The organism is Streptomyces sp. SID9727 (assembly GCF_010550605.1).
Lineage (GTDB): Bacteria > Actinomycetota > Actinomycetes > Streptomycetales > Streptomycetaceae > Streptomyces.
In genome coordinates this window covers 1-46990 of sequence record NZ_JAAGNI010000193.1, presented here as the reverse complement: position 1 = coordinate 46990, position 46990 = coordinate 1, and the positions used below count along the sequence as shown (strand labels likewise).

The 46990-nt window shown below is 69.4% G+C and carries 41 protein-coding genes and 5 pseudogenes; 24 read left to right on the top strand and 22 right to left on the bottom strand.

The window, feature by feature from the left end; genetic code table 11:
- Positions 1-697 (bottom strand): ROK family protein (locus tag G3I41_RS13115; protein ID WP_164400381.1); only part of this gene is annotated, 697 nt, incomplete at its 3' end.
- 490 nt (positions 698-1187) lie between these two features.
- Between G3I41_RS13115 and G3I41_RS13110 the strand changes: the two genes are divergently transcribed.
- The gene (locus G3I41_RS13110) at positions 1188-2486 is read left to right on the top strand and encodes a cellulase family glycosylhydrolase (protein ID WP_164400380.1); all 1299 of its coding nucleotides are present in this window, start codon (positions 1188-1190) and stop codon (positions 2484-2486) included.
- 434 nt (positions 2487-2920) lie between these two features.
- Here G3I41_RS13110 and G3I41_RS13105 read toward each other — a convergent pair whose 3' ends face one another.
- Both G3I41_RS13105 and G3I41_RS13100 read right to left on the bottom strand, forming a co-directional pair.
- Positions 2921-4216, bottom strand: coding sequence for a TetR family transcriptional regulator (locus G3I41_RS13105; RefSeq protein WP_164400379.1), 1296 nt, complete (start codon positions 4214-4216; stop codon positions 2921-2923).
- Between the two features lie 49 nt (positions 4217-4265).
- The gene (locus G3I41_RS13100) at positions 4266-5375 is read right to left on the bottom strand and encodes an XdhC family protein (RefSeq protein WP_164400378.1); all 1110 of its coding nucleotides are present in this window, start codon (positions 5373-5375) and stop codon (positions 4266-4268) included.
- A 163-nt stretch (positions 5376-5538) separates the two neighbouring features.
- On the opposite strand from G3I41_RS13100, the gene G3I41_RS13095 reads away from it, so the two are divergent.
- Genes G3I41_RS13095 through G3I41_RS13080 form a run of 4 tightly spaced genes read left to right on the top strand, consistent with a single transcriptional unit; the run spans position 5539 to position 9988 of the window.
- Positions 5539-6408, top strand: coding sequence for a xanthine dehydrogenase family protein subunit M (locus G3I41_RS13095; RefSeq protein WP_164400377.1), 870 nt, complete (start codon positions 5539-5541; stop codon positions 6406-6408).
- Positions 6408-6944, top strand: coding sequence for a (2Fe-2S)-binding protein (locus G3I41_RS13090; protein WP_164400376.1), 537 nt, complete (start codon positions 6408-6410; stop codon positions 6942-6944). The genes G3I41_RS13095 and G3I41_RS13090 overlap by 1 nt, the downstream gene beginning before the upstream one ends.
- 5 nt (positions 6945-6949) lie before the next feature.
- Entirely contained in the window at positions 6950-9331 is a 2382-nt protein-coding gene (locus G3I41_RS13085; RefSeq protein WP_164400375.1) for a xanthine dehydrogenase family protein molybdopterin-binding subunit, read from the top strand.
- 36 nt (positions 9332-9367) lie between these two features.
- Positions 9368-9988, top strand: coding sequence for an SRPBCC family protein (locus G3I41_RS13080; RefSeq protein ID WP_164400374.1), 621 nt, complete (start codon positions 9368-9370; stop codon positions 9986-9988).
- A gap of 450 nt (positions 9989-10438) precedes the next feature.
- Here the strand turns inward: G3I41_RS13080 and G3I41_RS13075 are convergent, their stop codons facing one another.
- The gene (locus G3I41_RS13075; RefSeq protein ID WP_164400373.1) at positions 10439-10765 is read right to left on the bottom strand and encodes an MFS transporter; all 327 of its coding nucleotides are present in this window, start codon (positions 10763-10765) and stop codon (positions 10439-10441) included.
- Between the two features lie 534 nt (positions 10766-11299).
- Positions 11300-11563, bottom strand: coding sequence for a hypothetical protein (locus G3I41_RS37650; RefSeq protein WP_343242112.1), 264 nt, complete (start codon positions 11561-11563; stop codon positions 11300-11302).
- Between G3I41_RS37650 and G3I41_RS13070 the strand changes: the two genes are divergently transcribed.
- Positions 11453-13321 (top strand): carbamoyltransferase C-terminal domain-containing protein, encoded by a 1869-nt coding sequence (locus G3I41_RS13070; RefSeq protein ID WP_343242111.1) that lies wholly within the window; start codon positions 11453-11455, stop codon positions 13319-13321. The genes G3I41_RS37650 and G3I41_RS13070 overlap by 111 nt on opposite strands.
- Before the next feature lie 19 nt (positions 13322-13340).
- Positions 13341-14573 (top strand): MFS transporter, encoded by a 1233-nt coding sequence (locus G3I41_RS13065; RefSeq protein ID WP_164400372.1) that lies wholly within the window; start codon positions 13341-13343, stop codon positions 14571-14573.
- A gap of 3 nt (positions 14574-14576) precedes the next feature.
- Here G3I41_RS13065 and G3I41_RS13060 read toward each other — a convergent pair whose 3' ends face one another.
- Positions 14577-16469 carry an aminotransferase class I/II-fold pyridoxal phosphate-dependent enzyme gene (locus G3I41_RS13060; protein ID WP_164400371.1) on the bottom strand — a complete coding sequence of 631 codons (1893 nt, stop codon included), beginning with the start codon at positions 16467-16469 and terminating at the stop codon, positions 14577-14579.
- A gap of 67 nt (positions 16470-16536) precedes the next feature.
- Here G3I41_RS13060 and G3I41_RS13055 point away from each other — a divergent pair, with 67 nt between their 5' ends.
- The 4 genes from G3I41_RS13055 to G3I41_RS37420 are packed head-to-tail and all read left to right on the top strand — an operon-like array spanning position 16537 to position 20553.
- Entirely contained in the window at positions 16537-17850 is a 1314-nt protein-coding gene (locus G3I41_RS13055; RefSeq protein WP_343242110.1) for a DegT/DnrJ/EryC1/StrS family aminotransferase, read from the top strand.
- Positions 17847-18914 carry an Ldh family oxidoreductase gene (locus G3I41_RS13050; RefSeq protein ID WP_164400369.1) on the top strand — a complete coding sequence of 356 codons (1068 nt, stop codon included), beginning with the start codon at positions 17847-17849 and terminating at the stop codon, positions 18912-18914. The genes G3I41_RS13055 and G3I41_RS13050 overlap by 4 nt, the downstream gene beginning before the upstream one ends.
- Entirely contained in the window at positions 18911-20134 is a 1224-nt protein-coding gene (locus tag G3I41_RS13045; RefSeq protein WP_164400368.1) for a Gfo/Idh/MocA family oxidoreductase, read from the top strand. Before G3I41_RS13050 ends, G3I41_RS13045 begins: the two co-directional genes overlap by 4 nt.
- Positions 20131-20553 (top strand): nucleotidyltransferase domain-containing protein, encoded by a 423-nt coding sequence (locus tag G3I41_RS37420; RefSeq protein ID WP_164400367.1) that lies wholly within the window; start codon positions 20131-20133, stop codon positions 20551-20553. The genes G3I41_RS13045 and G3I41_RS37420 overlap by 4 nt, the downstream gene beginning before the upstream one ends.
- A gap of 148 nt (positions 20554-20701) precedes the next feature.
- On the opposite strand, the gene G3I41_RS13035 is transcribed toward G3I41_RS37420, so the two are convergent.
- The 3 genes from G3I41_RS13035 to G3I41_RS13025 are packed head-to-tail and all read right to left on the bottom strand — an operon-like array spanning position 20702 to position 24227.
- Complete coding sequence (locus G3I41_RS13035; RefSeq protein WP_164400366.1) at positions 20702-21928, bottom strand: MFS transporter; 1227 nt, start codon at positions 21926-21928, stop codon at positions 20702-20704.
- Complete coding sequence (locus G3I41_RS13030; RefSeq protein WP_164400365.1) at positions 21928-23055, bottom strand: glycosyltransferase family 4 protein; 1128 nt, start codon at positions 23053-23055, stop codon at positions 21928-21930. Before G3I41_RS13030 ends, G3I41_RS13035 begins: the two co-directional genes overlap by 1 nt.
- Positions 23052-24227 (bottom strand): iron-containing alcohol dehydrogenase, encoded by a 1176-nt coding sequence (locus tag G3I41_RS13025; protein ID WP_164400364.1) that lies wholly within the window; start codon positions 24225-24227, stop codon positions 23052-23054. The genes G3I41_RS13030 and G3I41_RS13025 overlap by 4 nt, the downstream gene beginning before the upstream one ends.
- A 191-nt stretch (positions 24228-24418) precedes the next feature.
- On the opposite strand from G3I41_RS13025, the gene G3I41_RS13020 reads away from it, so the two are divergent.
- The 3 genes from G3I41_RS13020 to G3I41_RS13010 are packed head-to-tail and all read left to right on the top strand — an operon-like array spanning position 24419 to position 27995.
- Positions 24419-25588, top strand: coding sequence for a nucleotide sugar dehydrogenase (locus G3I41_RS13020; RefSeq protein ID WP_203600897.1), 1170 nt, complete (start codon positions 24419-24421; stop codon positions 25586-25588).
- Positions 25585-26700, top strand: a complete 1116-nt coding sequence (locus tag G3I41_RS13015; RefSeq protein ID WP_203600895.1) for an NAD-dependent epimerase/dehydratase family protein — start codon at positions 25585-25587, stop codon at positions 26698-26700. Before G3I41_RS13020 ends, G3I41_RS13015 begins: the two co-directional genes overlap by 4 nt.
- A gap of 47 nt (positions 26701-26747) precedes the next feature.
- Positions 26748-27995: a glycosyltransferase gene (locus G3I41_RS13010; protein ID WP_164400363.1), complete on the top strand. Its 1248-nt coding sequence runs from the start codon at positions 26748-26750 to the stop codon at positions 27993-27995.
- A 99-nt stretch (positions 27996-28094) separates the two neighbouring features.
- On the opposite strand, the gene G3I41_RS13005 is transcribed toward G3I41_RS13010, so the two are convergent.
- Positions 28095-28334 (bottom strand): hypothetical protein, encoded by a 240-nt coding sequence (locus tag G3I41_RS13005; protein ID WP_164400362.1) that lies wholly within the window; start codon positions 28332-28334, stop codon positions 28095-28097.
- 67 nt (positions 28335-28401) lie between these two features.
- Positions 28402-28833, bottom strand: a pseudogene (locus G3I41_RS13000) (TetR/AcrR family transcriptional regulator C-terminal domain-containing protein); the annotation flags it as partial.
- A gap of 150 nt (positions 28834-28983) precedes the next feature.
- On the opposite strand from G3I41_RS13000, the gene G3I41_RS12995 reads away from it, so the two are divergent.
- The 5 genes from G3I41_RS12995 (at position 28984) to G3I41_RS12975 (ending at position 32446) form a co-directional block, all read left to right on the top strand.
- Complete coding sequence (locus G3I41_RS12995) at positions 28984-29346, top strand: MarR family transcriptional regulator (protein ID WP_164400385.1); 363 nt, start codon at positions 28984-28986, stop codon at positions 29344-29346.
- Positions 29343-30776 (top strand): MFS transporter, encoded by a 1434-nt coding sequence (locus G3I41_RS12990; RefSeq protein WP_164400361.1) that lies wholly within the window; start codon positions 29343-29345, stop codon positions 30774-30776. Before G3I41_RS12995 ends, G3I41_RS12990 begins: the two co-directional genes overlap by 4 nt.
- Positions 30777-30809: 33 nt before the next feature.
- On the top strand, positions 30810-31106 hold the full coding sequence (locus tag G3I41_RS12985; RefSeq protein ID WP_164400360.1) for a DUF1330 domain-containing protein: 297 nt from the start codon (positions 30810-30812) through the stop codon (positions 31104-31106).
- A gap of 365 nt (positions 31107-31471) precedes the next feature.
- Positions 31472-31648, top strand: coding sequence for a fibronectin type III-like domain-contianing protein (locus tag G3I41_RS12980; RefSeq protein WP_239081602.1), 177 nt, complete (start codon positions 31472-31474; stop codon positions 31646-31648).
- A gap of 378 nt (positions 31649-32026) precedes the next feature.
- A complete protein-coding gene (locus G3I41_RS12975; RefSeq protein WP_164400359.1) occupies positions 32027-32446 on the top strand; it encodes a hypothetical protein in 420 nt (139 codons plus the stop codon).
- A 157-nt stretch (positions 32447-32603) separates the two neighbouring features.
- On the opposite strand, the pseudogene G3I41_RS12970 reads toward G3I41_RS12975, so the two are convergent.
- From G3I41_RS12970 to G3I41_RS12945, 5 genes and pseudogenes are all read right to left on the bottom strand, one after another.
- Positions 32604-32905 (bottom strand): annotated as a pseudogene (locus tag G3I41_RS12970) (transposase); the annotation flags it as partial.
- A gap of 45 nt (positions 32906-32950) precedes the next feature.
- Positions 32951-33856: a S41 family peptidase gene (locus tag G3I41_RS12965; RefSeq protein WP_164400358.1), complete on the bottom strand. Its 906-nt coding sequence runs from the start codon at positions 33854-33856 to the stop codon at positions 32951-32953.
- An 883-nt stretch (positions 33857-34739) separates the two neighbouring features.
- Positions 34740-35075 carry an STAS domain-containing protein gene (locus G3I41_RS12955; protein WP_164400356.1) on the bottom strand — a complete coding sequence of 112 codons (336 nt, stop codon included), beginning with the start codon at positions 35073-35075 and terminating at the stop codon, positions 34740-34742.
- 508 nt (positions 35076-35583) lie between these two features.
- Positions 35584-36195: a hypothetical protein gene (locus G3I41_RS12950; RefSeq protein ID WP_164400355.1), complete on the bottom strand. Its 612-nt coding sequence runs from the start codon at positions 36193-36195 to the stop codon at positions 35584-35586.
- Between the two features lie 198 nt (positions 36196-36393).
- Positions 36394-37323: pseudogene (locus G3I41_RS12945) on the bottom strand (IS5 family transposase).
- Between the two features lie 854 nt (positions 37324-38177).
- On the opposite strand from G3I41_RS12945, the gene G3I41_RS12940 reads away from it, so the two are divergent.
- Positions 38178-38729, top strand: coding sequence for a hypothetical protein (locus tag G3I41_RS12940; RefSeq protein WP_164400354.1), 552 nt, complete (start codon positions 38178-38180; stop codon positions 38727-38729).
- 344 nt (positions 38730-39073) lie between these two features.
- Here the strand turns inward: G3I41_RS12940 and G3I41_RS36805 are convergent.
- Positions 39074-39193 (bottom strand): annotated as a pseudogene (locus G3I41_RS36805) (SAM-dependent methyltransferase); the annotation flags it as partial.
- Between G3I41_RS36805 and G3I41_RS12935 the strand changes: the two are divergent.
- The gene (locus G3I41_RS12935) at positions 39183-39401 is read left to right on the top strand and encodes a hypothetical protein (RefSeq protein WP_164400353.1); all 219 of its coding nucleotides are present in this window, start codon (positions 39183-39185) and stop codon (positions 39399-39401) included. The pseudogene G3I41_RS36805 and the gene G3I41_RS12935 overlap by 11 nt on opposite strands.
- 171 nt (positions 39402-39572) lie before the next feature.
- Here the strand turns inward: G3I41_RS12935 and G3I41_RS12930 are convergent, their stop codons facing one another.
- Positions 39573-39938 carry a DoxX family protein gene (locus G3I41_RS12930; protein WP_164400352.1) on the bottom strand — a complete coding sequence of 122 codons (366 nt, stop codon included), beginning with the start codon at positions 39936-39938 and terminating at the stop codon, positions 39573-39575.
- A 60-nt stretch (positions 39939-39998) separates the two neighbouring features.
- On the opposite strand from G3I41_RS12930, the gene G3I41_RS12925 reads away from it, so the two are divergent.
- The gene (locus tag G3I41_RS12925) at positions 39999-40865 is read left to right on the top strand and encodes a LysR family transcriptional regulator (protein WP_164400351.1); all 867 of its coding nucleotides are present in this window, start codon (positions 39999-40001) and stop codon (positions 40863-40865) included.
- A gap of 171 nt (positions 40866-41036) precedes the next feature.
- Here the strand turns inward: G3I41_RS12925 and G3I41_RS12920 are convergent.
- Positions 41037-41345 (bottom strand): annotated as a pseudogene (locus G3I41_RS12920) (transposase family protein); the annotation flags it as partial.
- A gap of 757 nt (positions 41346-42102) precedes the next feature.
- Here G3I41_RS12920 and G3I41_RS12915 point away from each other — a divergent pair.
- Both G3I41_RS12915 and G3I41_RS37415 read left to right on the top strand, forming a co-directional pair.
- A complete protein-coding gene (locus tag G3I41_RS12915) occupies positions 42103-43122 on the top strand; it encodes a hypothetical protein (protein WP_164400350.1) in 1020 nt (339 codons plus the stop codon).
- Positions 43123-44750: 1628 nt separating this feature from the next.
- Positions 44751-44876, top strand: a complete 126-nt coding sequence (locus G3I41_RS37415; RefSeq protein ID WP_275408405.1) for a hypothetical protein — start codon at positions 44751-44753, stop codon at positions 44874-44876.
- 321 nt (positions 44877-45197) lie between these two features.
- On the opposite strand, the gene G3I41_RS12910 is transcribed toward G3I41_RS37415, so the two are convergent.
- From G3I41_RS12910 to G3I41_RS12900, 3 genes are all read right to left on the bottom strand, one after another.
- The gene (locus G3I41_RS12910) at positions 45198-45653 is read right to left on the bottom strand and encodes a DUF4265 domain-containing protein (protein ID WP_164400383.1); all 456 of its coding nucleotides are present in this window, start codon (positions 45651-45653) and stop codon (positions 45198-45200) included.
- 119 nt (positions 45654-45772) lie between these two features.
- Positions 45773-46168: a hypothetical protein gene (locus G3I41_RS12905; RefSeq protein WP_239081601.1), complete on the bottom strand. Its 396-nt coding sequence runs from the start codon at positions 46166-46168 to the stop codon at positions 45773-45775.
- A 33-nt stretch (positions 46169-46201) separates the two neighbouring features.
- Positions 46202-46986, bottom strand: a protein-coding gene (locus G3I41_RS12900; protein WP_239081604.1) for an IS5 family transposase whose coding sequence is annotated in 2 segments (ribosomal slippage) — positions 46202-46665 and positions 46665-46986 — 786 coding nt in all. Because the reading frame shifts where the segments join, the coding sequence is not laid out codon by codon here.
- Positions 46987-46990 lie beyond the last annotated feature (4 nt).

The window sequence follows — 46990 nt, the reverse complement described above, 5'->3', positions numbered from 1 at the left end:
CGCGCTCGTAGGCCGCGCGCGCCCGGCCGTCGCCGTCACGGGCCGACTCAGCGACCGCCGCAGCGGTCGGCGGCACGCCCGGCGGGGCAGTCCAGCCAAGGGCCCGCGCGTGGGCCGCGATAGCGGTCCCGCTGGCATAGGTCTCCACGCAGCCAGGAGCGCCGCAGGGGCAGCGGGGACCGTTGAGGTCGACCGTGATGTGGCCGATGTGCCCGGCGTTGCCCGTCCGGCCGGCGTGAACCCTGCCTTCCAGGACGATGCCGCCCCCGACGCCCGTCGAGACCACCATGCACAGAGCGTTGGCGACACCGCGTGCAGCGCCGAGCCAGTGCTCGGCGGCGGTCATGGCCACGGCGTCCCCGACCAGGACGGGCTCGATGCCCGCCGGGACCCCCGGATGACCACGCACCAGCTCGACCAGCGGGAAATGCCGCCACCCCGGAATGTTCACCGGGCTCACAGTGCCGCCAGAGGTGTCGACAGGCCCGGCGCTGGCGATTCCAACGCAGCTGAGGCGGGCCCAGGCCGGATGGGCCGCGAGCTCGTCCTGCACGGCCGTGACGGCGGCGGCCAGCTCGTCGGCGGTCCCCAGCGCGGGGGTGGGCCGCTGGGCCCGCGCGAGCAGGCGTCCCCCACTGTCCACGAGCGCCCCAGCGATCTTGGTCCCGCCTATGTCGAGTGCCCCGTACACCGTCACGTGTCCGCCTTTCTATGCCGGGACGCACCTCGCCCCCAGCCGTACTCTGCCCGGAGCTGACAACGTTGTCTAGCCTACGTAGTTTAGTTAAGTAATCGTTTAGTCAATCTGATGGTTTCGGGTTGCTCTTGAAGCACCCCCGAGTGCGCCTCCCAGCAGGCGCATTTCCCCCGACCGTGGCGCCAGGGAAAAGGCAGGCGTGAAATGCGGGTGACACATCTATTGACATGAATGGAACACTCGGTGCCTCATGTGAGGGCAGCGCCGGGCCGACGCCGAACACCACGCTTCGGGCCCAACTCTCGTGAGTACGTCAGGCTTGACCAACCGTCAGCCGCGTGCCGAAATGCCGTCGGCCCGCCCGACCATCTGGAGCCCACCCTCGTCACGGCGTCCCCACACGCCCGACAACGTTGTCCTCAACGTGGAGTGCGCCGGGTCCGGTCGAGCGGTCGCTGACATCTCACCCTTGCCCCCTTGAGGAGAGCTCATGAAGAAACCCCCGGGACGGTCCCTGGCCGCGACCTTCACCGCCCTGGCCACCGGCGTGGCCGGCGCCCTACTGTCAGTGCTCGGTCCCGTCGGCACCGCGCACGCCGCCGACGTGGGGCTCCACGTCAGCGACGGACGGTTGTACGAGGCCAACGGCAACGAGTTCGTGATGCGCGGCGTCAACCACGCGCACGCCTGGTACCCGGAGCAGACCAGCGCCATCTCCGACATCGCCGCCAAGGGCGCCAACACCGTCCGCGTGGTCCTGGGCAGCGGGAACCGGTGGACCAAGACCACGACCTCCGAGGTCTCCTCGATCATCGCCCAGTGCAAGGCCGCCAAGGTCATCTGCGTCCTGGAGGCACACGACACCACCGGCTACGGCGAGGACTCCGCCGCCACCACCCTGGACAAGGCGGCCGACTACTGGATCAGCGTCAAGAGCGCGCTGGAGGGCCAGGAGGACTACGTCGTCGTCAACATCGGCAACGAGCCCTTCGGTAACACCAACTACACCCAGTGGACCTCGGCCACCAAGAACGCCATAGGCAAGCTGCGTGGCGCCGGGCTCAAGCACGCCCTGATGGTGGACGCCCCGAACTGGGGCCAGGACTGGTCCGGCACCATGCGCGACAACGCCGCTTCGGTCTTCGCCTCCGACCCGGACCGCAACACCGTCTTCTCCATCCACATGTACGGGGTCTACGACACGGCCACCGAGGTCCAGGACTACCTAAACCACTTCGTAAACAACAAACTGCCCGTCGTGGTCGGTGAGTTCGGGAACATGCACAGCGACGGGAACCCCGACGAGGACGCGATCATGGCCACGGCCCAGTCGCTGCGGGTCGGCTACATCGGCTGGTCCTGGAGTGGCAACGGCAGCGGGGTCGAATACCTCGACCTGGTCAACGGCTTCGACCCGAACTCGCTGACCAGCTGGGGCGAGCGCCTGTTCAACGGCAGCAACGGCATCACCGCCACCTCCGCGCGCGCCACGGTCTATGGCGGCGGCTCGACCGGCGGCGGCAACACCGGCACCGGCACCGCCCCGAACGGCTACCCGTACTGCGCGAGCGCCTCGTCCGACCCCGACGGCGACGGCTGGGGCTGGGAGAACAGCCGCTCCTGCGTCGTCCGGGGCAGCGCGCCGGACACCGGCAGCGGGAACGGCACCGGCACCGCCCCGAACGGCTACCCGTACTGCGCGAGCGCCTCGTCGGACCCGGACGGCGACGGCTGGGGCTGGGAGAACAGCCGCTCCTGCGTCGTCCGCGGCAGCTCAGTGGACGGTTGATAGTCGCCCCATTGAGGCGATCTCACATCCTTGTGGCCGGCGCAGAAGGGCCGGCCACAAGGATGCTCGGCTACGGGAACCTGGGGGTCGCGGACGCGATCGTGCCCCGCCCCCTCGTTTTCGACCTTCAAGATCGCGGCGAGCATCTGCCGGGCACCCTCGCGGACAATACCGTCCATCAGGTTTCAATCTCGGTGGTTCCGTCGTCGTTGACTACGCTGAGCACGGGCGCGCCTTCCCAACCCGCGGTGCGACGCGGGTCCACTCGGTGCCCATCAATCGATCACTCGGGAAGGTACGCCCGCAGCGTTCCGCGAGGCACCCTTCCCGAGACCGGTTCACAGGTCTTGAGCACTGCTCAGGAATGGCCGAGCTCGACAGATTCCGGTCAACTCCGACGACTCCGCTTCCGGGCCGGCGGCGGGAGCCAGTGCTCACTGCCGCTGACCACCGGCCCCTAGCGTTTTCCCGAGGGACCTCAGCAGTTCGGTGAGCCGTCTCCGGTCCTCGGGCGCCATTCCGGACAGCAGCTCCCGCTCCTGCGCGGCGCGCACCTTCGCCACCCGGTCGGTGAGCTCCACACCCCTCGCTGTGAGGCAGAGCCAGACAATCCTGCGGTCACCGCTGTCGCGCTCCCGACGGATGAGGCCCGCCTCGGCCAGCCGGTCGGCCTGCTGGGTGAGCCCTCCGGCGCGGCCCGCGCCCGCCGCCGCGACCTCGCCCATCGTCATCCGGTAGGGCGCTCCCGCTTCGCGCAGGGCATCCAGCACGTCGAACGCGGCCGGGCTGAGGCCGTGGGCGCGCAGGGCCCGGCCGACGGCGAGCTGATGACGCGCGGCGCAGGCGTTCAGCAGCGCGAACAGGGAACGGGGCGTTCCGGCCGCCCGCTCGGGCACGGATGCGCAGGCACCGGCGTGCGTGGGAGCCGGCGGGGGACCGGCGCAAGGAGCGGGGCGCGGAAGGATGTGCCCCGAGGCGCCTCCCGCTGCGGGTCGGCCCGGCCGGGGACCGCCCGTCGGGGGTTCGCCCGGCGCGGGAGCGCCGGCCGTGAAGTCGCTCCGCGTGGCCGCCTCGGGAGGACCGCCGAATGCCGCGGCCAGCACCTCCGTCAGCGCCGGCGCCAGCTCCGCCGTCGGCACGGATGCCGCGGGTTCGTGCGCGAAGACGTAGCGCTCCATGATGACGCCGAAGAGGACGCTGCGGACCATTGACGCACGTACGTCCGCGTCGGTCCCCGTGCCGATCACCTGCGCCAGAGGTTCCCCCACCTGCCGGTCGAGGATGGTGCGCAGCATCTCCGCGCTCGGCGGGTGACTGACCGCCGAGCGGATCAGAGCGGGCCAGGGGTCCTCGGCCGGCAGCCGGTCCCACCGGTCGAGATAGGCGCGCGCGAGTACGCCCGGCACCTCTCCCGGCCCGACTCCGGCGGCGAGTACGTCTCCGCCCACCCCGGCCCCACCGGCGACCGCAGCGCCGAAGAGGGCGTCCTTGGTGCCGAAGTACGCCATCACGAGGCCGGGCGTCACACCGGCCTCCGCCGCGATGGCACGTACGCCCACACCCGTGTAGCCATGTGCGCCGAACAGGCGCCGTGCCGCGTCGAGCACCGCCCGGCGGTTGCCTTCCGGGTCATGGGAGCCGGGGCGGCGCTGGGGGCCCGTCTCCGGCACCTCGACCCCGGGGACGCCCTCGGGCCGCCGCTGCTCGTCGCTCTCGCTCTCTCGTTCCACATGTCTCAGATTAAACGGGTGTTCATAAAAAACAGTCGTTCAAAAAGAGTCACGTACGGTGCACGGGTGCCGTACCCATGGCGAGCGGCAGGCCGCTCCCGCCACGGCGCACGGCGACGATCTCAGCCAGTACCGAGAGTGCGGTCTCCTCGGCGCCCCGGCCGCCGAGGTCGAGGCCGATCGGCGAGCGCAGACGGCCGAGTTCGGCCTCCGACAGGCCGGCCGCTGCCAGCCGCGCCGTACGGTCCTCGTGCGTACGGCGACTCCCCATGGCCCCCACGTAGCCCGCGTCGCTGCGCAGCGCGAGGGTCAGGACCGGCAGGTCGTAGCGGTGGTCGTGGGTCAGAACGCACACTGCGGTCGAGGCGTCGACGAGGTGCCCGTGGGCTCGGAACCAGCGGTCCGGCCGGTCGCGCACCACCTCGTCGGCGCCCGGGAAGCGCCGGGCGTCGGCGAACGAGGGCCGGGCGTCGCAGACGGTGACGCGGTACCCGAGGGACGTCCCGAACTCCGCCAGGGGCCGCGCGAACTCGGCGGCCCCGAAGATCATCAGCCGCGGCCGGGCGGCGAAGGACTGCACCAGCAGCAGCCGCTCCGGTACACAGTCCGGCCCCGCTCCGCCGACGCCGTCCGGCCGGCCTTCTCCCACGGTCACCAGACCGCTCTCGCCCCGGCCGAGCATGCCCTCGGCCGCGAGCGCGCCCGCCCGGTCCACGGCCGGATTCCCGAGTGAGCCGCTCACGGTTCCGCCTCCCACGGCGAGTGCTCCCACCCCGCCGACCGGCGTGACCAGCGCCACCGGGACGCCGGCCGCGAGGTCCGCCGAGACCCGGCCGAGCGGCACCTCGGCGTGAACCTCCCGGATCAGCACCTCGATCGTCCCGCCGCAGGTCAGACCAATCGCGAAGGCGTCCTCGTCACCGACGCCCCACCGCTCGACGACCGGTGGCCCGCCCGCGAACACCTCCTCTGCCGCAGTGACCACCGCGGCCTCCACGCAGCCACCGGAGACACTGCCGACGATGCGGCCGTCCTGGGCCACCAGCATCGAAGTGCCGGGGCCGTGCGGGGCCGAGCCCCAGGCCCGTGCCACGGTCGCCATCACGCAGCGGGTGCCGGACCCCTGCCAGGCCGCCGCCTGGTCGATGACATGGTGCATATCGCTCACCTCGGGCCATGAAATCTGCGAGAACCTCTTGCCAACGAGAAACTTTAGGGTAAATCATTTTAGGTACTAGATACATCTGAGCGCTCGATCTTCCGCGCACCTGCGGAGCGCCACGGCGTGACGACCACCATCCGAGAGGCCCGGTGCCAGCAGATTGAAACCCACACCCTTCGACTACACGGCCCCCCGCACCGTCGCCGAGGCGGTCACCCTCCTCGCCGATCCAGCCCGGGACGCGAAGGTCGTGGCGGGCGGCCAGTCCCTGATACCCATGCTCAACATGCGCCTCGCGCGCCCCGAGCTACTCGTGGACATCACCCGCATACCGGACTTGGCCGCGCTGAACGTCGATCCCTCGGGAGCCCTGCACATCGGCGCCGCCGTCAGGCAGGCGAGAGCCGCGACCGATCCCTCCGTCCGGCGTGGGTGGCCCCTGCTGGCCGCCGCGATCGAGCGCATCGGCCACCCGCAGATACGCAGTCGCGGCACGGTCTGCGGCAGCCTCGCCCATCACGATCCGGCCGCCGAGCTGCCGACCGCCGCCCGCGCTCTGGACGCCCGCTTCATGATCACCGGTCCCCGTGGCCGTCGTACCGTGTCCGCCGAGGACTTCTTCGTCGCCACGTTCTCCACCGCCGTCGAACCCGACGAACTCCTCACCGAGGTCGTCGTGCCCCCGCCCCCGGCCGGGTGCGGCTGGGCATTCGAGGAATTCACCCGCCGGCACGGCGACTTCGCGACCGTCGGAGTGGCCGTGCTGCTGCAACGCGACTCCCGCTCGGGCACGGTCCGCGCGGCGCGCGTCGTCTTCAGCGGGGCCGGCCCCGTGCCCGTACGCCTGCACGCCGCCGAGGACGCCCTCATCGGCAGCGGCGTCGACGAGGAGGCCCTCGCCACCGCGTCCCGTGCCGCGCTGACCGGTCTCACCCCCTCGGACGACATCCACGCGAGTGCGCGCCACCGGCGCGAGACCGCCGCCCACCTCCTCGTCCGCGCCTGCACCACCGCCTGGGAGCGCAGCTGATGACCCTTCGCCCACCGACCCCCCTCACCGCCGTGACCCCGCCCCTGGCCGAACCCTCGGGCTGGCACCGGATCGAACTCACCGTGAACGGCGAGCAGATCACCGCCGAGGTCGAGTCCCGGCTGCTGCTCAGCGACTTCCTCCGGGACCGGCTCCGCCTCACCGGAACCCATGTCGGCTGTGAGCACGGGGTGTGCGGGGCGTGCACCGTGCTCGTCGACGACGAACCGGTACGCACCTGCCTGACCCTGGCCGTGCAGTGCGAGGGGGCGGTGATCCGCACGGTCGAGAGCCTCGCCCCAGGTGATGCCCCGCTGACACCCGTCCAGCGCGCCCTCCACGAGTGCCACGGCATGCAGTGCGGTTTCTGCACCCCGGGATTCGTCATGACCGCGACCGCGCTGACCGAACAGCCCGAACGCCCCGGCACCGAGCAGGTCGCCGACGCACTCAGCGGGCATCTGTGCCGGTGCACCGGCTACCGCAACATCCGCCGTGCCGTGTGCCAGGCACTCGACGAGCGCTTCGGGGAGTGACCCGTATGTCCCGTGATGGTGACCAGCAGGACAACCGCTGGATCGGCCGGGCCGTCCCCCGCGTCGAGGACGACCGGCTGCTGCGCGGCAACGGCCGCTACGTCGACGACATAGCCCTGCCCAGCGGTGTCGAGGCGGCGTTCCTGCGGAGCCCGCACGCCCACGCCCGCATCGAGTCCATCGATGTGAAGGCCGCGTCGGAGGCGCCCGGGGTCGTCGCGGTGTGGACCGGCGAGGACGTGGCCGGCCTGCCTCCGATGCTCAACAAGGAGGAGCTGCGCACCCCACCGGGCCTCGCGGCGCTCCTGGATCCGACGGTCCGGATGACCCCGATGCCCCTGCTCGCGGGCGGCACGGTGCTCTACGTGGGCCAGCCCGTCGCCCTGGTCCTGGCCGAGAACCGCTACCTCGCCGAGGACGCGCTCGAACTCATCAACGTCCGCTACGCCCCGCTGCCCGTGCTGGTCGACCCCGAGGAGGCGCTGACCGCGCAGGCGCCCCTGCTGCACGACGACCTCCCGGACAACACCGCGGTAGCCGTCCACGCCCGCGTCGGCGACCCGGACGCCGCCTTCGCCTCCGCGCACACCGTGGTGAGCGAGCGCTTCGAGGCGCACCGCTACGTGGCGTCGCCGATCGAGACCCGCGCGGTGTCGGCCCGGGTGGACCCGTACAGCGACCGGCTGACCGTCTGGTCGGGGACGCAGACGCCCCACCGGCTGCGCGAGGCCATCGCCCACACGCTCGGCCTCCCGGCCGACACGGTCCACGTGATCGCGGCCGACGTGGGGGGCGGGTTCGGCCAGAAGGGCATCCTCTACGTCGAGGAACTCCTCGTGCCGTACGCCGCACTTCTGCTCGGCCGCCCGGTGCTGTGGCGCGAGGACCGCAACGAAAACCTCACCGCCTCCTCGCACGCCCGCGAGCAGATCCATCTGATCGAGCTCGCCGCGGACGTAGACGGTCACCTCGTGGGCGTCCGCGACCGGATCACGGTGAACTTCGGCGCGTACAACATGACCGGCCTCGTCGTGCCGTACAACTCGCTCTGCCATCTCCTCGGCCCGTACCGCGTCCCGCACGTCGACATCGACGTGATCGGGGTGCTCACGAACACCACCTTCGCGACGCCCTACCGGGGCGCGGGCAGGCCGGAGACGGTCTTCGCCATGGAACGCGCGATGGACCGGCTCGCCTCCGAGCTGGGCATCGCCCCCGAGGAGCTACGGGCGCGCAATCTCATCGGCCCGGACGAGATGCCCTACGCCACCGGGCTGGTGGACCGCTCGGGCAGCCCGCAGTCCTACGACTCCGGCGACTTCCCCGAACTCCTGCGCCGCGCCGTGGCGAAGGCCGACGTGGAGAGAGTGCGTGCCCGGCAGCGAGAGGGCGGCCGGGACGGCAGGCACCTCGGCATCGGCTTCGCGATGTACATCGAGGCCACCGGCCTCGGGCCGTTCGAGACGGCCCGCGTCGACATCGCACCCACCGGCCGCGTGCGGCTCGCCATCGGCGCCCCGTCCCAAGGACAGGGCCACCGCACGTCCATGGCGCAGATCGCCGCGGACGCCATCGGGGTGCCGATCGACGTCATCGACGTGACCGGCGGCGACACCGAGGCCACCCCATTCGGCGTCGGCACCATCGCCAGCCGGGCTCTGGTCAACGCGGGCAATGCCACGCACCGGGCCGGGCGGCTCATCCGCGAGAAGATCATCGACGCGGCGGCGCGGCGCCTCGACGTCCCGGCCGGCAGCCTCGACCTGAGCGACGGGGTGGTGGCCTCTGAGGAACCGGCCGGCCCCTCGATCGACCTGGCGGAGCTGGCCGGACGCGCGGCACTGCCCGGAACACCCGAACCCACCGACGGTCAGCACGGCACCGAACTCAGCGAGACCGTGCACTTCCGGCCACCCGGTTTCGCCGTCGCGAGCGGCGCGCACGCGGCGGTCGTCGAGGTCGACGAGCACACCGGTGAGGTCGAGATCCTGCACTACGTCGTCGTCCACGACGCGGGCGTCATCGTCAACCCGATGATCGCCGAGGGCCAGGTGACCGGCGGGATCGCACAGGGGATCGGCGGCGCCCTGTACGAGGAGATGGTCTACGGAGCCGACGGGCAGCCCAGGACCGGAACCTACATGGACTACCTGGTGCCGACGTCCTCGGAGATCCCCGATCTCGACCTGGACGAGATCCACACCCCGAGCCCGATGAACGACCTCGGCGTCAAAGGGCTCGGCGAGGGCGGCGCGATCGCACCGCAGGCCGTGCTCGCCAACGCCGTCGAGGACGCGCTGCGCCCCTTCGGCGCGGTCGTGCGCCGGGGCCCGCTCTCACCGAGCCGGGTGCGCGACCTGATCCGCCCCTCGGTCACACCCGGCTGACCCTCACCACCCACCCCGATCCCAGGACGGAAACCCATGCAGCTCGACCACTCGTTCACCGTTGCGGCGGACCCCGACGACGCGTGGAAGCTCTTCCACGACCTCGGCCGGGTCGCGCCCTGTATGCCCGGCGCCGTACTGGACACGCTCGACGGTGACGCCTTCACCGGCCGGGTCAAGGTCAAGATCGGTGCGGTGCAGATGAGTTACCGCGGCGAGGGAACCATCACCCGTGACGAGGCCGCACGGTCGGTGCACCTCGACCTCAGCGGCAGCGAGACCCGGGGCGCGGGCACCGCGTCCGCGAGGGTCACCGCGACGCTGACCGCTGGCGCGGACGGCACCCGCGTCCACGTGCGCACGGACCTCGACATCACCGGCCGTCCCGCGCAGTTCGGCAGGGGCATCATGACCGAGGTCGGGGACCGGCTGGTCCAGCAGTTCGCCGACCGCCTGGAGGATCTGCTGAGGGAAGCGGGCCCCGGGCTCGACGGCACCACCAGCCAGGCACCCGCGGCGTTTCCGGCCGAGCCGGAGGCGGTGGACCTCGGCGCGGTCGCGCTGCCGGTCCTGCTGAGGAAGGCGGCCCTGCCCGCTGCCGCGATGCTGGCCGTCGTCGTGCTGGTCAGGGTGCTGAGGGGGCGCTCTCGCCACTGACCTCCGTCTTTGCGAGGGGCGGCGCGGGGCCGAGGGCGCGCGTGGCGAGGTTGACCGAGTGGAGAGGGGCCATCCGGGCACCGCCGTGAGTTCGGGTTCGCGGAGGCTGGCGAGGGGCTGGGTCCAGACGCCCAGTACGCGGCCGCGTACTGGAAGAAGACCTACGGCACCCTCGCCAGCAGCGCTTCGGCAGTTGGGCCACGGCGAGCCGACGGCCACCAACAGCACCCGGTCCTCCAAGGGAAGCGACCACGGGGCCACGGTCCGGTCGCGGGTCGGAACCAGGGCATCCGCCGGCGGAACCAGCCGACACGGCTCCGCGACGAGCGGCTCATCGCGCCGGACGCGGTCACTGCAGGTGAACAGCGCTCCGCTACCCCGAAGTCCGCGGGTGTCGCAGAGCGCCGTGTCTCGTGTCACCGCGGGATGCGAGATTCGTTGCGCGCGGGGTCAGGCCACTTCTGTGGGCAGCTTGGCATCTTCCTGGGGCGGGGCAGGAGTGGCGTCCTCGCGCGACGGGGCCAGTGCGGCGGCGATGGCCACTGCTCCGATGGCACACACGACGGCCGTCGCATGCAGCGCGATGTGCAGCGCATGGGTGAACCCGCCTGCCAGCGTGCCGAAGGTGCCTCCGGACAGGTCGCCCGCAGCAACCTTCGCGGCCAGTTCCTGGGAGCCGACGCGGGCGCTGATGAGGCTGACCAGGACAGCGCCGCACACGGCGATGACGATGGCTTCGCTGCCGATGCGCATGGTGTTGAGGAACCCGGCGGCCATGCCGGCCTGTTCGGTTCGACCGGCTGCCCGAAGGCCACCTCCCGACCGTCACAGCAGGCGGCAGTCACTGTGGTTTCGGCATACTTTCGGAATTTTGCGAGCTGTTCCACGCCCACACGTCGGCAGATTCGAGCCCGGCGTAGCGTGGCGGCCACCGCCCCAGCCCCGCCCGCGCACACAAGAAATGCGCCAAAGAGCCGCGCGTCCTGGCGGAACGGCGTCTCCGCAGGCCGCAGGCCGCAGGCGGCTCCGCGGTCGGGCTCCCTCGAAACCCTGCCGGGACCGGCTGCGGAGCCGGGCACAGCGCGCTGCGCTCGGCAGGCTGTGCCGCGCTGCCCGGCCGAGCATGCCAATGGGGCATGCTGAGGGAGCATTCCGGGCTCCACGCCTGGTTGTCGGGGCAAAAGGGGCGCGCACGCTGGTCCCATTGGCCTTCGAAACTGTCCGAAAGTTTCCCGAAGGGTTTCCGGTCTCATGGGGGGTGCGCTTCACTGGTCCGGCACGCAGCAGGGCAAGGACTGATATGCATACGCCTCACGTGAAGGTTTTCTCACCTCCGTCAAGAGGAGAGTCTTGTACACCCTCGGACTGAATTGCTGCTTCTCGCTGCCGGGCCGTGAAATCGTGCCCGATCTGCCCCAGTGGTTTTTTCACGACGCGTCGGCGGTACTGATCCGGAACGGCGAAGTGGTGGCTGCGGCCGAACAGGAGCGGCTGAACCGGCTGAAGCACACGAATCGCTTTTCCGGCGATGCCGTCCGGGCCTGTTTCGACCATGCCGGCATCGGTTTCGAGCACGTGGACTCGGTGGCGTTCTTTTTCGACGAGGCGTGGACGGACAAGGAACTCTTCCACCAGTACGTCGAACACTCCGACGTGACGACGAGTTCGGCCAGGGAGCTCATCAAGGAACGCGTGCGGGAACTGTTCGACTTCGAGCTTCCCGACGACCGCATCTCCTTCGTCCGGCACCACGATTCCCACGCCTATTCGGTCTATCCCCAGTCGGGCTTCGACGACGCACTCGTGGTCGTCATGGACGGGCGAGGCGAAGACGCCTCCGCCTCGGTCTACAGTGCCGCGGGTGAACGGGTGGAGCTGCTCGCCACGAAGGGCCCGTCCGACTCGCTCGGCCACTGGTACACGGCGGGAACCGAACTTCTGGGCTACCAATTGTTCGACGAGTACAAGGTCATGGGCCTCGCCCCGTACGGGAACCCGGACACCTACCGCCCGGTCCTCGACGAGCTGTTCGAGCTTCGCCCGGACGGTGACTTCCGGCTGGATCACGCACGACTGCGTGCGGCCATGTTCTCCGCCGGTTTCCTCCCGCGCCGCAGGGGCGGGACGTTCGAGCAGCGGCACATGGACTTCGCGGCAGCGGTCCAGCAGGTGACCGAGGAAGCCGCCCTGCACATGATCGGGCACTGGCTCCGCGAGACCGGCCACTCCCGTCTGGCGCTCGCCGGCGGCGTCGGCCAGAACTGCACGCTGAACGGCAGGCTCCTGCGTGAACAGCACCTGCGGGACATCTTCGTCCACCCCGCCTCCCACGACGCCGGCGCCGCACTGGGAGCCGCGATCAAGGTCGAGGCGGAGAAGACCGCCGCGCTGAGGCGCCGCAGAATCCGTGACGTCTTCTGGGCGCCCGCGTCGCCCCGGCCGGAGGAGACCGAGCCCCTGCTGAAGAAATGGGCCGGCCACCTGGACGTCGAGCACGTGCCCGGCATCGAGAAGCGCACCGCGCAACTCCTCGCGGACGGGAAGGTGGTCGGCTGGGTGCAGGGACGTTCGGAGTTCGGTCCCAGGGCGCTGGGCAACCGGAGCATCCTGGCCGACCCGCGTCCCGCGGACAACCGGCAGCGGGTGAACCTGATGGTGAAGAAGCGGGAGACCTATCGGCCCTTCGCACCGTCGGTACAGGCCGAGAGCCTGCACGACTGGTTCGAGTTCCCCGAGGACATCGCCGCCCCGGACTTCATGGTGTTCACCGTCCCCGTGCTCGAACACCGGCGGACCGAACTGGCCGCCGTCACGCACGTCGACGGCACTGCCCGAGTGCACGCGGTGGACCGCGAGGTCAACGGACGGTTCTGGCGTCTGCTGGAGGAGTTCGAGGCACTCACCGGAGTGCCGGTCCTGCTCAACACGTCCTTCAACAACCACGCCGAGCCGATCGTCGACTCCGTCGAGGACGCTGTACGCTGCTTCCTCACCACGGAGCTCGACCATCTCGTGATCGGCGACCTCCTTGTCTCCCGCTCGCCCCGCGACCGCGAGGCCCGGACCGCGCTGGTTCCCCGCCTGTGCCCCGACACCAGGGTCGTCCGCGAGAGCGGGCCGGCCCGGCTGGAGCGGGCCGTTGTGACCGGTGCGTACACCAAGGCCAAGCGGGTTCCGGTCGGGGCGGCGACGGCCGCACTGCTCCTCTCCGCAGACGGTGAGCGCAGCCTGGCCGAACTCTCTTCGAACCTCACGGGGCCGGGTGGCGTCGAAACACTGGCCGAGGTGGAGCTGCTCTGGAGCGAGCGCTTCCTCGACCTGGCGCCGCGCTGAACGGCGGCACACGCCCGCCATGCGCTCGCGAACCCCCCGACGGCAGCCCGACAGGGGCAGCGGACGTCTCTGGCACAACAAGGACTTCACCCTGCTGTGGATCGGGCAGTCGCTCTCCTTCTTCGGCGGTGGGCTCTACGACGTCGCCGTGGCCTGGAGCGTCTACGCGGTCACCCGCTCTTCGGCCGCTACCGGCATCGTTGTCGCGGCCACGACCGCCGCGCAGTTCCTGTGTGCCGTCCCCTCGGGCTACCTCAGCGACCGGATGAGCCGGCGCCGGATGCTCATCGTCAGCGACCTGCTGGCCGGGGCCGCGGCACTCGCGGTGGGGTTGGCGGCGCTCAGGGACAGCTTGTCCCTGGCACCGGTGGTCCTGCTCAGCCTGGTGCTCGGCGCCTGCCGGGCACTGGGCACCATCGCCCACATGCCGCTGCTCGCGCAGACGGCCCGGGGGGACGTCAAGACCGCCAACTTCCTGCACTCGATCACCTACAACTCGATCAGAATCACCTCGGTTGCCCTCGGCGGTCTGCTGCTCACCATCACCGAGGCGCACTGGCTGATCCTCGCGAACGCCGTGTCCTTCTTCGGCGCGGCCCTTGTGACCCAGCGGATCGGCGCCCAGCAGGACGAGGGCGCGGCCACCGGGCCGGGAGCCCCGTGGCAGGCGTGCCGGGAGGGGCTGCGGGTACTGCTGGAGATACGGTCTGCCCGGTTGATCGTCCTCAGCTCCGCTCTCGCCAAAGCCGTGTACTCGTCGGCTCTGGCCGTGACCCTGCCCCGGCTGATGACCGAGAGCGCCGGCACGTCGGGCAGCCTGGGCCTGGCGATGGGGTTGCAGAGCCTGGGCGTCGTGGCGGGGTCATGGATGCTCAGGCGGGTGACCGGAGGAGAACTGGGACTCATGCACTTCCGGCGTCTCGTGACGGTGGGAGCGACGGCGATTCTGGCTCTGACGTGGACCTCCGGCCCGCTGCTCCTGCTCTGCGTCTTCGTCGCGGGCTGCGGACTCGCCTTTGAAATGATCGAACAGACCTGCCTGCAGCAGATCATTCCGGCGCGGGTACTGGGCCGGGTGCTCAGCCTCGACATGTTCGCCGGGCTGCTCTGCTACTCACTGGGCTCGGCGCTGCTGGGCGGGCTGGTCGACCTCTCGGGTGCGCCCCTGGTCCTCACCTGCTGTGCCGCCGCGCAGTTCGCGCTGGTACTGGCGCTGCGACACGGCTCCCGGCACGAACCGGGAGCGGTCTGACCGTTACCGCAACGAGGGCTGCTCCTCCAGCCAGGTGAGGCCCTGGTGGCAGGTGAACATGCAACGCACCAGGTTCTCGACCGGCGGCGAGAAGGAAAGCCGGATCCTGCGTCGGCCGTTTCCCTTCCCGGGCGGGGCCATCATCTCCTCGGGCACCACCCTCACACCGAGCAGGTAGGAGAGCACGCCGAACAGGTGGAAGGTCCGCGCCACCGCCACCGGCCCGACGCCGCCGCGGTCGAGGACCGCGTCGCAGTGCACCACGAGGAAGAAGCCGCACTCCGGCTCGTACTCCACCGCGAACCAGCGGCTGAGCCCCTCGTCGAGGAACCGCACGGCCAGCTCCCGGTGGAACTCCAGGATCCTGGCGTCCAGTTCGTCGTAATGGGACGCATCCACCGGGTGCTCCCGCGGGCCCGGTGGGCAGAGCACGACGCCTTGCTCGAACTTCCACCGCAGAAGCCGGTCAACCTCGTCGAGCACCACGGAACGGACCCGCTCGCGCTGCGCGTCGGGGATACGGGCCGATCCGACGCCCTCCACCATCGCCACCATCAGGTGGCGCCGGAACTCGTAGCTGTCGTCCTGGTGCCAGGACTCCTCCGCCAGGTAGGCCCGGATCTCCTCCGCTCCGCTCCGCATCGCCCGCGCCAGGGCGTTCTGGAATCCCGTGTACACGAATCCGACGGTGCTCTCGAGAACGCGTCGAACGGACTCGGCCTGCGTGCGCGGGCTCCAGAGCAGACCGATCCGCAGGTTGGCCAGCGCGAACGGTTTGGAGAGGCCGAACAGCACGAAGGTGTCCGCGTGGTGGTCGAGCAGGGTGCCGCAGTCCTCGGGCATGCTGCGGATCGAGTGGTACGACATGTCCTCAATGGCCGTCACCTGGTGGCGGCCGAGCACCTCACCCAGCCGGCGCAGGTGCTCAGGCGTGGCCATCCGGCCGGTGACGGTCGGGTTGATGTGCAGGTAGCAGACGACTCTGGGGGGCCGGAGCACCAGCGCGGGACCACGGTGCAGCGGCTGGGCGTTCCGAAGGGCGGGCCACCGGGAGGCGGCGCGCTTCAGCATCGTCCGGGCTGCCCGAAGAGGGCCGAGTTCCTCCAGTCCGCGGGTGATCTCCTCCGCGTCCTCGGGACACGGTGCGGCGACGTCTCCCAGCAGTCCCCTGCGGTGCAGGTCGCGCAGGGTCCCGCGCACCAGGACGGACCGCTGCGGCAGCCATTCGGCGTACAGGGCGGCGTTCCGCTCGGTGACCACACGGTCCAGGGCGTCGATGTCCACGGCGCCGTCCTCGCCCAGCGGAACGGTCGCCACGGTTCCGCCCGCCCGGTAGGGCTGGGGAAGGAAGAATCCGTAGGACACCTCGGGATGCAGGACCACGTCGCCCGGCACCGTCACGCGGGTCCGGCACAGCGCGTCGTACAGGCTGATGGTCCCGACTCCGACGACCGGTTCGACCTGGTCCAGGTGCCGGGCGAGAGGGAAGCCCAGCCCTGCGACGAGCTCCCGCACGGCCGTGTTCAATTCCTCCGTGCACTCGGGGCCGAAGTACCGCTGGAAATCCTTTCCTCGACCCACTTCTATAGACAAATGGTGCACAAAGCTTGGTAGTGGGGCAGCGGATGCGTCACCGGTGTCCAGATTCCGTTCCCCCGGAATGCAGTCGACCGGGCCCTCGGAACCGGTACCGGGCTCCTGGTTCCGGCTGGTGAGGACTTGATAGGCCCAGCGGCAGAGAAAGGGAAAGCGTGACGGCTCGTCCTCTGCGACTCCCGCATATTGCGTCTCAAATTCGGTCAACAGTCGCCCGAGTTCCGCAATCGTGTCTCTCTCCAGGGCGGGGGAAATGCCGGCGCGCGCAACGCGTAACTTTTGTTGACATGTGTAAGTCATGGCTGTTAGCGTAGCCGCGCCTTGATGGCAAATCAAGCAACTCCCTGCTGACAGAAGGGCAGTTGAAGTGAGTAACTTAGCCTTGTTCGGCGGCGATCCCGCAGTGACCACCCCTCGGGAAGACCTTTTTGATTGGCCGATCCTAGGGCCTGAGGAGGAAGCCGCAGTACTGGCGACAATGCGTAAGCCGAGCTATCTCGATTTCCAAACCGTTCCGGCCTTCGAGTCGGAGCTCAAGGACTGGCTCGGCACCGAGTACCTGATCACCGAGAGCTCCGGGACCCACGCGGTCCTCGGGGCCATGTTCGCCTGCGGAGTCGGAGAAGGTGACGAGGTCATCGTCCCGGCGTCGACCTACTGGGCCTCCTGCGTACAGGCGTTCACGTTGCGGGCCAAGGTGGTGTTCGCCGACATCGATCCGCTGACGATGAACCTCGACCCCGCTGACGTGGAGCGCAAGATCACCGACCGCACGAAGGCGATCGTCGTCGTCCACCTGCTTGGTTACCCGGTCGACATGGACGCCGTCAACGCCGTCGCCCGCCGTCACGGCGTCAAGGTCATCGAGGACGCGTCCCACGCGCACGGCAGCCTGTACCGCAACCGCCTGGTCGGCACCCTGGGTGACATCGCGGCGTTCTCCATGTGCGGCAAGCCCCTCTCCATCGGCGAGGGCGGGATGATCGCCACCAACGATGCAGAGCTCCACGACCGGGCGCTGGCCTGGGGGCACAACTTCCGCTTCCACGCGGGTGAGGTGAAGTCACCGGAGCTGCTGCGGTTCGCCGGCCTGCCGCTCGGCGGAGTGACCTCCCGGATGCACAACCTCAGCGCCGCGATCGGCCGGGTCCAGCTGCGCCACTTCGACGAGCGCATCCAGGAGATCGACCGGGCGATGAACCACTTCTGGGATCTGCTCGCCGACATACCGGGGCTCGTCGCCCACCGCCCGCCGAAGGACAGCGGCTCCACCATGGGCGGCTGGTACAACCCGCACGGCGTCTACCTCCAGGAACACTTCGAGGGCCTGTCCGTCGCGCGCTTCGTCGAGGCGATCAGGGCGGAGGGGTACCACTCCTGGACCCGCATCTGCATCCGTGAGCCGCTGCACACGCACGAGCTGTTCAGGAGCGCGGACGTCTACAACGAAGGCGCACCCACGAACAGCAGGCGCGGGGCGGCACCGCCCCAGGGCCGCGGCGACCTGCCGGTGGCCGAGTCGGTGCGGGCCCTGACCGTGCCACCGTTCCGGCGCTTCGACCGGGACGCCGTCGAGATGTACGCCGCCGCCTTCCGCAAGGTGGCGGACAACTACAAGGAGCTCCTTCCGGGAGACCGCGGGGACGAAAGCGTGGTCCTCGACGAGCGGGGCAACGGGTGACGGCCGAGGCCGTCGAGCGATCCTTCCGCCTCCCCGCCACCGCCGCTCTGGAATGGGCCACACGAGTCTTCCGCGTCCTCGGCGCCGATCACACGACCGCCCAGGACGCGGCTCTCGCGCTGGTAGCCGCAGACCTCGCCGGGCACCCCAGCCACGGGGTGCGGCTCGTCGCCACCTACGCCCACCAGGCCGACAGCGGCGAACTGCTGCCCGAAGCACGCCCCGCCATCGTGCGGCAGGACGCCCACTCCACCGTCATCGCGGGCCGAAGAGGTCTGGGGGCCGGAGCCATGCGCCTGGCGGTACGGAACGCCACGGAGCAGGCCAGGCGGCACGGAGCGGCCACCGTCCTGCTCACCCACCACGGTCACCTCGGACGCCTCGGACTCTACGTCGCCCAGCTCGCCGACGCCGGCATGGTCGGCGTGCTGTCCAGCGGCTACGGACTTCTGCCGGAAGAGGCCATCGTGGCGCCCGTGGGCGGCGTCGACCGAGTCTTCGACACCAACCCGTGGGCCTTCGGCTTTCCCGCCGAAGGAGGCGACATCGTCATCGACATGTCCTCCGCGGCGATCTCGTACAACGCGGTCAGGGCACTCGGGCTCGCCGGAATCCCGATTCCCGGCCACCTCGCCCAGGACCGGCACGGGCAGCCCTGTACCGACCCGGACAGCGTGCTGGCCACCGGCAGCCTGCTGCCGGCCGGGGGCGCCGTCGGATACGGGCTGGCCCTCGCGGCCTGCGGGCTCGCCGCCCTGGCCGGCGGGCCGCCGGCCTCGGCACCGCCGGAATCGATCGCAGGCACCTTCCTGCTGGCCCTCGACGTGACCCGGTACCGGCCGCTCGCACAGTACCGCCGGCATCTCGGCGCGGCTGCGGCGGCCGTCCGGGCCGGCACGCCGGCGAATCCGGGGAGCCCCGTCCGGACACCGGGAAGCCGCGGTGTCCTGGTGCGCTCCCCTCGCGAGGTGAGCGGAACGATCGAGCTGTCCGAATCCACCTTTCGAGAACTGGAGGACACATGTCACCGCATGCGACTGCCCGCTTTCCCGGAGAGCCGATGAATCCTGGCCGGTCTGTAGGCATCGCCTTCGCCGGCTGCGGCTACGCAGCCGACTTCTACGGCGCGACGCTGCCCAACTATCCGTGGCTGGACGTCAGAGGCGCCTACGACGTACGGACGGACCGCGCCCGGTCCTTCGTCCGAGAGTACGGCGGCTGCGTCTACGACAGCTTCGACCAACTCCTCGCCGACCCGAGCGTGGATGTCCTGGTCAACCTCACGCCGGTCACGCTCCACCACAGCACCACCAAGGCCGCGCTGAACGCCGGCAAGCACGTCTACTCGGAGAAGCCGCTCGCCACTCGGCTGGACGAAGCCTCCGAACTGGTGCTTCTGGCCCGTCAGCGCGGTCTGCTGCTGTCCAGTGCCCCGTCGACGGTCTTCAGCCAGGCCGCGCAAACGCTGATACAGGCCGTCGGCGACGGGCTGATCGGCCGCCCGCGCCTGGTGCACGCCGCACTGGACATGGGCGCGCTGGCGTTCATGGCCTACACCGACTGGCACAGTAGGCGCGGGGTGCCCTGGCCGTTCGAGGACGAGGTACGCAACGGCTGCGTCATGGAGCACGCGGGTTACCAGCTGAGCTGGCTGGTAGCCATGTTCGGGCCCGTCGTGCGGATGGCGGCCCACACCGCTTCCCTGCTGGCTGACGAGTGGTCCACGCTCGACGCGGGTGAGGTGGCTCCCGACGTCTCCCTGGGTTTCCTGGAGTTCGCCGACGGCACCGTCGGAAGGATCAGCATCGGCTGGGTCGCTCCGACCGACCAGACCCTCACCGTCATCGGTGACAGAGGAACCCTCACCGTGGGTGACGTGTGGCAGGCATCGGAACCCGTCGTTCTGCGCCGCAGGGTGGGCACCAATGGCAAGGACCACTCCTATCTCGCCGAGCCGGAGCAACTGCCGTTCGTCGTCCCGGCTGCCGAGCACCGGTATGTCGACACCCACGACCTCACGGTGGGCGCCGGTGTGGCAGACCTGGCCCGTGCCGCGGTGCGGGACGAGCAGCCGTTCCTCTCCGCCGACTACTGTCTGCACGTGCTCGACGTGAGCCTGCGGCTCGCCGCGGGCACGGGTGTGGCGGAAACCGTGACGGTGCCGGCCTCGACCGACTCGAAACTTTTAGGATGTTCCATCGAAAGTCTGGCCACGGCCGGGAGGGGCCACGCACCGACCTCATGGCCCACCGTCGGCCTGGCGGGAGAGAAGAGGAGAGCATGAACGCCCAGAGGCACCAAGAGGTCGCCGCGCTGCTCGACCGGGCCGTGGAGTGGGCAGGCGCCCGGCCCGACGTCGCGGGACTGCTGCTCGTCGGCTCCTGGGCCAGGGAGGCGGCGCGCGAGGACTCCGACGTCGATCTCGTCCTGCTCAGCGACGACCCGGCACTGTACGACGCCGAATCCCTGACGGACCAATGGGCCCTCGGGACCTTCGTCACCACCCGCCGCTGGGGCCCCATCACGGAATGGCGGTTCGTCAGGGAGTCGGGGCTGGAGGTCGAGCTGTGCGTCGGGCGTCCGGACTGGGCCGGCACCTCGCCCATGGATCCGGGTACCCGCCGGGTCGTCTCCGACGGAGCGCGGTCACTGTACGACCCGCGCGGTCTGGTCGCCGGCGTCATTGGCGCGTGCGCGGGCTGAAGCCCGTCAGCCGGCGTGCACACCTGGCGCTGCCCCACCCCGCGCCGGGTGTCCGAGCCGGCACAACAGACCTGGTGTGCACGGGCTCGTCCGCCGGCCGGGGGACGGCCCGCACCGGGTCGGCGGGCCGTCCTTGTTCCTCCGCCGGTCAGACACCCCCTGAGGTCACGCTCCGGTCGGGTTGCGGGTGCCCCGGCACGGGGCGCCGTCCGCGGCGGGCGATCAGTGGCTCCGCAGCCAGACAGGCGACGGCGGCGGACACCAGCGCGGCGGCCACCAGAGCAGTGCTGCGCACCCCCCACGAAGGCAGCAGCAGCGCCCCGGCCAGGGCGCCGGCCGCGACGCTCGCATTGAACACGGCGCTGTGCGCGGCCGTGGCGACTTCGGTACTGCCGGGCGCCACATCGAGGATCCGGTTCGCCATCGCGGTGATCATCAGGAACATCGTGGCACCGAACAGGACGAGCAGACCGATCACGGCGAGCCGGAGCGCGCCTACACCGTGGAGACCGAACAAGGCGCCCGCGAGCAGTGCGGTGGGCACGATCACCCCGGCGCGCGGCCAGCGGTTCAGGACCACTCCGCCGAAGGCCATGACCGCCACTCCGGCCGCTCCGCGGACGAACAACAGGGGCCCCATGGCCGTTTCCGGGAAGCCGCTGACCTCCGTCAGGAAGGGCACGGTGTACGTGGAGGCAGCCGAAAGACCGGTGATCGACAGCGCAGTGGCCGCCAGCAGGACGACGAACCGCCGGGCGTCCGGGTCGGTGGCGGCGGCGGGCTTCTCCTCCGTCCGCGTACGCGGCATGCAGACGGCCACAGTCACCAGAGCGGCCAGACCGAGACCGCTGAGCGCCAGGAAGGGCAGCCGCCACCCCCACTGCTGTCCCAGCCAGGTGCCGGCCGGCACGCCCATGACGGTAGCCACCGAACTCCCGGTGAACACCACTGAGACGATCCGTCCTCGCAACCTGGGTGGAAACATGCCCACCGCCGTCACGACGACCACCGACCAGAACACCGCGTGAGCCAGCGCGGTGATCACCCGGCCGCCGAGCAGAAGCGGGTAGCCCGGAGCGAGAGCAGTGAGGCAGTTCGCGGTCACGAACACCGCCAGCACCCACGAGAGCAGCCGGCGGCGCGGAACACGGCGAGTGGCTCTGACCAGTGGCACGGATACGACCGCCACGGTCAGGCCGTATCCGGTGACGAGCAGCCCCACTGCCGAGAGCGAGGTGTGCAGATCACCTGCCATCAGCGAGAGCAGACCTCCGGGCAGGTTCTCGTTGGCGACGAAGCAGAAGGTGGCCACCACCAGTGCGGCGAGCGCGGCCACCCGCGCGGATGCTCCCGGCATCGGGGCGGTCGCAGGCATCAGGCGCACCGGTCCAGGACGTGCCGCACATACCCTTCGTACGTGTGGTGCTCCTCCGCGTACGCACGCAGGCCGGCGGCGGCCTCGTGCAGCTCCGGCAGGTGCCGCAGAGCATCGTCGATCGCACGGCGCAGGGCACGGCCGTCGGCGGCGGGAACCACCTGGCAGGCCGGCGAATCGGGTATCTGCTCGGCGAGCACCTCCGAGACGATCACCGGCTTTCCGGCGCTGATCGCCTGCGCGAGTGCCCCGGACGCGCCCCCGTAGCCGGCGAATTCCTGCTGGTAGGGGAAAACGATCACGGCGGCCCCGCCGATCACCTCTGCCAGCCGCGTCCGGGATATCCAGCCGCTCTCGAACCCGACACGGGCATGCGGATGGTCACTGCGCAGGCGCTCCTCGACACCGTCGTACTGCTGGCCGAGAACGCGGAGTTGCGGGCCGTTCTCCAGGGCCGTCAGCAGGACGCCGATGCCCTTGTCCGACCGGGCACTGCCGATGGAAAGGACGTACGGTTCCTCGTCGGTGGGAGTCCAGCCGCGGCGGAAGGAGGCGGCGACCTCCGCACGGGTGGCGGTCGGCCAGCCCACTCGGAGCAGCCTGTCCGGAGCGACGAACCGCCGTGCCTGCCGCTCGCCGACCGGAGTGTTCACCACGAACAGCGCGTCCGGGGCCTGCCCTCCTACGACATCCACCAGGCGTCCGCCGCCCCCCAGACGGCGTCGTACGTCCGCCTCGAAGTAGCCGGGCCGGTGCAGAGAGTGAACGTACGTCAGCCCCGCCTCCGAGACGGGCCAGGCAGGGTAGTTCTCGTCGAAATAGCAGTTGAGGAACACCGTGGCACCATGGTCGCGCGCGTCCAGGCACGCCTCCGCCAGTCTCTTGGGGTCGACCGTCCCGGAGTAGGAGAGCTTCACCGCGCTGGAGCCGGGCGACGCACCCGTCGTGGCCACGTGTGTGACACCTCGGCCGAGCCGGTGGTGGAGCAGGTAGGACGGCGGGCAGTACATCCGTACGGGCCCTGCCGCAGGGGTCGCCGCGGCTGCGCTTGCCAGTCCGACGACGAAGTCCGGGTGGTGGCCGAGGACGGTGTCGTTGAAGTCGTCGAAGACCGCCATCCCCGTCATGAGGTGCCGAGCCTTTCCAGCCGGGGCAGGGTGCCCGATGGCACCGGCGCGGTCCCGACGACCGTCTCCAGCGCGGACATCGCCAGATCCATGGGCACCGGCACCAGCGGACGTCCGCGTTCACCGGTGACGACGTGCCCCGGCGCCTTCAGCAGCACCATCGGCACCTCGTCGGGGGCGCAGGACAGGTAGCCGCGCTTGTTGTCCCGCGCCAGTACCGTGCGTATCCGGCCCGGATCGAGCGCGCCGGGTCCCGTGGACGCCGGGGACAGGTGCAGCCGTCCCACCAGTCGGTGGTGCAAGGCGAGGCCGTCGCGATCGAGATGTCCGAGGGAGTGGCTGATCTCGGCGGCGACCAGCATGCCCCAGCCGATGGCCTCGCCGTGGCCGATCCGGCCCTCGGAGACGAACTCCAGCGCGTGCCCCATCGTGTGTCCGTACTCGAACACCAGCGCCTCGTGACGCTCCCGCGGATCGGTCCGCAGGTAGGGCGCCTTGGCGGTGCATCCGATGTCCAGCAGGTCGAGCAGTGCCGTGGCCGGCGCATCTCCCAGACCGCCGAGAGCGCGCTCGAGATCAAGCCGCCGCTCCGGTACGACCGCCAGCACGTTCTTCACCATCTCGGCCAGGCCGGTGAGTATCTGGTCGTGGGGCACTGTCGTGAGCCAACGCAGATCGCAGGCGATGAGCGAGGGTGCATGGTAGGTGCCGCAGAGGTTCTTGCCTCCGCGCAGGTTGACCGCCTGCTTGACCGACAGCACCGAGTCGAACGCCGCGATCGGCGTGGTCGGCAGGTGTACCAGCCGGATGCCGCGGAAGAGGAGCGCGGCGGCGAGTCCGGCGACGTTGCCGACCATCCCTCCGCCCATGGCCACGACCACCGTGCTGCGACTGGCGCCCTGACGGATCGCGAACTCGACGATGTCCTCCACCAGCGACAGGGTCTTGCGCTGTTCCCCGGCGTCCACGGTCATCGTGGCCACCCGGACGGTCTCGGAGACCCCGTGTAAGACCGCCGCGGCGTGCTCGGTCACCTGCCGGTCGCGCACGACGAGAACGAGATCTGCTGTCACGGCCAGGTCGGCCATCGCCGCGACCAGGTCCTCCGTCACGTCCACGCCGTACAGGTACGGGACGTCCTCGCCGTCGAGCGACACTTGTTGCCTGAGCAATGAACACAACCTCTCGCAGTGGGTGGTGGGCAGAAGCCGGACACGTGTGGCGGGAGCGCTCCCACACTACAGATGGTTCGTGCTAGCGTGCGAATACTTCTGATCTTCCATGGTTGATGCGGGCATCGCTGAGCAATCGGGGTGGACGGTTGAGTGGATGTGGCCGTACGGACGAACGGACCGGCCCTGCCGTGATCATCGGCGGCTGCGGGCGGGTCGGCCTGCCGCTGGGCATCGCCCTCGCCTCGCGCGGGATGGCCGTGATCCTTTATGACATCAACGAGTCCGCGGTCGCGACGGTCAACCGCGGCGTACTTCCGTTCGGTGAGCCCGACGCGGCGGAGCCCCTCGCCACCGCCGTCCGGGACGAACGCCTGCGAGCCGTAACCGACCCGGCCTGGGTCGCGGAGGCGGAGACAGTCGTCGTGATCGTCGGCACACCGGTCGACGAGCACCTCAACCCGGACATCGGCGCCGTGCCCCGCGCCATCGAGCAGGTCGCCGATCACCTTCGCGACGGTCAGTTACTGATTCTGCGCAGCACTGTCCATCCGGGTGTGACCGCACTGGCCGAGAAGGTGCTCGCCTCCCGCGGCCTCGACATCGATGTGGCCTTCTGTCCGGAACGCATCGCTGAGGGGCGGGCCATGACCGAACTGTTCTCCTTACCCCAGATCGTCGCGGCCCGTTCCGAAAGGGCCTACCGCCGCTCGGAGAGGTTCTTCCGCACCCTCACCGAGCAGACTGTGCGGCTCGCCCCGGAAGAGGCGGAACTGGCGAAGCTCTTCACCAACACCTGGCGCTACATCAAGTTCGCCGCGGCCAACCAGTTCTGGGTGATGGCCAACGACGCCGGTCTCGACTTCGACCGCATCCGCAACGCGATCACCCACGACTATCCGCGAGCGGCCGACCTGCCGGGCCCCGGATTCGCAGCCGGGCCGTGTCTCTTCAAGGACACGATGCAACTCGCAGCCTTCAGCCGGAACAACTTCCCGCTCGGCCACTCGGCGATGCTGGTCAACGAAGGGCTGCCGCTCTACCTGGCGGACCGCCTCGAAACGCGTTACGACCTCTCCGGGCTCACGGTCGGCATCCTCGGCATGGCGTTCAAGGCGGGCAGCGACGACCCACGGGCGAGCCTGTCGTTCAAGCTCCGCAAGATCCTCGCGCTCAAGGCACGCGAAACGCTGTGCAGCGATCCCTACGTCACCGACGACCGCTTTCTGCCGCTGGACGAAGTCCTGGCCCGTGCAGACCTGTTGGTCATAGGCGCACCGCACCCCGAGTACCGCGAGTTGCCCACACAAGCGCCCGTCGTCGACATCTGGGGAATCAGCGGCCGAGGGATGCTCGTGTGACGGCACCCAGAGCCGTCACGAGCGCCAACCGTACACAGGACGCGCCGACGGGCGGCGCTCACCACACCACCAAGGGGCAGAACGAGATGGTGAAGGCACTGGTCACCGGGTCGGCAGGTTTCATCGGCGGCTACGTCGTGCAGGAGTTGCTCGGACGCGGCCATGAGGTGATCGGCCTGGACAACTTCTCCAAGTACGGGCCGGTGAGCCACGACTACGACACCCACCCCCGCTACCGCCTGGTGGAGGGCGATGCACGAGACGTGGGTCTGCTGCGCTCACTCCTCGACGGGTGCGACCATTTCATCGCCGGAGCGGCGATGATCGGAGGCATCTCCTACTTCCACACCTACGCCTACGACCTGCTGGCCGCCAACGAACGGATCATGGCGGCGTCCTGCGACGCGGCCATCGAGGCGCACCGGGCCGGCACCCTGCGCAAGATGACGTACGTGTCCTCCTCGATGGTGTACGAGTCGACGGACCGGTGGCCTTCCGCGGAGGGCGACGAAAGGGTCGTCCCGCCCCCCGCGTCGAGCTACGGCTTCCAGAAGCTGGCCGTCGAGTACTACGCGCGGGCCGCCTGGGACCAGTACGGGCTGCCCTACACCATCGTCCGGCCGTTCAACTGCGTCGGGGTGGGGGAAGGCCGGGCGGCCGGACAGGAGGAGATCCTGTCGGGCAACGTCAAGCTCGCGATGTCGCACGTGGTACCCGACCTGGTCCAGAAGATCGTCAAGGGGCAGGACCCCCTGCGCATCCACGGGGACGGAGATCAGGTCCGGCACTACACCTATGGCGGGGACCTCGCCCGCGGCCTGGTCGCCACGCTCGATCACCCCGCGGCGCTCAACGAAGACTTCAATCTGTCCACCGAGCGGTCGACGACCGTCCTGGAACTGTCCGAGCTCATCTGGCGCAAGATCAAGGGGCCGCACGTGCCCTTCCGGTACGTAAGCGAGCAGGCGTTCCGGCACGACGTGCAAAAGCGGGTGCCCGACGTCACGAAGGCCCGCGAAGTCCTCGGTTTCGAGGCGTCGACGAGTCTGGAGGACATGCTCGACGAGGTGATCCCCTGGGTGGCCCGTGCCGTCGCCGACGGTCGGCTGTGACGGCCGGCCCGCCCCCCCGCCCCCGCCCCTGCCCGAACAGGAGAGACATGAGAGCGACCAATCCCAGGGCGTCGGTGGTGATACCCACGTACAACCGCCGAGAAGAACTCCGTACCACGCTGACATCCCTCGCCGACCAGAACCTGCCTGCCGACGAGTTCGAGGTGATCATCGCTGACGACGGTTCCAGCGACGGGTCCCTGGAAGTGGTTCGTTCCTTCGAGCAGCGGCTGGCACTGCGGTACTTCTTCCAGGAGGACCAGGGGGCCCGTGCCGCCCTGGCACGCAACGCCGGAGCCCGGTTGGCCGATGCGCCGGTCCTGATCTTCCTGGACACCGGGACGGTCGCCGGTCCGGGTTTCGTGGAGGGGCATCTCGCCCGGCACGCCTCCCCGGACGGCGCGCCCGGTCCGCGGGTGGTGATCGGCTACACCTACGGCTACCGGCCGTTCGACCCGACGCCGGGTCTGGCGGAAGCGGTGGCCGCGCTCGCCCCGGAGGCGGTGCGCCGTCGCTACGGCGAGGACCCGTCGTTCCAGGACTGCCGCCACCCGGAGTTCCTGTCCGTGGACTTCGACGCGAACTCGCTGCCGTTGCCCTGGATCATGCCCTGGACTGTGAACCTGTCCGTCGCGACGGCGGACTTCTGGCGGGTCGGCGGATTCGACGATTCCTTCCAGGGCTGGGGGGTGGAGGACCTGGACCTCGGTCTGCGCCTCTACAAGTCCGGCGCCCGCTTCGACGTGAGCCGCGAGGCATGGGCCATCGAAACGCCTCACGAGCGGGATCCGTCCGGCAACGCCGACAGCGTCACCCGCAATGCCCTGCATCTGCTCCGGAAGTTCCAGGAACCGGCGGTGGAGCTCAACTGGGCCTGGTTCGCGACGGGCGACTGGCTTGCGGAGGACAACTCGGCGCCCCTCCACGCCCGGTACGCACGCCTGCTCGACTGGACGGACGAGGCGCGCGGACTGTGCGCCGACCACGAGATGAAGGCCATGCTGACGAACATTCCGCCCCGAGCATCCGTCGCCGTGTTCGGCTGCGGCCCGAAGCTGCCGAGATCCCTGCCGGCCGGCACCACCCTGTTCGACTTCGATGTCCGGGTCCGGGCCGCCGTGGCACCCGACACCCCGTCGCGGCCGGTCCGCCACGCGCTCGGGGTGCGCACGTGCCTGCCGGACCAGTCGTTCGACCTGGTGATCGTGACGAGCCGACTGCGCGGTGTCTGGAAAGACCACGGCAAGCTGATCCTCGCCGAGGCGCACCGGATCGGCAGGGCGGTACGTTCCTGAGCGCCTGGTGCGCGACTACGGGAGTCTTCTGGGCTCGCTGGGCGAGGCTGCCCGGGAGGTGTTGGACGACCCGGCGCTCGCCCGCCGCGACGGGAGCGGCTACGACCCGGAGGTGGTGCGGCAGGTGCGGGTCGGAGCGCGGCGCACGACGGCGCCGAGCAGCCCCGGCGCGCGCCGCGCTCCGACCCGCGTGAGCAGTACGCGGAGCTGCGGGTACTGGACGCGGAGGGCCGCCGCCTGCTGGCCGAGAGGGCGCGCGGCGACTGCAGCTCCGTCGTCCTGACGCGGGTGCGGCGCGCCCTGGACATCGAGGCGGCGCCGCTCCAGCAGCTGATGCAAGAGGACCGCTGAGGGACCCGGCGAGCGGGAGGGAGCACCGGTCCGGCACCCGCTCGCCCGCCAGGTGTCAGTCGGCCCGGTGGGGTACGGGGATGCCGGTGATGCCGTTGACGAGGACGTCGAACCTCCAGTGCATCCGGTCCGGACGGCGCCGCTGACCAGTGCGGGCATGTGCCCGGCGATCGCCGGGTGCGTGGGCGCGGCCTCGTCGACGTCGCGCAGCGCGCGCACGGTGGCGTTCCAGTCGTCTTCGGAGGTGGGGTCGTGTTCGTGGGTCGACTGCTCGGCAGCGGTGGCGGTGGCGTCCTGCAGCAATGTGTCCACTCCCCAGGCGACCTGATCGCGGGGGCGCCGCTCTGTGCGAGCAGGTGGAGGATGCGTTCGACCAGGCGCAGGTAGTTGTCGCCGCTCGGCCGGGCCAGGAGCGCGGACCGGGCGAGCTACGGGTGTGCAGCACCAGCGTGTACGAGGTCATGACCGTGCGCAGCCGGCCGCGCCAGTGCCAGTCGACCATGTCCATAGGCTATGAATATAAAATTGCTATGCTTCGGGCATGAGTCGTCAAGACACCGCTCCTGGCGCGTCCGCCGCCATCGGGGCAGCCCTCTACGGCCTGGCCACCAGGGCCGCGAGACGCCTGCCCCGGGACATGAGCCTGACGTCCGCCGCCACCCTGGCCACCCTGGACCGGACCGGCCCGCGGCGCATCACCGATCTGGCCGCGGTCGAGGGCGTCACTCAGCCCGCGATGACCGCCCTGGTCCGGGTGATGGAAAAGTCCGGCCTGGTCGAGCGGCGGGGCGACGCGTCCGACAAGCGGGTCACGCTGGTGTGCCTGACCGAGGCCGGCGCCTCCTACGTCCGGACGCGGCGCCAGGCGGGCGTCCACGGCTTCGAGCGGTTGATCGGCGAGCTCACCGGCGACGAGGTCGAGGCACTGGTGGCGGCCGTTCCAGCGCTGAAGCGTCTGGCTGAGCTCGAAAGCCAGGACCGCGAAGGGCCGAAGCAGTGACCGGGCAGCCGGTCGGTGAGGTCGCGGCGAAGGCGTTCCCGGTGGCGCGTTCCGAGGCGCGGCTGCTGGTCCCTGCCCTGATGTTCATCGCTCTGGTCGTGGCGGCGGTCGCCAGCCTCGGGGCGCCGCTCATCACCAGCGTGGCGACCTCGTTCGACGTCTCGCTCGGCAGCGCGCAGTGGACGCTGACCGTCGCGCTTCTCAGCGGCGCCGTCGCCACGCCGGTCCTGGGCCGGCTCGGAGCCGGCCCGCACCGGCGGGCCACGATCCTCGCCACGCTGGCGGTCGTCGTCGCCGGCAGCGCGGTCACCGTACTGCCGCTGCCGTTCGCGGGGCTGCTGGCCGGCAGGGCGGCCCAGGGCGTCGGGCTCGGGCTGACGGCGCTGATGATGGGCGTGGCCCGGGACCACCTCCCCGAGGAGCGCAGCGCGGCCGTGATCGCCCTGATCTCGGTGGTCTCGATCATCGGGGCCGGCGTCGGCTACCCGCTGGCCGCACTGCTCGCCGAGCTCGGCGGGGTACGGGCCGCCTACGGCCTCGGCCTGGTCGTCACCGCCGCCGCTCTCCTGACCGCGTGGCGCTCCATGCCCGATGCCCCCGAAGGCCGCTGCGCCCACGTCGACGTGGCAGGCGCGGTCGTCCTGGCCGCTGCGCTGCTCCTGGTGCTGTTCCTCGCCGGCGAACGGAATCTGTGGAGCCGGCACCTCGCCGTGGCGGCGGGCCTCGCCGTCGCCGCGGTGGTGCTGCTCTGCGTCTGGGCCTTCATCGAGCTGCGCAGCACTACGCCCCTGGTCGATGTGCGGGCAGTGCGGCACCCGGCGGTCGCCGGGGCGAACCTCGCCATGTTTGTCGGTGGGATCGGCATGTACCTCCTGCTCACGCTCATCACCCGGTACGCGCAGACGCCGCACGGAGCCGGCTACGGCTTCGGGCTGACCACCTTCGTCGCCGGGCTGGTCCTCATCCCGTTCTCGGTGCTGGGGTTCGTCGCCGGCAAGCTCACGCCGCGGGTCCGGACGCGGATCACCGACCCCCTGCTCCTGGCCGGCAGCGCCGTCGTAGTCGGCGGCGGGTTCGCCCTGTTCGCGGCGGACCGGTCGGACCTGGCCGAACTGTTCGCGGCGATGGGTGTGCTCGGCTTCGGCGTCGGCGGCTTCTCGGCCGCGATGCCCGGCGTCATCCTGGCCGTCACCCCCAAGAGCGAGACGTCGAGCGCCATGAGCTTCAACTACGTCGTCCGCAGCGTCGGGTACTCCCTGGGCAGCGCCATCGGCGGCCTGATCCTCGCCACGGGCACCGGCCCCGGCCACCTCTTCCCCGACGACAGCGCCTACACCACCGCGGCGCTGGTCGGCGTCGCCGCGATGGCGATCACCACACTGACAAGCATCGCCCTCGCCCGCCGACGCCCACCCGAGACCATCCCGTAAGTCACATGCACTTATTCCAACACTGGAGGTTCCATGCCCAAGGGCTACTGGGTCAGCGTCTACCCCACCATCGAGGACCCCGAGAGGCTTGATGTCTACAACGAACTGGCAGGTCTAGCCGTCGCGGCCGCGGGCGGGCGGGTGCTCGCCAGCATCGGCAGCCGGGTCGACGCACACGAAGCCGGAATCGCCGAGCGCGTCGTCCTGATCGAGTTCGACAGCTTCGAACAGGCCGTCGCCGCACGCGCGAGCGCGGCCTACCAGAAGGCGCTCGCCGAACTCCCCGACGGTTTCGAACGCGACTTCCGCATCATCGAAGGCCTCGACTGACCGAGGTCCAGCCGGATCTTCACTGAAGCTCGACGCGACTGCCGCTGACGAGGTCAGCGCCGACTGTCTCCAGAGGCAAGCAAGCCGGTGACCTCGGCGATTGGCTCCGCCGAGGGGTGGAAACAGCGCCGTACGTTCTCCGGCTCCTGGTGCTGGCGACCGGGGCCCTGGCCGGAGCCCTGGCCCGCACGGTGAGGCGCCGCACGGCAGCCCGCCGAAGAGCCGCCGACGCCCGGCTCGAAGAAAATCACTGAATTCGCGGCACTTGAACGGAGCCTTCATGCCGTCACAAAAAAATCCGACGTCGCCACACTCACACATCGAGGCGGCCTGTAACCCGACCCGCCAAGACCGTCACCCTGTCCGTGACCGTTACCAACAAGGGCAAACGCCAGGGCACTGAGACCGTGCAGCTCTACGCCACACCGCCTGCCGCGGCGGACGCCGAGCGACGCAGGCTCGTCGGCTTCCGCAAACTCACCCTCGCCACCGCACGCGACTCCCGCACCGTGACGGCACAGAGGACACTGTCCATCAACTGACCCCGCGCCTCAGTCACGCGAGCGGGCAAGCTCATGAGAACGGGTCGACGCAGTCTCAGCAGGCGTCGACCACCGTTGCCCCACTGGTTCACAGGGTGGTCGACGTACACGTCGACGCCGGCGATCTGCAGAGTGCTCCTCCTGCCTGTAGTGACTGCGGCCACCGTTGATCATCAGCGTGTGGAGGCAAAAGATCATGCGGTGGCTGCAGGTCACCGTGCGGGTCCCGATCCCGCCCGCTGGCCTGGCGCCCCGGGGAAGCGGCCGTCGGGGACACGCGTCCGTGATGCTTGAGCGTTGTCCGCTGCCTGCTGGAGCAGACTGGAGCCGGACCGGCGGGCGGACACGGGCCCGCTACTTGAAGGAAGGCGGGCGGCGATGGCCGACAACGTGCGGGGAGAGGCTCGGGGACCGCAACGGCACGAGCGGCCGGCGGGGATGGACGACGCCACGGTGGAGGCACTCGGGCTGCTTTCCCAGGCCCTGGAAACCACGCAGCGGGCCCGCGGGCGCCTGTACGACTTCCATCAGCTGACGGGCGGCGCGGACAAGGCGGTGGGCGAGGCGGTGCGCCGGCTGCGGGAGGCCGGACACGACGAACAGGCCGACCTGGTCGAGCGCGAGGTACAGGGCACGGACGTCCTCCCGGGCATGTGGACGTTCCAGATCGTCGAAGCGTACGACGAGGGTTACCACCGGCGCTTCACCGAAGTCGAACGCCGGGTGCGCGACGCCCTGAGCGGCGGCCGCGACCACATCGCCGAAGCCGAGATGAAGAAGCGCCGCGAGACCACCTGACGCCGCAGGCGGCCCGAGGCGATCCAGTCATCCACAACGCCGGCGTGATTCTGTGCGCCCTCGATGGTGATCATGGCCCTGGCGACGACCATTGCCCTGCCGTGACTGGTGTCGTGCGCGTCGATTACTGAGGTCGGACTCGTTGTGGCGCCTGCGGTCAGGGGGCGATGGCCAGGCCGGTCTCGGCAGGGCATCCAGGCATCCATCGATGAGGTCGGTGCGATACTGAATGTGCCGCAGACCGCGTCGGATGCGCTGGACGAGGTGTTCAGGGGTGCTGAAGGCGACGTTGGAGAGCAAGCCCCGCCGCAGCAGTGACCGGATCCCTTCGACGGGGTTGAGGTCGGGTGCGTAGGGCGGCAGGTAGCAGATGGTCAGCCAGTCCCGGGCTTCGGCGAACTCCCGGAAGCTAGCGCCCTCGAGCACGTGCAGGTTGTCCCAGACGAGCACGATCGGGCCCCGCTTCGGTTGTGGGGAGGAACTGGGCGCTGAGTTGTCGGAGACTCAACCGGCCATCTCGGCGCGGGCCAGGGTGTGTGCCCGTTGGAGCGCCTCCGCGGCAGCGCAGGGTATGTCGGGCTGTACACCGGTACCTTCCCAGTTTTTGCCGGAGACCGGGTTGATCGCACGGCCGATGGGGATGGAGACTTCCAGATGCGGGTGCACGGTCCACCCTTCCCTGGGATGTGCCCCACCGCGGGTGGGCTCGCCGACGATCACCCCGCGACCGAGTTGTTGCAGATCGTAGGCAAGCTCCTCGGCTGCGGAGAAGGTGTGGTTGCTGGTCAGGACGTACAAGGGCTTGCTTCCGCCGAAGCGGGCGCCGGGGACGTGCGGCTGACTCCAGGACTGCTCGGTGCGCTCTCCGCCACGCCAGTACATGGAATTGAGATGGGTTCGCTTGTCCAGGAGGTAGCTGCAGACAAAGGCGACCGTGTCGGGGTCACCGCCCCGGTTGCCCCGCAGGTCCACGATCAGCGCCCGGGCACGGGAGATCAAGGAGAGCGCGGCGCTCAGTGGTTCGGCGGCCCATTCCAGCGGAAACAGCATCGGTGCCAGCTCCAGCACGGCAATGCCTCCGTCAAGCAATTCCACCCGCGGGGCGCCGCCCAGCGAGGCGTCGAAGTCGCCGCGAATGGATTCCAGGACCGCCGCTCCCTTCTTCGCAGGCACCTGGTCTGCGTGGTACTGCAGACTCAGATGCCGGTCGCCGTTGACGGACTGCAGGTCCGCAGTGACCAGCCGGGCGAGTTCCTCGGGCTGGGCGACGGTGTAAGCGCCCTCGGCGAGCCGCACATGCAGCAGCTCGGCGAGCTGTTCGGCCATCCCGGGGAAGACATAGTGCTCGGTCAGAAGTCCAACAATGTCGTCGATGACAGGGCCGGGCTGAAGCATCGTCACAGTAGTCATGGCGCGCAGTACATCACCGCGTTTGCGCAAGCGTCCATACGAGGGCATGCGCGGCCACACCCGCCGCACACAGCCGGACGGTGGTGCGCACTCTCGCTCCTGGCTCCCGGTGTCGGCTCCTCCGGCCACTGCTGCGGATTCCCCCGCGGAGAGGCCCGATTGCCACCACGGGTCGCCGAACGTGCCAGCCGCCCGGAGAGACATGCTTGCTGCGTGACACGGCTGGTCAAGACGGCCCCGCGTTCGTGCGCGTGGCAATGTCCCTCGGCCTCGTGCGGGGCACGAGGCGGCAGGATGCTCTCCAGGGTGTGGCCCGCCTTCTGCGCGACGCGGCAGGAGGCGGGGTTGCCGGCGTTGTGGATCAGTTGCAGACGGCTGAGTCCCGCTTCCGTCCTGGTGTCGAAGGCCCAGGTCGTCAACAGTTCCACGGCCCTGGAAGCAACGCCGAGGCCCCGTGCCGAGGCACCCGTCCAGTAGCCGACTTCACCGTGCGCCTCGCCGCCGGACTGTTTGAGAACGACGTGCCCCACGGCCCGCCCCGTCCTGAGGATGGCGAAGCTGAGCCGCTTCCCGGACTTCCAGCCCGCCTCCTGGGTCGCGATCCAGCGCACCGCGTCCTGCAGCCCGCCACGCGGTGCGACGTCCAGCGGCGCACTTCCTCGTCATCGGTCAACGCCGCCTGCGCGCCGACGGCACCCGGCTCCCACGGCCTCAGCGTCAGATCGGTCGAGCGCAGCACCACAGTCGTCACCGCTTGGTCCTTCCTGTCCTCCCGCCGCCCTAGATGACCGCGGTCACACCACGTGACCTGCACCGGAGTATCCGACCAGGAGAGCAGTCTCTTGCCGTGCCGGGTGGGTGCTGTGGCCCGCGTAGGTGCGGGTCAGTTGTGGCTGGTGTGGGTGGCTGCTTGTGCTGCGTGGATGGTGGGGCAGAGGTTGGGGAGGGTGTCGGCGCCGACGAGCTGAAAGAGGTGTCGGACGGCGATGGAGGGGTCGGCGCTTTTGAGGTCGCCCTGGTCGTGGAGGGCGAGGACCAGGTGCAGGAAGGAGGAGTCGGCGAAGTCGATGCGGTGGGCGTCGCGTAGGACCGTGCCGTGCTCGGCGAGCGCGGTGTCCGCCTGAGCTTGCAGCGCGGGCAGGGACTCGGTGTCGACGTCTCCGTCCGGGGCCAGGGCCGGCACCGGCCCACCTGCCTGCCGGAATTCATGAGTCGTCATACGGCCGATCCTGGCACTCGACGAGCACGTAGTACACCCGTCCGGCGGCCGCCCTCGTCGCTGCCAGGCACGAAACGCCGCCTCGACCGGTTCGGCACTGAACTTGTCAAGGCCGGTTCACTCGAAAGAATGGCCTCGCGCCGCCACTCTACTTTGCCATCGGCGTATGCCACCTTTCACGCACGTGTCCACCTACAAGATCACAGGAAGCGGCGGGCCGGGCCGGGGAGAGGGCGCGAGCGGGGTGGGCGAGGACGATCAGGAAGCGTGGCGTAAGGACGCGGTCTGCCGCACTGCCGAGCCGGACCTGCTCTTTGTGCTTGAAACAGTGGCGAGGGCTCGCGACCCGCTACGAGAAGACCGCGACGGTCTACCTGGCCGGGCTCCACATCGCAGGAGTCTTCCTCTGGCCTGCCCTGTGATCCAAAGGCGAGGCCCTGGCTCGGAGCACGACCTCCCGCGTCCAGGTCCGTCCACCAGGCCCGCTTGCCGGGTCCGCACGCCGTGTTCAGGAGCCGACGGGCGGGGCCGCCGCTCCTGTCGGTGCTGCGAGTTCCTGTTCGATCTGGGGGAGTCGTCCGATGTTGCGTCGCTGGGTGAGGAGTGCGGGTATCAGTAGCGCGGAGGCCACCAACAGCACGATCCCGAGCGCGAATTCCCCGAGTACCAAGGACACGACCCCGCCGGCGGCGAAGGCAGCCATCATGGCTGGCAGCACCCAGCGCCTGCCCTTCGTCAGTGCACGCTGCTGTTTCCGCACGAGCGCGGCCATGGCCTTTCGGGCCTGCGGATCGCGGGGAATGTGCCCCTGGCGCAGCCATCGACCGACGATCGGCACCTGCCACGGGCTCAGTCCGGTCTCCTCGGCAATCTGTCGACGCACACGCCTGCCGTTCCACCATGAGGCGATCACCGCACCGAGGCCGCCACCGATTCCCCCGTTGTTCGGATGCCCGAGTGTGACGCTCAGTGCGACGTTCAGCGCGATGGCCGCCCCGGAAGCGACGAGCACGATGAGCCCCACCTGCACCCAGGGCCGGTCGTTCCAGCGGCGCTCGGCCTCCCAGTCGACCGGCTCATCCGGCTTTCTGTCCACCGCACTTCTCAGGTCTTCGGTCATCATCACCCCTGGGCGCACTGCACGACGGACCGGTACTGGCCGATCCCTATTGCAGACGCCTGCCCGACGGGTGTCTGCACATGTATGAACGCTTTCTTCCGCATGTGAATGTGAATAACCTCGGCGGCAGTCAGGGCCTCTCGTTCGAATCGTGGGGGGCTCGCGGGCTCCACGCCAACCTAGGCACTGTTTCTCGGATCACGTTCTGAGCCAGATGGCGAGGGCTGCGAGGGTGATGGTCCCGAGGTAGATGGAGGCGCGTTTCTCGTAGCGGATGGCGACAGTCCGGAAGCCTTTGAGGCGGTTGATGGTGCGTTCGACGGTGCTGCGCTTCCTGTAGCGCTCGCCGTGGACGCAGGTGGGTCGGCCGCCTCGGGAGCCTCGGTCCTTGCGATGTCTTTGCTGGTCGAGGCGTTCGGGGATCGTGTCCGGGATACCGCGTCGCCGCAGGTCGCGGCGGTTTCCGCGCGACGTGTACGCCCTGTCCGCCAGGGCACGGTCAGGCCGGGTGCGAGGCCGGCCGACTCCGGTGCGGGGCACCGACACCTGCTCCAGGACCCGTTCGAGTTGGGGTCCGTCCCCGTAGTGTCCGGGTGTCAGGACGAGCGCGGGGGGCTGGCATCGCCCGTCGGCGATGAGGTGGAGCTTGGTGGTGCATCCTCCGCGGGAACGTCCCAGGCACTCGCCGATCTGACCACCTCCTCCAGCCGGACGGCCAGTTTCCGCAGCACCGGATCGACCTGATTCGTCCCTCGCGCGGCCCCCTTCTGAGGAACGGCGGCCGGGGGTGCATTCCTCGCACCGGCAGCGTGCTGGTGGGCACGTATTGCTGTCGAGTCCACCGACACGTCCCAGTCGACCCTGCCCGCCGCGTCATCAGCTGCCTGGATGCGGAACAGCAGCATCTACCAGGTTCCATCAGCTGACCAGCGGCGATGTCGCTTATAGACCGTCTCCCACGGTCCGAACAGCTCGGGCAGAACCGGCCGGCACACCGGTCCGCACCCGATAGAGAACCCCGATGATCACCCGACGGTGGTCGCTCTACCGACCACCACGCGCACCACTTGGAGGTAAGAACGCCTCCAGTCGATCCCACTCCGCATGCGTCAGAGCCCCACGGCCCATACAGCCAGCCTGACCCCAACGCCCCCACGTCGCGAGATCCGAGAAACAGTGCCTAGAACCGAGGCTCTTCATCTCTTCCCAGGGCAGCGCCTGGTCATCGACCTGTCCTGTGTGAAGTTCTGCGACTCCACCGGCATCACGGCTCCCCTTCCTGCCTGCCAGCACGCTCTAGCGGCGGGCGCCTCCATGATGTCGGAGGCTGTGCCGACGCACCTGATACGCATCTTCACCCTGACGGTCCTGAACCAGGTCTTCACATGTCGCCCTGATGACTCAGCTCAACCAGTTCGGTGAGGCGTTCGTGCTCCGGCTTCGGCCGGGCGGCGATCCGCTGGGCCACTTCGATCCCTGCTGTGACCCGCCTCCTGCAGAGGGGGCGACGACGCGGTCGAACACGCCCGCCCCCCCGCAAGGCGCTACTTGATCGCGGCGGAACACATCGCTGGGCTGCTCGCCGAAGCCGGGCGCACCGAGGAAGCCGTCACCATCACCATCCCCCAACAGCACGATCGCTAGAACAGACACGACCTGGCCGGCTACCTCATCGACCCCGCACTTACCGACGAAGCCCTGGCAGTTCTTCAGCAGCGCCACCCCCGACCACCGGCCATAGCCACGAGCCCTCGGGGTCGGGCCATCCCCGGTCCTGAGGTCTTGCCCATGTCTGGCGGGGTGGCGGCCCGTCGCGCGGAGGGACGGAGAAGCCAGCTTTCGGCCACGGTCGTCGCCCCAGTCGGGCCCTGCGGGGGCGGCAGGGAACCGCCGGGTGGAATCTGTTACCCCGTGCCGCAGCGGGTAGCTCATAGTGGAGCCATCTCAAATCGACCTTGCTGAGCACCTTGGAGCATGCGGCCGTGACGACCGTGCACACCGAAACAACTACCGACCGGGTCCCCGGCCGGGCCTGGACCATTCGCATCATCGGCTACGGCCGGACCTCCGCCTCCGTCACCTGCAGCACGACGGCGTGCCGGATGCCGGCCCGCTCCGAGGACCTCGCCGCACTACGCACTTTCGCCGCCCGGCACGCCGCCGCCCACGCGAAAGCAGCAACCATCCGCCCCAACGCCCGATGCCACTGCGGCCTCCAGAGCTGCGAAGCCCACCCCGACACCAAAACCCACTGCGCAGGCGCCGTCCTGCTGATCCTGCGCCACGACCCCGTCATGCGCCGTGTCTGGAGCGTCGAAGAGGTCTGTGAAGCGTGTGCGCCGCTGATCCCGAACGCCACGGTCCTGGCCCGCGCCGAGCGCCCCCGCCGCACCCCCGAGCGCGCCGTGACACAGGTGGCAGCCCCTGTACGGGAGCGTGCGGTCGTTGCCAGCGGCTTCTCCTCGCCCGCCGCTCCGGGCGCCAAGGACACTGCTCCCGTACGGCGCTCTCGGCGCAGCAGTCGGCGTTCGTGACCCGAGCCGCGCCGGGCGGGCAAGCTGCAGTGACCGGTCCCGGTGGACGACGCGCGCACCGAGGCATTGGGGCTAGCGGTGGCGTTTCTAGCTGACTGCCTGTGCGGCGGTGAGCCGTTCTGAGATGTCGGGAGGCCCGGCGTCTCGCTTCTCTGCTGTGCACGCACCGCTGCCCCAAGGTCCGGATCTCTGGCCGGCGGAATCTGTGTTCGCGGTCGGGTGGTGGGGCGTTGGGCTGTGATGATGAGGGTGGCGGCGGGCTGGGGCCCTCGTCGGCAGGCACCTCTTTGGTGTGGATCGAGGTGAACCCGGCTTGGCCCAGGGCTTTGGCCCAGATGTACTTGGAGTACCCAGCGGCGCATGGTGGTGCCGTCGCCGTCCGGGGTCTTCGCGGGCACGTCGGCCGGGGTGACGTCGGGTTGTGCGGGGGCGCCGGTCAGGTAGTGGGCGAGGGTGGAGAAGACGGGACCTTTGCATGACCGTGTCGTCAACAGTTTCGTCAACGGTGACCCCTCACAGGAGGCCTTTCCCTGCCGATGCACGATCGGTGACGATCAGTTGGAGGTTCCGGACTTCCTCGATCAAGAGGAGGAGCCTGAGGGGCACTCGTTCGCTGGAGCCGAGGAGATCTATCTCTCCAGCGGCATGGATGAGGGCTACGACTTCCGCTAACGACTTCAGGAGCGGCAGTGGTCCGCCTTAACGTGAGCGTGGGGTAGATCCTGGGGTGGGCGAGCCGGGCCTTGCCCCGTAGTTCGAACAGAGGCTCTCATCGATGGATGGACTCCCTCCGTTTCCCTGATGGCCTTGAGTGTTCCCATCGAACGTTGAGTAGTGCCCCCATCAGGAGGACACGTTCAAGGCGAGCGAGGCGACGGCGGTGGCGAAGTAGAAACCGGGAAACGCCAGGTTGTAGAGCACACGGGCGCGTAGATGGAAGACGAGCGCGCCCAGGTAGAACAGGCTGAGACCGCAGGCCGCGGCGGCGCCGAGGGGGCGCAGTGCGGCGTCGCAGAGGCCGAGGAGGAGGCCCGCCGAACCAGCCAGCTTGAGGGCGGCCAGTCGAGGCAGCCAGGATCGGGGGACACCTACCTCCGCCGAGTTGGCTAGCACGAAGCGCGCTCCGGCCAGGTCGGTGGCGGCGATACCGGCGTTGATGGCGGCGGTGAACAGGGTGACGACGAGGAGCGCGAGCTGGGTACCGGTCATGCCCCCAGGTTCTGTGGGCGCTTCGGCACCGTCCAATACCTGCTTCTATAACCTGGCGGCATGGACGTGGACACACGCTTGCTTCGGTACTTCGCCGCAGTGGCGGAGAAGGGCAGCCTGACCGGGGCAGCGGAAGGGCTGTTCGTCTCACAGCCTGCGCTGACCAAGCAGATCCGGCGGCTGGAGGACGATCTTGGAGTACGACTCTTCACGCGTTCGCGGTCGGGGATGGCGCTGACCGAGGCTGGTCGTGAACTCGCCTCGCGGGTGCCCGCGCTGCTCGACGGCTGGGACGAGGCGGTACAGGCAACTGGCCGGGCGGCGCGGGTGCTGCGCCTGGGCTTCCTGGACGCGGGCGCAGTGGGTGCCGTCCTCGAGGTCATCGCAGAGTTCCGCCAGACGCGTCCGGAGTGGCGGGTGGACCTGCGGCAGTTCGACTGGTCCGACCCGAGCGCCGGGCTGGTTCGGGGTGAGGTGGATGCGGCGGTGGTGCGTTTGCCGTTTCCGGGGCAGGAGGGTTTAGTGGTGCGGGAGTTGTTCGTTGAGGAGCGTGGGGTGTTGCTACCAGCTCGGCATCCGCTGGCGAACCGCGAGACGGTGGATTTCCAGGACCTGTGGGACGAGCCGTTTGTCGCGGCCGGAGACCAGACCGGAGCCTGGAGAGAGCACTGGCTGGCGGCTGAAGAACGGGACGGGCGCCCCGTCCGGGTCGGCGCCGTCACCAGCCGTCCCGACGAGTGGCTCGCAGCGGTGGCCGGTGGCTGCGTGGCGTTGGCCCCGGCATCGGTGGCCCGTTTCTACTCCCACCCGGACGTAGTGTTCCGTCCAGTCCGCGGGGTTTCACCGAGCCAGGTGGGGCTGGCCCGGCCTCGGGTGCGGACGCACGCGGTGGTGCTGGATGAGCTGGTGATGGCCATCGCACACTGAGCCGGAGTTGACGCCGTGGGCGGCAGACCGTCGACGCGCTGATCGACCGGATCGGAGTCACACCCGGCGACGGCCGTGTCGAACGGCTCGCCCGCAGCACATCCCGGCGACCGGGCCGGGTGCGCATGCGCCGTGCCGACCCCGACGGCACTCAACGAGCCTTTTTCAACCTCACGCTGACGCGTGGTGAAGGACGAGGATGGCCTGGAGGTTCGCGGTGATGCGGTTGGCGCTGCAGCGGAGCTTCCGCAGAAGGCGCCAGCTCTTCAGAGTGGCCATGGCCTGCTCGCCGAGGCAGCGGATCTTGGCGTGCGTGCTGTTGTGTCGACGCTGCCACCGTTTGAGGCGTCGGCCACGGAACGGGACGCGTACGGGGTGGCCGGCTCCTTGGCACGCCTTGTCCGCGCAGCACTTGAGTTCGGCCGCGGCGAGCGCGTCGATGATCCCGTGGGTTCGTGCGGCGGTCAGGTCGTGGGCGGCGTGAACCAGGTCGATGGTTCCGAGGGCGGCGAAGACGCGGCGGCGGCCGCCGGCCCGCGCAGGCCATCCGCCTCCGCTCGCCCGGCCCCGGCGAAAGGGGGAGCGGGCAGGAAGATTCTGCCCCCCCAGGTCAGCCGATCAGGTCGTGCAGCACCGGCACGGAGGCACCGGAGGCGAAGAGACCGGCGAGGGCCGCCTTCGCGAGGGAGCGCTCGGTTACTCATTCCAGCTCCCCGACCTGCCCGGAGGCTTGCGACCACTGCGCGGTCCGGATGCCGTAGACGGAGAGTGACCGCCAATCATCGGGAGACGCCGACCAGCCCCTGCTGCGGGCTGGTCGGCGTGGCTGCGGTCGGGTTGCTTAGATGGTCACGCCTGGCCGCTGCCGGGGCAGTTCGGCGTGTCGCACCGCATACAGAAGCTCCGCTGAACCGACGTCGGCGCTAACTCCCGGCGTCAGCAATACGATTGTGCGGACACTGTCAGGTGGGAGAGTCGCGAGAGGCAGGGCATGCGCACACGATTAGTACGCAGAAGCAACAGTACGCCCACGGGCGGGCGTTGGACGGCACTGGCAATCACCATGGCGCTTATCACTCTTATGACGGCGTGTGGCGGCTCAGAACCCTCCAGCGGAACAGAGGACCGGCACGGCCCCACCGGACGCGAAGACCAGCGATCAGGCACTGCGGCATTCCCCGACGCGGGCGTAATTGTTACGGCCTCATGCTCGGTGTCGGAGGATGACCGGACTCGTGTGACGGTCACGGGCTGGGACGCGCAGACCTGGGAGCGGACCACTTCGCGCACCTTCTCTGTCCCGGTCGACGCCGTGGTCAAAGATTTCTACCCCAGCGACGGCCCTATCATCGGATCGCCCCTGACCGACCTGTGCAGCGATCCCCCCGATGACGCCCCCCGCGCGATTCCGGATTCACCGCTGCGACAACTCTTCGACGAGGGCTACACACGGATGGCGGTCGTACTCCTCGACCCTGAGACCGAGGCGACCCGCGTGGGTTACGTCGACGTAAACGGCAAGGTGACCCAGCTGTCACGCACGGCAGATGACGATTTCGGGAACGCCCCCCACGAGGAACAAGCCGTCTTCGCCAGGGACGGTGGTGCCGTCTGGTTCACTGAGCTCGACCTCTCCACGGACGCTGTCCGGATCTCCAGCCGCTCCGTCTCGGGAGACCACGCACGCGTCGAGCACGGCAGCGGCGAGGAGGGCTCTATGGGGTCCCTCGCGCTCGCCGACGACCCAGTGCGTGGCGTGTTCGGTCGGAATGTCTGGGTCAGCCCTGGTGGACACAAGGCGCTCGCTCGCATCGACGGCGACTCTGTCGTTGACCTCCCGCAGGACAGCGTTCTGCTCAGTACCCTGCCGGACAACCGCCTGCACTATTACGCCAGCGACTGCTTCGGCTGGCTCGACGAGGTGAGGGTGCTGTGCGGGTCGGGCGGCATACTGGATGACTTGAGTACTGCCCCCGAGCGACGGAACTCGTTCTGGACGCTGGACACGTCGGACCTCACCGGAAAGGAAGAGGTCCCGGACAGCGCGATGGGCAAGCCCATCATCCCGGCGAACGACCGGAAGAACACGGTGCAGGCCATCTCATCGGACGGCAAGCAAATGATCTTCGCTTCTCTCCAGGGCAATCGCCTCACGCATTACCGGTCATCCACAGCCCCCGGCTCCAACCCGAAAGAAATCAGCGAACCTGGTGTGGAGGAAGCACTGAGTGACGGGTACGTCCTGGAATGGCGGTAAGCATCCGCAGGGCCGCGAACGCGCGGTCCTGCAGAGCGGAAACGGCCCGCTGCTGTAAGGGCGCGTAACGCGAATCTGCGACTCAGGTGTGGCGTTGCTGACACACGTCCCTCGACTCCGCTTCGATGACGACGTGTTCGCGTCGTCGTAGCGCGCGTCACGGGATGGGCCGTCATCTTCGGTCGCCTTATCCTCGGGTGGCTCAACGCGCACTCTGATCAGGCGGCCGATCGACCTCATCGTAGGAAACTCTTCAGCTCCGGAACGCACACCGATCCAGCACATCGAAACCATCATGCTCGGGGCTCACGCGGAAGACACGGCCGGTCGCTGGCCGATCGCCGCCCCGTCCGGTCCACACGCCGTTGGAGTGATCGACCGTCGCATCCAGGGCGCAGCAACACGCCGAGGGGCTGCAAGGACGCAAGAATCACCACCGCTGCGCCCGGGCCCGGCTCGTCTGGCGCCAGCACACGCTGAGGCGTCCCGAAGGCCGTCACAACGCTCCGAGCAGCTTCGGCAACCACCACGGCCGGCCTGAAGGGGGCGCTCTTCGCCAGCTGCGCGCACCGGGCGGCCGTGGTGCAAACTCAGCGCCCCGGAGAATGCCTGGGCGCCATGCTGCGTGAGGGCCCCGGACAGCTGGGCAGTTTCGTTCGGATCAGTCGGTCGTTGGTTCGGGACAGCCCGATCCGACGACCACCCTTGGGACAGGACCGCCACCGCCCTCGGACTCACCGAACCCGAGGCCCTTCGTCGACCTGACCCGGAGGCTGAACTCCGCGCAGCAGGTCACGACTTCGACCACCGCGTCCTGCTGCACCAGATCGTCGATGGCGCAGGCGAGCGCGAACAGGCCGCCAGTGTGTTCCGTACTCGTGGGCGGCGACAGCGGCTGGGTTCCGGCGAGTGTTTCTCGGCGTCCTTGCTCCAGTAGTAGTGGTCCACCCACGGTTTCAGCCCGATGCAGACGCGTTGGTGCTTGCCGGCAGACTGCGCCGGTTCTCCTGCGTAAGACAGGAACGTGCCGCTACGACCCTCGCGAGCGCAGCACGCCACGGCTCGGCCGGCACTGCCAATGCCTCGAGGTACTGCAGGACGACGGCCACAGACGCGGGGCACGATCGCCATCGCACGTTGCCGCGTCGAGTTCTGAATGGCCGCTTACCCCAGCATCCGCGCGGCGCGTGCCGCCTCGATCCACTCGGGGACTCCCGCAGGAGCTGATCGAAGAGCTGGTCGTCGGCGGCGGCTCCCGTCGAGGACCGCTGGGTGCGGGCTCTTGTCGGGGAGCGGTTCGGCGAGCTGGGGCCACTGTCGCTGGCATTGTGGGTGGCTGGCAGTCTTCTGTGGCGGCCGCTGACGGATGCCTGCTGGTCAGCGGCATGGATGCGGACGCCGGTGTGTTGGCGGAGCTGGTGACGGAGGACGGGGCTGCGTCTGCGGCGCAAGGTGTGCGACCAGCTCAAGGAGTGGGGGCACGGACCGAACGTGGAAGCGATCCAATCCGTGACAGGCCTGCTTGTGGGTGCCGCGGTGGCCGACGGCGGCCGGCGTGTCAGCGTGCACGTGTCAGAGCAGGACCAGCAGGCATGCATCCTCGCCCTCTCCCACCGCACCCCTCCGCCGTGGGGCACGAACCGTGCGGCGACGACGTCCTCCACCGGATCACCGCGGCGCACCCCGCCGTCACGGGGTGCGGGACGGACACAGGACCGGACGGCCGCCGCATCTGGGCCGTCATCAATCTCTGACACCCGCTCTGCGAGACCGGCATCATGCCATGCCCGGCACCGGCCAGGCCTCGGGGGCCAGCGCGTGGGTGGGCGGATCTGCAGGCGCGCTACTTCTTCTCCGAAGCCCGTGCAGGACGGGTGCTCTGACGCTGGTTCCACGCGGCGCGGAGCGGCGTGACGATGGACCGCTCATCCATCACGTTCTAGATGTCAGTGCTCGGACGACACGGATTGGCCCCCCACGTCTCGTTGGCAGGCGTAAGGCCTGTGGGCAGGGCAAGCCCGCTGCGGCGGTGTCCATCGGCCCTGCCCCCAGCGGGGCTGGTCTCGCTGACCGGCCTACGCGCTGCGCCACGCAACGGTGACACAACCGACTTCGAAGTGCCACCACCCCTCCTTCTGGCCGCGGACGAGCAACGCCTTGATCCCGCCAAGGTCTGCATCGGCCGGCACCATGACGGCGACCAGAGGGAACTCCTCGCTGAAGACCTCACCGCCCAGGCCGAACGGCGACAGCCGCTCATGCACAGCCAGAGCACTTCTCCCCAGTGGGCCGGAGGGAACAGGCAGGACCCGGACCGTGCAGTTACCTGATGCCTCCACCCGTTCCTTCGCCCAGTGGAGTCCGTCAGTGTCTGTCACGAACCGCACGACCTCGCCCTCAGCCACCCCGTTTTGCAAGAAGGGGACGTTCTCCACCCTGGCGGTATCCCCGCTCAGGTGAGTGGCCCAGAGCCCCTCAGTGTCGTAGGGGAGCCAGCCTTCGCGCGGCACAAACCGATACCACACCTTGATCCGACTGCTCTCAGGGGTGCTGGGCTCGGAATGGAGTCACAGAGTTCACGACCCAGATCATTCCGCACTCACCCCGCACACATCGAACAGAGGTCCGGGCTGCCCTTTAAGACGTCATCTCAATTGGTGAGGTGCCGTCGGATGAACGGTGCCGTTCCCAGAACGAGGGCGGCGAAGACTGCCAGCCGTTGCAGGCGGGGCTGAGCGGCGAGGTTGCTGTCCTGGATGCCGTAGGCCGCGTACCAGTTGGCGGCGAGGTCGGTCGCCACGATGACGCAGGCGAGGTCGATTCCTTGGCATTTGCCCCGGATCAGTAGCACGGCGGCGAGCGTGTCGAACAGCGCCAGCGACGACCAGTAGAGGTTGAGCCACCATGGCGCCCAGTCGTACGGGTGCAGACCATGGCGTTGAAGGTCGGTGACGTGTGCGGAAGCCCCGATGAAGAGCAGGGCGGCTGCGATGCTGCAGGCCGATATGACCGCCCAGCGCGGGGCGTGGTGCATCCATCCGATCATGCTGTGGATCGTCCCACCTGCGGGTGTCGCCCGTCAGGTTGTCAGTCTGCGGTAGCAGATGAGGGCGGCTGCGATGCCGACGAAGGCCAGGAAGTGCTCGGCCTTGCGCTCGTAACGACGGTGCAGGCGGCGGCAGCCGCCCAGCCAGGACATCGTTCGCTCGATCGTCCAGCGATGCCGGCCCAGTCTCGTGGAGGATTCGACGCCTCTTCGGGCGATGCGGTGGCGGATGCCGCGCCAGCGGAGCCAACGACGCAGGTGGTCGTAGTCGTACCCCTTGTCCGCGTGGAGCTTGGCGGGCCGTCGCCGGCGCGGGCCGCGGCGGGACCGGATCGGTGGAATGCCGCGCACCAGCGGCTCAAGCGCCTGGCTGTCGTGGAGGTTCGCGCCGGAGATCCCGACGGAGATGGGCAGACCGGTCCGCTCGGTGATCAAGTGGATCTTCGACCCCTTCTTGCCCCGATCGACAGGATTCGGACCTGTCAGCTCCCCCCTTTCAGGGCCCGCATGTTCACCGAGTCGATCGCGCAGCGCGACCAGTCCAGGCCGCCGCGCGAGCCCAGCTCATCCAGGATGACGCGGTGCAACTTGGCCCAGACTCGGGCGGCACTCCACTCGGTGAACCGCCGGTGAGCAGTCGGCCCCGACGGACCGAAGACCGGCGGCAGCTGCCGCCAGGTGCAGCCTGTCGTGGCCACGAAAACGATCGCGGCCAGCACTTCGCGATCCCCGTACCGGCGACGGCCGCCGCCCTGCGGTCGGGCCGGAGCAGGCGGGACCACCCGCTGGAACAGCTTCCACAGCTCGTCCGGCACCAAGCGC

Excerpts from the sequence above, each read along its gene's own strand:
- G3I41_RS13010 (WP_164400363.1), top strand. The coding sequence starts at position 26,748 with ATGAGAGCGACCAATCCCAGGGCGTCGGTGGTGATACCCACGTACAAC.
- G3I41_RS12930 (WP_164400352.1), bottom strand. The coding sequence starts at position 39,938 with ATGACCGGTACCCAGCTCGCGCTCCTCGTCGTCACCCTGTTCACCGCC.
- G3I41_RS13030 (WP_164400365.1), bottom strand. The coding sequence starts at position 23,055 with ATGACGGGGATGGCGGTCTTCGACGACTTCAACGACACCGTCCTCGGC.
- G3I41_RS12955 (WP_164400356.1), bottom strand. The coding sequence starts at position 35,075 with ATGACGACTCATGAATTCCGGCAGGCAGGTGGGCCGGTGCCGGCCCTG.
- G3I41_RS12925 (WP_164400351.1), top strand. The coding sequence starts at position 39,999 with ATGGACGTGGACACACGCTTGCTTCGGTACTTCGCCGCAGTGGCGGAG.
- G3I41_RS13100 (WP_164400378.1), bottom strand. The coding sequence starts at position 5,375 with ATGCACCATGTCATCGACCAGGCGGCGGCCTGGCAGGGGTCCGGCACC.
- G3I41_RS13060 (WP_164400371.1), bottom strand. The coding sequence starts at position 16,469 with ATGACTTACACATGTCAACAAAAGTTACGCGTTGCGCGCGCCGGCATT.
- G3I41_RS13110 (WP_164400380.1), top strand. The coding sequence starts at position 1,188 with ATGAAGAAACCCCCGGGACGGTCCCTGGCCGCGACCTTCACCGCCCTG.
- G3I41_RS13065 (WP_164400372.1), top strand. The coding sequence starts at position 13,341 with ATGCGCTCGCGAACCCCCCGACGGCAGCCCGACAGGGGCAGCGGACGT.
- G3I41_RS12985 (WP_164400360.1), top strand. The coding sequence starts at position 30,810 with ATGCCCAAGGGCTACTGGGTCAGCGTCTACCCCACCATCGAGGACCCC.
- G3I41_RS13075 (WP_164400373.1), bottom strand. The coding sequence starts at position 10,765 with ATGGCCGCCGGGTTCCTCAACACCATGCGCATCGGCAGCGAAGCCATC.
- G3I41_RS13035 (WP_164400366.1), bottom strand. The coding sequence starts at position 21,928 with ATGCCTGCGACCGCCCCGATGCCGGGAGCATCCGCGCGGGTGGCCGCG.
- G3I41_RS13080 (WP_164400374.1), top strand. The coding sequence starts at position 9,368 with ATGCAGCTCGACCACTCGTTCACCGTTGCGGCGGACCCCGACGACGCG.
- G3I41_RS13045 (WP_164400368.1), top strand. The coding sequence starts at position 18,911 with ATGAATCCTGGCCGGTCTGTAGGCATCGCCTTCGCCGGCTGCGGCTAC.
- G3I41_RS12905 (WP_239081601.1), bottom strand. The coding sequence starts at position 46,168 with ATGATCGGATGGATGCACCACGCCCCGCGCTGGGCGGTCATATCGGCC.
- G3I41_RS13085 (WP_164400375.1), top strand. The coding sequence starts at position 6,950 with ATGTCCCGTGATGGTGACCAGCAGGACAACCGCTGGATCGGCCGGGCC.
- G3I41_RS37420 (WP_164400367.1), top strand. The coding sequence starts at position 20,131 with ATGAACGCCCAGAGGCACCAAGAGGTCGCCGCGCTGCTCGACCGGGCC.
- G3I41_RS13090 (WP_164400376.1), top strand. The coding sequence starts at position 6,408 with ATGACCCTTCGCCCACCGACCCCCCTCACCGCCGTGACCCCGCCCCTG.
- G3I41_RS12950 (WP_164400355.1), bottom strand. The coding sequence starts at position 36,195 with ATGACCGAAGACCTGAGAAGTGCGGTGGACAGAAAGCCGGATGAGCCG.
- G3I41_RS12975 (WP_164400359.1), top strand. The coding sequence starts at position 32,027 with ATGGCCGACAACGTGCGGGGAGAGGCTCGGGGACCGCAACGGCACGAG.
- G3I41_RS12995 (WP_164400385.1), top strand. The coding sequence starts at position 28,984 with ATGAGCCTGACGTCCGCCGCCACCCTGGCCACCCTGGACCGGACCGGC.
- G3I41_RS12965 (WP_164400358.1), bottom strand. The coding sequence starts at position 33,856 with ATGACTACTGTGACGATGCTTCAGCCCGGCCCTGTCATCGACGACATT.